Below are 57,671 nucleotides of genomic sequence, written 5' to 3'. Positions count from 1 at the left end.
TTGCCAGTCATAACTCCCGAAGAAGTTGAGACAATTGCAATACCAAGACCATTAAGCACACGAGGAAGATCGGCAGAGCCTGCATATTTACGTAAACCTGGTTTACTTATTCTTTGAATTTTTTTGATTACTGGTTCCTTAGAAACCTTATCGTATTTCAACGCAATTTTGATGATACCCTGTGGGGTACTTTCGTCATCAAATTTGTAGCTTAAAATAAAGCCTTGGTCGAAAAGGATTTTTGTAATCTCTTTCTTGAGGTTTGATGCTGGAATCTCTACAACGCGATGGCCAGCTTTAGCAGCATTTCTAACGCGAGTTAGATAATCTGAAATTGGATCTGTATTCATTTATTAATAATTGCGGAAGTGGTTTTCGTCCGACGTTCGGAACAAACCTTCAACCAGTTTATATTCTTCATTTTGTGGAGACGTTATGCTACCACTGTGGAGACGCAATGCTTCGCGTCTTTACCAAGATGCTTTTCTTACACCTGGTATAAGGCCTTGATTGGCCATTTCGCGGAAAGTTACACGGGAAATTCCAAAGGTTCTCATATATCCTCTCGGTCTTCCGGTAAGCTTGCAACGATTGTGTAGCCTTACTGGTGAAGCATTTTTAGGTAATTTTTGTAGACCTTCCCAATCGCCAGCTTCTTTTAAAGCTTTACGTTTAGCAGCATACTTAGCTACCATTTTTTGTCTCTTCACCTCACGGGCTTTCATTGATTCTTTAGCCATCTCTTAGTTCTTTTTAAAGGGTAATCCCAATTCTTGCAATAATGATTTTGCTTCTTTATCGGTTTGTGCAGAGGTAATAAAGGTGATGTTCATACCTTCAATTTTCTTCACTTTATCGATATCGATTTCTGGAAAGATAATTTGCTCAGTAATACCTAAAGAGTAATTACCTCTTCCGTCAAAACCAGTTGCTTTAATTCCGTTAAAGTCACGTACCCTTGGCAAAGCAGAAGTAATTAATCTATCTAAAAATTCGTACATACGGTCACCTCTCAACGTAACTTTCACACCAATTGGCATTCCTTTACGAAGTTTGAAGTTTGCAACGTCTTTTTTAGAGTTAGTTGGTACTGCTTTTTGCCCAGTTATCTTAGTAAACTCATCAACCGAATAGTCAATAAGTTTCTTATCAGCTACTGCCGCCCCCACGCCGCGGGAAACAACAATACTCTTCATTTTCGGTACTTGCATGACGTTTTTGTATCCAAATTCGTCAGTAAGTGCATTAATCACTCTGCTCTTGTACTCTTCTTTAAGTCTTGGTGAATATGCCATAACTATATTGCTTGATTCGATTGTTTTGAAAACCGTACTTTCTTACCATTTTCCATTTTATAACCTACACGAGTTGCTTTTCCAGATTTTGGATCAATCAACGAAAGGTTTGAAATATGGATTGGAGCTTCTTTTTTTGTAATTCCACCTTGTGGATTACTTGCACTTGGTTTCTCGTGTTTAGAAACCAAATTTACTCCCTCTACGATTGCTTTGTTTTTGTCAAGGAACACCTTCATTACCTTACCTTCTGATCCTTTGTGATCTCCGGCAGTAACTACTACTGTATCTCCTGATTTTATTTTAAGCTTTGTCATTTTAGTTTTCATATTAAAGCACCTCTGGTGCCAATGATACTATTTTCATAAATTGCTTGTCGCGAAGCTCTCTTGCTACTGGTCCGAAAACGCGAGTTCCTTTCATTTCCCCTTGAGGTCCTAAAAGCACACACGCATTGTCGTCAAAACGGATGTAAGAACCGTCTGGTCTTCTTACTTCCTTCTTGGTACGTACTACTACTGCAGTAGAAACGGCTCCTTTCTTTACATTTCCATTAGGTGTTGATTCTTTAACAGAAACTACAATCTTATCACCAATAGAAGCGTATCTTCTTTTTGTTCCGCCTAATACACGAATACAAAGCACTTCTTTTGCACCGGTATTATCTGCGACTTTGAGTCTTGATTCTTGTTGTAACATAATTACTTCGCTCTTTCAATTATTTCTACTAATCTCCAACTTTTGGTTTTACTTAAAGGACGAGTTTCCATAATCCTTACTTTATCACCTTCGTTGCAGTTGTTTGTCTCGTCGTGTGCCACATACTTTTTAGTTTTGGTCACGAACTTTCCGTACATAGGGTGTTTAATTTTTTTCACCTCTGCAACAACAATAGACTTATCCATTTTGTTACTGGTTACTACCCCTATACGTTCTTTTCTTAGATTTCTTTTAATTTCTTCCATCTTTCAGCTGTACAGTTATTGCACTTCTCTTTTAGTTAATTCGGTAGCTATTCGCGCTATCGCCCTTTTATGGGTTCTAAGTTGGATTGGATTTTCCAAAGGTGAAATGGTGTGAGCCATTTTAAGGTCTACGTAGGCCTTTCTGGAATCAACCAATGCTTCCTGAAGTTCAGCCGTCGATGCGTCTTTTATCTCTGATTGTTTCATGTGTCAATAATTATGCTTGGAAATCCCGAGACATTATAAATTTAGTTTTAACCGGAAGCTTTTGTGCTGCAAGGCGTAAAGCTTCTTTAGCTACTTCAACCGAAACACCACTAATTTCAAATAGCACTCTTCCTGGTTTCACAACAGCTGCATAATATTCAACAGCACCTTTACCTTTACCCATACGTACTTCAAGAGGTTTTTTGGTAATTGGTTTATCTGGGAATATCATAATCCAGATAGACCCTTCTCTTTTCATAAAACGAGTAGCAGCAATACGGGCAGCCTCAATTTGTCTTGCTGTAAGAAATTCTGATTCCAACGATTTAATACCGAAGGTTCCATACGCAAGTTGGTTGCCTCGTCCGGCATTACCCTTCATACGGCCCTTTTGATGTTTACGGTATTTTGTTCTTTTAGGTTGTAACATTTTTTTCTATTTAAAAAATTACTTTCTGCGACGTGCTTTATTGCCACCGCGTCCTTGAGCCCCTTTACCACCACTTTTCTTGCCAGTAGATAAACCAACTAGTGGGGAAAGCTCTCTCTTTCCATATACTTCGCCTTTCATAATCCATACTTTAACACCCAATCTACCATAAGTAGTGTGTGCCTCAACTAAAGCGTAGTCAATATCGGCTCTAAAAGTTGATAAAGGAATACGACCCTCTTTGTAAGATTCTGAACGTGCCATTTCAGCACCATTCAAACGGCCAGAGATTTGAACTTTAATACCCTCTGCATTCATTCGCATTGTTGCCGCGATTGCCATTTTAATTGCACGTCGGTATGAAATACGACTTTCAATTTGGCGTGCAATACTCGCAGCTACCAAAAAGGCATCAAGTTCAGGTCTTTTAATCTCATGGATGTTGATCTGTACTTCTTTATCTGTAATTTTTTTAAGCTCTTCTTTTAGCTTGTCTACTTCCTGACCTCCTTTACCGATAATGATACCGGGACGAGCTGTGGTTATAGTAACGGTTACAAGCTTAAGCGTACGCTCAATAATTACTCTACTCACACTAGCTTTACTTAAACGAGCGTGGATATACTTCCTGATCTTGTCGTCTTCGGCTAATTTATCGCCGTAGTCGTTGCCTCCGTACCAGTTGGATTCCCAACCTCTAATGATACCTAAGCGATTCCCGATTGGATTTGTCTTCTGTCCCATTTAATTATTTGCTTTGTGTGTTATCGTTAGCTGCCAATACCAGTGTTACGTGGTTGGAGCGTTTTCTAATTCTGTGTGCACGGCCTTGCGGTGCTGGACGAAGTCTTTTCAACATTGTACCACCATCCACTCGGATTTCCTTAACAAAAAGATCTGCATCTTCTATTGAAGCATCTTCGTTCTTTTGCTGCCAGTTGTTAATAGCTGACAAAAGTAACTTCTCTAATTTACGAGAAGATTCTTTTGAACTAAACTTCAATATATTAAGGGCTTTATCAATTTTCTCACCACGTACCAAGTCTGCCATTAAACGCATTTTTCTTGGTGAAGTGGGGCAATTATTCAATTTAGCCAAGTAAATATTTTTCTTAGCTTCCTTGATTTGCTCTGCTCTTTCTCTTTTTCGAACTCCCATGGCCTATTATTTTTTACCTTTGTTTTTAGCACCTGCGTGACCACGGAATGATCTTGTAGGTGAAAATTCTCCTAGTTTATGTCCAACCATGTTCTCTGTTACATACACAGGAACAAATTGACGCCCGTTGTGAACAGCGATGGTCTGACCAACAAAATCTGGAGTAATCATTGAAGCACGTGACCAAGTTTTGATAACGGTCTTCTTATTATCCTGAATATTTTGCTCAACTTTACGGTCTAATTTATAATGAACGTACGGTCCTTTTTTTAACGATCTTGCCATAACTTACTTCTTTCTACGTTCTAAGATATATTTATTACTTGATTTCGTTCTTGTACGAGTTCTATAGCCTTTAGCTGGAACTCCATTTCTAGAACGTGGGTGACCTCCAGATGCACGGCCTTCACCACCTCCCATTGGGTGATCCACAGGGTTCATTGCTACTGGTCTTGTTCTTGGTCTTCTACCTAACCATCTGCTACGTCCGGCTTTACCAGAAACCAACAATTGATGGTCATGATTTGAAACCGCTCCCACAGTAGCCAAACAGTTGGCCAAAACCAATCTAGTTTCTCCTGACGGCAACTTAACCGTTGCAAATTTTCCGTCTCGAGCCATTAATTGTGCAAAAGCACCAGCGCTACGAGCCATTACAGCTCCTTGCCCAGGACGAAGTTCTATACAGGAAATAATTGTACCTAAAGGGATTGCCGAAAGTGGCATTGCGTTTCCAATTTCTGGAGCAACTGAATCTCCAGAAACGATATTTTGCCCAACTTGTAGTCCGCTTTGCGCAATTACATATCGCTTTTCACCATCTTGATAGTTTAAAAGCGCGATAAACGCCGTACGGTTTGGATCGTATTCAATACTTGCGACAGTTGCAGGAACACCTGACTTGTCACGTTTAAAATCGATAATTCGATATCTTCTTTTATGACCTCCTCCGACATTTCGGATAGTCATTTTACCTTGACTGTTTCTACCACCAGATTTTTTCATCGGAGCAATCAGTGATTTCTCCGGCTTATCGGTTGTAATGGCGTCAAAACCATTTACAACCCTAAAACGCTGACCTGGGGTGACTGGCTTTAATTTTCTTACTGACATTCTTGTCTAATTAGCTCTAAGTTACCTTAGATGTTACTGTAAAAATCTATTGTATCACCTTCCGCCACCTGTACGATTGCTTTTTTCCAAGCATTCGTTTTACCAGTCTGGACACCTGTTTTTGTATAACGGGTTTTCCTATTAGGGCGGATATTTATTGTGCGAACTTTTTCAATAGAAACTCCGTAGGCAGCCTCGACCGCTTTCTTGATTTCTACCTTATTCGCCTTCGGGTGCACCTCGAAAGTGAAGACATTATCATCTTCGGCTATTTTGGTGGCTTTTTCCGTAATTATAGGTTTAATTAAGATGTTCATCTCGTTTCTATTTACTTAAGTTTGTTTCAATTCCTTCCAAAGAACCTTCAAACAGCACTACACTGTTTGCATTCATAATTTTACAAGTACTTAGATGTGAGTTTGTTACAACTTCAGTACCTTTCAAATTGCGAGAGGACAAATATACATTATTATTTAAGTCTCCCAACACAAATAAAGATTTTTTGCCATCAAGACCCAATCCTTTTAAAACTGCGGTGAAATTCTTTGTTTTTGGAGCATCGAAATTGATGTCTTCAACCACAACAATTGCATTTTCGTTAGCCTTCATCGAAAGTGCCGATTTACGTGCCAAACGCTTTAAGTTCTTGTTAAGTTTAAAAGAATAGTTTCTTGGGCGTGGTCCAAACATTCTACCACCACCTTTAAAAATACCTGATTTAATACTACCCGCTCGAGCAGTACCAGTTCCTTTTTGTTTCTTTATTTTTCTAGTAGACCCAGCTATTTCAGCGCGTTCTTTTGACTTATGCGTACCTTGTCTTTGATTGGCAAGATATTGCTTTACATCAAGATACACCGCATGGTTATTAGGCTCTATTCCGAACACATCAGCAGAAAGTTCAACTTTTCTACCTGTGTCTTTTCCGTTTATATCTAATACAGCTACCTTCATTATTTCTCGATCGTTACATAAGAGTTTTTATGGCCAGGAATAGCTCCTTTTACCACAAGTAGATTCTTTTCAGGAACTACTTTCAAAACTTTTAAATTATCAATTTTCACTCTTTCGTTCCCCATTTGGCCGGCCATTTTCATTCCTTTGAAAACTCTCGCAGGATATGATGCAGCTCCAATAGAACCTGGTGCGCGTAAACGGTTGTGCTGACCGTGTGTGGCTTGGCCTACACCGCCAAAACCGTGACGTTTAACAACTCCCTGAAAACCTTTACCTTTAGATGTACCCGCGATATCCACGAATTCACCTTCAATAAAATGCTCCACAGTGATTGTGTCACCTAATTTGTATTTCTCTTCAAAATTCTTGAATTCGGCGACTTTGCGTTTTGCAACGGTTCCTGCTTTTTTAGCATGCCCTTCAGCAGCTTTAGTAACAGTCTTCTTGTCATCGAAACCAAGTTGAAGAGCGTTGTACCCGTCAACCTCTTTGGTTCTGACTTGGGTGACAACACAGGGTCCTGCTTCAATAACGGTACAAGGAATATTCTTCCCGTTCTCGTCAAAGATGCTGGTCATCCCTATCTTTCTTCCAATTAACCCAGACATATTTAATTATTTATTGATTATTATTAATTTATTTTGAAATGCGATACATCGCGATTTTCCTTTTAAAAGAAACGGGATCAAAATAATTCCGATCCCGAATATTACTTTGTTTACCGTTTTTCCTTTGCTTACGAGCTTAGGACATTTTACACTCCTGCGAAGGCAGGACTCTCATGATTCGAATTTCAGAACATGAGATTCCCGCCTTCACGGGAATTATCACACTTTTATCTCTACCTCTACCCCACTTGGCAACTCTAACTTCATTAGAGCGTCAATTGTTTTTGAGGAAGAACTGTAGATATCCAATAGTCTCTTGTACGAACTTAATTGAAATTGTTCTCTACTCTTCTTGTTAACGTGCGGAGAACGCAATACAGTAAAGATTTTTTTATGTGTTGGCAAAGGGATTGGACCTGTAACAACGGCTCCAGTACTCTTTACAGTCTTAACGATTTTCTCAGCAGATTTGTCCACCAAATTGTGATCGTAAGATTTTAGTTTAATTCTTATTTTTTGACTCATTGCTGAAATTATTATACGTTAGCGGTTCCTTTTGCTGCTGCTATAACCTCTTCAGAAATATTTGAAGGAGTTTGAGCATAATGTGAAAATTCCATTGTTGAAGTAGCACGACCTGATGACAACGTTCTTAATGTAGTTACATATCCGAACATTTCAGAAAGTGGCACTTCGGCTTTAACAACTTTCGCACCGGCACGGTCACTCATACTAGAGATTGTTCCACGACGACGGTTAAGGTCACCTACTATATCACCCATATTCTCTTCAGGTGTAAGCACCTCAAGTTTCATTATAGGTTCAAGAATTACAGCTCCGGCTTTCTTAGCAACTTCTTTGAAACCAATTTTTGCAGCTAATTCAAAAGATAAAGCATCAGAATCCACAGGGTGGAACGAACCATCTTTTAAAGTAACTTTCATACTATCAACCTCAAAACCTGCGAGCGGTCCATTAACCATAGCAGCTTTGAATCCTTTTTCTACAGAAGGAATAAATTCTTTTGGTACGTTACCACCTTTAACCGCGTTTACGAATTCCAATCCTAATTTACCTTCTTCAGCCGGCTCAAGAGTAAAGACAATGTCAGCAAATTTACCACGACCACCAGATTGTTTTTTGTAAACTTCTCTGTGATCTGCAGCTTTTGTAACAGCTTCTTTGTACTCAACTTGTGGCTGACCTTGGCTAACTTCTACTTTAAACTCACGACGCAAACGGTCGATAAGAACATCTAAGTGAAGCTCGCCCATTCCAGATATAATAGTTTGTCCAGATGCTTCGTCTGTACGTACTTGGAATGTTGGATCTTCTTCGGCAAGCTTTGATAAAGCCATACCTAATTTATCGACATCAGCTTTAGTTTTTGGCTCGACCGCAACACCAATTACTGGGTCAGGGAAGTCCATGCTCTCTAAAATGATAGGATGTTTTTCAGCGGTAAGGGTATCACCAGTTTTAATATCTTTAAAACCTACAGCAGCACCAATATCTCCAGCTTCAATAAAGTCAATTGCATTTTGCTTGTTAGCGTGCATTTGGTATATACGTGATATACGTTCTTTATTCCCTGTACGGTTATTTAAAACATAAGAACCTGCATCCAAATGACCAGAGTATGTACGGAAGAAAGCCAAACGACCAACAAATGGATCGGTTGCAATCTTAAACGCAAGCGCGGCAAACGGTTCATCCACACTTGGCTTACGCAATTCTTCTTTTTCAGTATCAGGATTCACCCCTACGATTCCGTCTTTATCCATTGGAGAAGGAAGGTAACGACAAACACCATCAATTAAAAACTGAACTCCTTTGTTTTTAAAAGAAGACCCGCAAATCATTGGAATAATACTCATATCCATTACGGCAGCACGAAGCGCAGCGTGCACTTCTTCTTCAGTAATAGACTCTTCGTCTTCCATATATTTCTCAAGAAGTTCTTCGTCATAAGCAGCAACTTCTTCAATAAGCTTACCGCGATACAGACGCACTTCCTCTTTCATATCTTCAGGAATCGGCACTACGTCAAAAGTAGATCCAAACGAATCCTCGTGCCAAACAATAGCACGGTTTTTCACAAGATCAACAATACCTTTAAAGTCTGCTTCTTCACCTAAAGGCAAAACAATAGGCACCGCATTAGAACCTAACATTTCTTTAACTTGCTCGCAAACCGCAAGGAAGTTAGATCCGTTACGATCCATTTTGTTTACGAAACCAATACGAGGCACCTTGTAATTATCAGCTAACCTCCAGTTAGTTTCAGATTGTGGCTCAACACCATCAACCGCACTAAATAAAAACACCAATCCGTCAAGCACACGTAATGAACGATTCACCTCTACGGTAAAATCAACGTGACCCGGAGTGTCAATAATATTAAAGTGATATTCTTTTGTTTCTGGCAACGGCTCTCCGTTTTCCATTGGAAACTTCCACTTACAAGTAGTAGCAGCAGAGGTAATTGTAATACCACGCTCTTGCTCTTGCTCCATCCAGTCCATAGTTGCTGAACCTTCGTGAGTTTCCCCCATTTTATGGTTTACACCAGTATAAAATAGTATTCGTTCTGTAGTTGTAGTTTTACCGGCGTCAATATGCGCGGCAATTCCGATATTTCTTGTATAAGTTAAGTCTCTTCCCATTGTTTAGAATCTGAAATGTGAGAATGCTTTATTAGCTTCTGCCATTTTGTGTGTATCTAAGCGTTTCTTTACCGCAGCACCTTCTTCTTTAGAAGCAGCGAGAACTTCCGCCGCAAGTTTTGCAGCCATAGACTTCTCGTTTCTTTTTCTAGAATAAGTAATTAACCACTTCATTGCAGTTGCAATTTTGCGGTCTGGACGAATCTGCATAGGTATTTGAAATGTTGCTCCACCAACTCTACGGCTACGTACTTCTACGTGAGGCATAACGTTAGATAAAGCTTCTTTCCATAATTCCAATGCTGTTTTTTCGTCGTCTTGCTTTTTTTCTTCTACAATGTCCATTGCATCATAGAAAACTTTGAAAGCCACACTCTTTTTTCCGTCCCACATCATGTTGTTTACGAAACGCGTAACCAACTGGTCGTTAAACCTTGGATCTGGCAAAAGAGGTCTTTTTTTGGCCTGTTTTTTTCTCATTTGTTGTTTTGTTAATGGTAAACGCTAATTTTCTTTAAAGTATTTAACGCTTAACCCGTTTTCATTTTTCTTAAAACACAAGCTTTGCGTTTCTACTTTTTAGGGCGTTTTGCTCCGTACTTAGATCTACGTTGCGTGCGGCCTGCAACACCAGCGGTGTCTAATGCTCCACGAACAATGTGATACCTAACTCCTGGCAAATCTTTTACCCTTCCACCTCTAACCAATACTATCGAGTGCTCTTGGAGATTGTGACCTTCGCCCGGGATGTATGCGTTTACTTCTTTACCATTTGTAAGCCTCACCCTTGCAACTTTACGCATTGCAGAGTTAGGTTTTTTAGGCGTAGTAGTATATACACGCGTACAAACACCACGACGTTGTGGGCACGAATCCAAAGCAACCGATTTACTCTTCTTGGTTATTCTGGTCCTTCCTTTACGTACTAATTGTGAAATTGTTGGCATATAAAATATGTATTATTACTGTTTAAAATAAAACACCCCTATTTTTAGGGGTTGCAAATGTAGAGATATTTTTTTATTAATCAAACCATACTTCATTAATTTTCAACATACTTTAATTATTTTTTTATTTTGAATATGATTTAGAGTCTTGATACGTTAGATTTGAAGCAATCAAAGCTAAAATTAAAGACCACACCAAAATCAAGGCAATATTTATTAGTTCACACAGCTGCAGCAATCCAAAAATACTTATTAACATATACGCTACGATTTCAGAAAAACAATAAACGAAGAATTAAAGAACTCAAAAAACTAAATTGAAATACTCAAAACTTCTTTTTATACTCCTCACTATATACAGCAGTTATTTCAGTGAAATACAAGCTCAAGAATACACTCTTAAATTACAAGCCGAAAATGCAATTTCGCGCGGGCTTAAAGACTCTCTTAAAATCAAAAAAAGCTACGCTAATAAAGAGGCCGTACTAAATAAAATAGACACCATACACAAAACCCTACAACAAATAGGTTATATAGACACCGAGCTGAAACAAATTAATATTAAAAATGACACCGCCTATACAGCAAATTTCTATTTAGGGAAAAAATACAAATACCTACGAATATATTATTCTGAACAAGATTTTAGCCAGCGGGAATTAAAACAAGTGGCTACAGAAGTGGAAGGAAATTACTTTACAATCCCCATAACATCATTTCCAAGCGCAATGCGGAAATTAACAGCAATACGAAACCAACAAGGAAATGCTTTTGCGCGAATTAAGGCAACGAAATTTGAAAAGGATGAAAATAACGAATTAACTGCGACACTATATTTAAACAATGGCAACCAACGAACAATTGACTCGATTGCAATAAAAGGCTACGAAAGATTCCCTAGATCGTATTTAAAATATTACGCTGGAATTAAAAAAGGAAAAATCTTCAATAAAAAAAAACTAGTTGAACAAAGTGAAAACTTAAATAGTCTTGGTTTTGTCTCGGCGACCAAACCACCTGAAGCACTTTTCAGAAAGGACTCCACAATCGTATATTTTTACTTGGAAAAACAAAACAACAACCAATTTGATGGAATTTTAGGCTTTGCAACCGATGAAGAAACACAAAAATTAGAATTCAACGGATATTTAAACCTAGAACTCAACAACAACCTCCATTTCGGGGAACAATTTCTTTTAAATTACAGGGCTGACGGTAAAGAGCAAATACAGTTCAGAACAAAAGTCACCCTCCCCTACTTGTTCAGAACACCTTTTGGACTCAGCGGAGAATTAAAGATTTTTAAACGCGACTCAAGTTTTGTAACCACAGAACAACAATTGCGAACAACGTATCAAATAAATCCAGCTTCTCAGAGCTATGTAGGGTATAGAAGCTTCGATTCAAGCAATTTACTTGACCAGACGATGGCTGGAATCCCCATTGAAGATTTTAAGTCGTCATTTATAATTGGCGGAATTTCGTATCTCAAATATCAAAACCATTCAATGTTTCCGATAAAAACGAAATTATCTCTAGACATTGGAGCTGGGTCGAGAGTACGAAATGGCAATTCAGAAAGACAGCAACAAGCCGAAGTGAGCCTAAGCAACATCTTCAAACTAAATTTAAAAAATTCCATTTTCACACAAACAACCACCAACGCACTTTTCAGCGACACCTACTTAGTAAACGAACTTTTTCGTTTTGGAGGAATAAACAGCATTCGGGGTTTTGATGAAAACAGCATAGACGCATCACTATTTTCAGTTATCAATACTGAATATAGATATCAGTTTAACAAAACAATGTTTGCACACTCAATTATAGATATAGGATATTTTGAAAACGAAACCCTAGACCTCAAACAAAAGCTTTATAGCTTCGGACTCGGCTTAGGAATAACTACAAAAGCAGGATTATTTAGATTTATAGCAGCAACCGGCAGTACAGAAGAGCAAAATCTTAACGTATCAAACATAAAAATACACATAAGTCTTTCATCCCGGTTCTGATCAATAAACCACATCCAAGAAGAACCAACAAGGACTAAAAACTTCACTGAAACAATAGATTCAATTGATACTATACGGCACTATATTCCAACTAGTTAGTAGATACACCCGCAGATTATCGAAATAGACCATATAATCCTCTAGTTTATTAAAATGTTCAAAACCCGAGTCCTCTATGAGTTAAGTAAAGGTTTACGATGTTTTTACAAGTAGCTAATAATCAGCTTATTTTTAATTCTGACGCGAAAGAGAAAATTTGAACAGAAATACTTGTGTAATTAACTTTTTATTAGGATTTTTGCCGTTGGCTAATTCAAAAATATATAAAATGAAAACAAAGTTTAGTGGAATTATGACGCTGTTATTAGCGTTAGTTGTGCAACTTACCTTCGCACAGCAGAAAACTATCACAGGTACGGTGACGGACGACACAGGTCTGCCATTGCCTGGTGCAAACGTTATTATCAAAGGAACTAGTACTGGAACACAGTCGGATTTTGATGGAAATTATTCCATTACCGCCAACGTGGGACAGACACTTACCTTTAGTTATGTAGGGTTTGACACTCAGGAAGTAAAAGTAGGTGCCCAGAACAGCATTGACATTACCTTGAACCCAGGTTCAACGTTAGAGACTGTTGTTGTAACGGGATATTCCTCAAGAAACCAAACGGTACAAACTTCAGCAGTAGTTTCGATTTCTGCCGCAGAGTTGTCTCAAATGGCACCAACTACTAGCATTGACAATATGCTACAAGGTAAGGCTGCTGGTGTTCAGGTAACTGCCGCCAACGGTAAACCGGGTCAGGGTGCGTTTGTTAGAATTCGTGGAACAGGATCTTTAGTTGCTGGTGCTTCTTCCCCGTTATATATTGTTGATGGCGCGCCTATCCGCGAACAGGATTTGGCTAGCATCCCTAACGAGGATATCGAAAACATTACAATTTTAAAGGATGCTGCGATGACAGCTCGTTACGGTTCTAGAGGATCTAACGGAGTTGTTGTTATCACAACAAAAGGTGGTAACCGTAACAAAGATGCCGTAATTAGATACAGCTCAAGATATGGAGTTACTTCCAGAATCAAGCCTAACTTCTCAATGATGGATGCTACTCAGAAAATGCAATATGAAGCTGAAATGTACGCCTTAGGTGTTACTGCTGCTTCGTCACTTCCTGGAGTTACTACAGCACCAAATTCGCCAGAACGTCAGTTCTTATTAGATCACGAAGTTGACTGGCAAGATTTAATGTTAAAAGATGGTATCATCCAAAGCAACAGTGTTGCTATTTCTGGTGGTGCTGAAAAAATGGATTATTACTTCTCTGTTTCTAATGACAGAAACACTGGTATTATCGACCAAATTGACGGTTTCGAAAGATTAGGAACTAGATTAAACGTTAATGTTGATGCTAAAGAATGGTTAACATTAGGAGTAAACGTAGGTTACTCTCGTTCAACTAGTGATGAGCCAAGAGATAGAAATAACGCACAGAACCCATTCCGTGCAATGTTAGATTACAACGGTTACGAGCCTGAATTCAGACTTGACGAAAACGGTGACCGTTTATTAGATGAAAACGGTAATCCAATTTACAACCCAACTCACAGTGGTTTCCCAGTAAGAGGTGCTCTTTTATCTGAGCCTTCAAACATTGTAGACAATACAACCCTTGGTAGCGTTGACGCATTGGTTAAATTCAGCAAAAACTGGAGTTACAACTTCAACGTAGCTGTTAACTGGTCTGCTGCCAGAGAAGAAAGTTATATGAAACCAGGAGGAATCTTAGATGGTCTTATTGGAGATCCAGACAAACCAGGTAACAAAATGGATGTTCAAACACACCGTTTGGATTTAACGTTAAGTAATCGTATTAACTACAACTACCAAAACGACAAGCATAACGTAAACGTTCTTGGTCTATACGAATATAACATGAACGAATACAATGGTGCTCTTGTAAGAAGCATCGGATTCCCTTCGGCGTTATTAACAACTCAAGAAAATGCTGCTGAGGTAACAGACGGTTGGACTCGTAGAAACAGAATCACCCTTGTTTCCTACGGTGTTTTTGCAGACTACGATTTCCAAGAGCGTTACTTATTACAAGGTTCTGTACGTCGTGACGGTTCTTCTAATTTCGGTAAGGATGTTCAGTTTGGTACCTTCTATAGTGGTAGTATTGGATGGAACATCGCTAAAGAATCTTTCTTTAACGCAGATTTCGTTAATGACTTAAAGCTTAGAGCTTCTTACGGTTCTGTTGGTAACAGAAATGGATTGAGCCGTTATGCATCTCAAGGTACTGTAGGTTTCGGATCATACCCAGGCGGATCTAGTACTATTCCAACTCAGGTTGCTAACCCGGAATTAAGCTGGGAAACAACTACAACTACCAACATTGGTATGGAATTGAATATGTTTAACAAGAGAGTACGTATGGTTGGTGATTACTTCATCAGAAATACTACCGATTTATTGTTCAACATTCCTAAATCAGCTGAATCTGGAGTAGGTTCTATCGCTGGTAACCTTGGTGACATTGAAAACAAAGGACTTGAAATATCGTTACAAGGAGATGTACTAAGAGGAGAAGATTTATCTTGGACATTAGGTGGAAACATTATCTTCCTAGACCACAAAATTAAATCGTTACCAGAAGGCAATCCAATCGACGCACCAGATACATTTGGAATTCGTTGGGAAGAAGGTAAAAAGATTAACGAACACTTCTACATTCGTTACGCAGGTGTTGATCCAGCAACTGGTAGAGCTCAGTTCTATGGTGGCGACGGTAACATCTATTTCGCTGACCAAATGCCAGATATGGAAAACCGTGTTTTCCAAGGAAAATCTACAATAGCAGATATGGAAGGTGGATTCTTCTCTAACATTACTTACAAAGGTTTCGGACTACGTACAGATTTCGTATTCAAAGCAGGAAACTACATTAACAACTTCGTACGTTCACAGAGAGAATCTGATGGTATTAACATCGCAGACAACCAGTCGGTTGGAGCTTTCAACTATTGGAAACAACCAGGTGACACAGGAGTACTTCCTAGCCCTATCTACGCTACAGGAGATGATAGCGTAATGAGCAACTCAGACAGATTCCTAGAGAAAGGTGATTACATCAGAATGAGAAACATTACCCTTTCTTATTCATTCTCAAGCGAAACTTTAGAGAAAACTCCAATCAACTCACTTAGATTGTATGTACAAGGTCAAAACTTATTGACATTCACAAAATTCTGGGGGGATCCAGAGGTTGGTTTATCTTCAGGTGAGACTATCGCTTTCGGTGACTCAGTTGCACCAGGTGAGGCAACACTTTATAGCTACCCGAACACCAAGTCTATCCAGGTAGGATTGGATGTAAGTTTCTAATTAAAAAAATTGATACAAATGAAAAATATAATTTCTAAAATAACTGTTTTAGCTTTAATCGTTGGGATATTTGCTTCCTGCGACGATGAACTGAACCAAGTACCTTTCGATTCCTTTGGAACCGAAAACGCTTACGCAACCGCTCAGGATTTTGAAAATGCCATTAGAGGGGTTTATTCCGGACTAACTAGCGGTGCTTTTTACGGCGGTAGTGACACTGGAGGTATGTTAGACGCTCCAGATGTATTGTCTGACAACGTTGTCTTTGCTCAAAGAGGTAGAGGAACAAGAAGAACATTGCACAACTGGCAATATGGCGCAGCAGATGGGCCAATGTACGGTATGTATTTAGCAGCCTACAGAACCATTTACAGAGCGAACCTTTTATTAGGTAATGCAGGTGACTTTGAAGGTGAAAACAAAGCAAATGTAGTTGCCGAAGCGAAAGCTCTACGTGCACTAGCTCATTTTAATGTTGTTTCTTTCTTCGGAAAAATACCAACGCAATCTGGTGATGCTAATGGAAGTTTAGGTGCAGCATACGTAATGGAAGCTGACCCAACTATCCTTCCTGCTAGAGAAACTGTTGCTGAAACATACAATAAAATTGTAACCGACTTAACAGAAGCTGCAGCAGAAATTAATGATGCAAACCCAGCTGGTAGAATGAACAAAGACGCTGTAAACACACTTCTATCGAGAGTTTACTTGTATATGGGTGAGTGGCAGAAAGCTATTGATGCAGCAAACAAAGTAAGCGCATCTGTTGCTTCAAGAGATAATGTTGTTGGAGTTTGGGAAGACACTACTCAAGATGGTGTTTTATTTTACATCCCGAATGATGTTCCAGTTTTAGGAGTAAACATTGGTGTAACATGGAGTCAAGGTGGTTTATCAAACCTTATTCCTGAGTATGTAATCTCTAAGAGCTTCTACGATTCATTCTCTGATGACGATATCAGAAAAGAAGCTTACACTATGGAAGCAGCTAACAACCAAGATGGTTTACAGTTCAACGCCATCAAAAAACTATTTGGACGACCTGGTCAGACCAATGGTATGGTTGACATCAAAATATTCCGTGCAGCTGAATCTTATTTAAACAAAGCTGAAGCATACTATGCACTAGGAAATGAAACGGCTGCAAGAACTGCTCTTGATGTAGTTAGAACTAAAAGATATACAACTCCTCCAAGCGGTGAAACTGGAACTGCCCTAAGAGATGCTATTCGTCAAGAAAGAAGATTAGAGTTCGCATTTGAATACCAAAGATTCTTTGACCTAAAGCGTTGGGGAGTAGCTATACAGCGTGATGGACAAGGTGATTTAGCTGACGGATCAGGAACACCTTCAGACGTTCAAACACTTCCTGCTGGTAATTTCAAATTCCAGTTACCTATTGCACAAAGCGCAAGAGACGTGAACCCGAATTTAGATCAAAACCCAGGAGGTTATTAATAAATCTTAAAATCCATTAAAAATGAAAAAATTAAAATTTCTAACACTTATCCTGACAATTGCACTAGTTGCAGTTTCATGTGAAAGTTATGACGATTACGATACAGATCGTGATACTGTAGCTGGATTTACAAAGAAAACACAGAACATTAACAGTATACCACAAGACGGAGAGAAATCAACAACTGTGGACGTGTTTGCTTCAGATGTAAAATCATTCGAAAGAACTTTTTCAGTAGTTACTGTTCCTGTTACCAATCCGGAAGAGAACACTCCTACTGCAGAAAACAATTACCGATATGATGCTACCGTTACTATCCCTGCTAACGAGCGTTTGGGAACTTTAACTGTAACTGGAGTTGACAATTCATTAACTTCTGACAGAACTTTCTTTATGCTTTCTATTCAAGGAGGAGAAGATGTAGTTTCTGGAGGTACGATAATGATCGGACTGAAAAACTAAAAGTAAACCTCTTAGTTATAAACAATCAAGCACCTCTTGGTAATCAAGAGGTGCTTTTTTATTGAAATATATTTAACTTTAGCCCATAATAAAAGGGCAATACCCTCACAAATAATATGAGTTCAAAAGAAAACACCATTTTCGGAATCTATCCAATTCAGGAAGCATTAGCGTCAAACATCAACTTTGATAAAGTATATGTTCAAAAAGGAATAAGTAGCGATAAAATTGATGCTATTTTAGCTGAATTAGGCAAAAAGAATATCTCAGTAAGTTCAGTTCCTATGGAAAAAATGAATCGTTTAACGCGAGGAAATCATCAAGGCATTGTAGCACTAACTTCTCCGGTACCATTTCATTCTTTAGAATCAGTGGTTGAAAAATCTCTCGCTGGAACTAAAACGCCACTATTCTTAATACTGGACCAAATTACAGATGTCCGAAATTTTGGAGCAATCTTAAGAACCGCTGAATGTACAGGTGTTGATGCAGTAATTATTCAAAAATCTGGAGGAGCACCTATTTCAGGCGATACTGTAAAAACTTCGGCAGGGGCAATTTTCAAGATCCCAATCTGTAAGGTAGATCACATTAAAGATGCTATTTTCTATCTTCAAGGTTCAGGCATTACTACATTAGCCGCTACGGAAAAAACAAAGAATACTATTTACTCAACACAATTGGATAAACCGTTAGTTATCATAATGGGATCGGAAGGAAAAGGAATCTCCCACTCTGTCCTCAATTTGGTAGATGAAAAAGCATCGTTACCACTTTTGGGAGAAATAAATTCGCTTAATGTTTCTGTAGCTTGTGGTGCCTTTTTATATGAAGTAGTTAGACAACGAACAATTTAATCTTTAGACTCTGGCTTCTTTTTAATAGTATAAATAATTTCAATTTGAGGTAATTCAGGAGATTCAAGAACTTCTGGTTCCACTTCTTTAGACTGACCCACAAAATTTCCATTTTCATCAAACTGACTTATAAATGGGTCTTTATCGGGATCAAAATCTTCTTTTTCCCATTCATATTTTTTGTTCTCAAGTGGAATTCCTTTAAATAAGAAAGCAAAAAGAAGTCCTACAAAAAACCCTGAGAGGTGACCTTCCCAAGAAATTTTTGGATCGACCGGAAAAACATACCACAACAATCCGCCGTATAAAAACACAACGATAAGAGCCAAGGCAGTCAATTGAAATTGTTTAGAAAAAATTCCTTTAAAAAACAAAAAAGCGACAAGCATATACACTACTCCACTCGCTCCAATATGTAACGAAGGGCGACCAATTGTCCAAGTTGCGATTCCTGTTAATAACAATCCTAAGAACAATACTTTCCACCTAATATTCCTATAAAAATAAAACAAGGCAGTACTTAGCACAAAGAGCGGTACCGAATTATTGAAAATATGTTTTAAAGTTCCGTGAATAAAGGGACCAGAAACAACACCTATCAATCCTTTAAACGTACGCGGATAGATTCCAAGTGTATTGAAATTAACTCCAAACCGAGATTCTATCCAGAATACAATCCAAAGCAGCAATACAAAAAGCAAAGGATACCCAATTACCTCAGGACTAAAATACAATCGATTTCTATCAGTCATAACATTTTTAAAGCAAAAACAAACCCAAAATCAAATTTATGATAAATTGGCAGAGAATCAGTCTTAACTGTTAATATTGATAACTTCATATAAGTAGATAAAACCAATTTCTTAAACCAAGAGAAGCGTCAAACTTTTAAAGTTGTAATTTTGGCACTATGAATACACCACTCGCAGAACGAATCCGACCAAAGTCATTAGACGAATATTTAAGCCAACAACATTTAGTAGGCCCAAAAGGCTCTTTAACCGCTCAATTAAAAACAGGTATGCTGCCTTCAATGATTTTGTGGGGGCCTCCAGGAACAGGAAAAACAACTTTATCAAATATTATAGCAAACCAAAGTGGTAGGCCATTCTATTCATTAAGCGCAGTAGATAGCGGTGTGGCTGCTGTACGCGAAGTAATAGAAAAAGCTAAGAAAAGTGAAACTCTATTTTCAACCAAAAGTCCCATTTTATTTATAGACGAAATTCATAGATTTAGTAAATCCCAACAAGACTCACTGCTAGGAGCGGTAGAAAAAGGTTGGGTTACCCTTATAGGTGCTACGACTGAAAACCCAAGTTTCGAGGTAATTCCTGCACTTCTATCCCGTTGTCAGGTCTATGTGTTGGAATCATTTAGTCGTGAGGATATGGAAGCGCTATTAAAAAGAGCATTGCGAGAAGACACCATTTTATCAACTAAAAACGTAACCTTAAAAGAAACCGAAGCGCTTATACGACTGTCGGGAGGTGACGCTCGAAAATTACTGAATATTTTAGAACTCGTTATTCTTTCAGAATCATCTGATAGCTTTGATGGAAAAGATGAGCAGATAATTATTACAAACAATCTGGTTATGCAAAAAGCACAGAAAAATACTGTGCTATATGACAAGACCGGTGAGCAACATTATGATATTATTTCGGCTTTCATAAAATCAATTCGTGGCAGTGATCCGAATGCCGCTGTGTATTGGCTTGCCCGAATGATTGAAGGCGGTGAAGACATAAAGTTTATCGCACGCAGGTTGGTTATTTTAGCCTCAGAAGACATCGGGAACGCAAATCCAAATGCACTTCTCCTCGCCAATAGTACTTTTCAGGCGGTAAACACAATTGGATACCCAGAAGCTCGAATCAGTTTAAGTCAATGTGCAATATACTTAGCAACATCGCATAAAAGCAATGCATCCTATAAAGCAATAGGCGAAGCGCAACAGTTAGTTAGGCAAACTGGCGACCTCTCAGTTCCTTTATCTATAAGAAACGCTCCTACAAAGCTTATGAAGCAATTAGGCTACGGTAAGGAATATGAATATGCTCACAATTATGAACGCAATTTTGTTCCACACGAATTTTTACCAGAAGAAATAAAGGGAACTACCTTCTATAAACCAGGAAACAATCCAAAAGAAAACGCATTAAAAAATCACCTGAAACAACTTTGGAAAAACAAATACGACTTTTAATCAACGAAATCGTAAGTTATTGTTGACTCGCGAGTCTTAATGATAAGATTTCCAGATTGGTCAAAATCCGCGTCGGCAACATTGCCTGAAACATCTATATACTTCACTACTTTTTCCATAACAACTATCTTCCCTACTAATTTAAGTCCATCTTCTGAACTTGAATCTTCTTTATATAAAGAATAACCTTCAGCTGTCTTTCTAAGCAAATATGATTTTCCTTCATTTACATAGTTTGAAAACTTTGAAGATGGGAAAGGGACTCCATTGATTTCAGAAAGTTTAGATTCGGCAGGTAATGTATTGGTAGAATCGCTAGAATTAGCAGCATAAGTTTGAACCATTTCACTTTGCGAAACCCCAAGCTTTTCTACACTTTCAAAAGCCTTTCTAAGTGCGTCTTGATAGGTTTTTTCGAATTCTTTATATTTGCTTTTTCCTTCGTCACTTCTGTAAACTTCATTTCCATCACAATCAAGTAAAACCACTTGAAGCTTGGTTCCAAATAACGTTTTAAGTTCTTCAACATTCGCATAAAGCCCGTCACAACGATTGGCGTTAGGCGTGTCCTTAGCCAAAAAAGCATTAAACCCACTTTTCTTTAAATAGAATAACGACATAGAATTAAGCTGAAATTGATCGGGAGCGTTCAAAAACTCAAATTTATCGGGTACTATTACATAGCTATAGCTACTGAAATCGATATTCTGTGAAAGAGCAGAAAAGCCTATCAAAAAAGTGAAAATTATAATTCTAAATTGTTTCATATCTGAATAATCCTATTTATTATCAGTTGTAAAGATACTGTTTTTGAAACCACTTATTTTCGAAGATGTGGTCTTGATTTATTCCACTACAAACAATTTTTTATTTGCATCAACTCAGTAACCGTTAGGCTGGGTGTATTAATTTGTAAATTCTTATAATTAAAAAATAAAGTTTGCATCCCAGAATTTCTAGCGCCTTCTATATCTGCTTCCAAATTATCACCAATCATAATACTTCGGTTTGGACTAACGGACGCCTTCGTCATTGCAGCTTCAAAAATGATAGGGTTTGGCTTCTTTACCCCTACTTCTTCAGAAGTTGTAACAGTTTTAAAGTACTTGTTTATTCCACTATTTGCAAGTTTTAAATGTTGCACCTCATTAAACCCATTTGTAATTATATGTAGCTTGTATTTTGGATAGAGATAATCCAAAATTTCGATGGTTCCTGAAAACAATTCATTATTCACGGGAAGTTCTTCAATGTAGCTATTCGCCATAAAATCGATAGTAGCAAGAGGGAGTTCCATTTTAAAAATCTGAAAAGTATCCAGTAATCTCCCTCGTCGAAGTTCCTGCTTAGAAATTAATTCTTCTCTGTATTTTTTCCAGTAAACTTCATTAATCGGCTCGTATTCGCGAATGAAGTTGGACAATTCTAGTTGAATTTTATGTTTTCTAAAAACTCTTTCAAAAGCTAGTGCAGAATTTCTATCAAAATCCCAAAGGGTATGATCGAGATCAAAAAACACATCGGTAATAAGATTACTTGGCATAAAGTGGTAGTTTTTCTGAAAGAATACTGCGCCAGACTTTGTTTTCTTCTGTTGAGGAGAAATCGTTATTCGAAAAAATTAATGTGAAGGTTCCATTCACTTTATCAACTTCTGATAAAAACCCATTTACAGTTTTTTCAATATCGGCCGCATATCTCTTTTGAAATGCATCTGTTGTCATAGTGGCAGGATGTATAACTAATGGCGTCTTGATTTCATAATCTAAATCGTAAAATAAAAACGGAGTACAAGTACCCGCACGAAAACCAACCGTATCGCGAAAAACCATTGTAAAATCTCGTTTTACCTGAAGTTCTACCAAATTTCGATAAATGTCTGGTAGATTAACCAAGAATTCGGCATTAATTGAACTTTTCAGTGACCGATTGGTGATACTTTCCATTCGTCTTCTTTCGGCTTTCAGCTTTTCATATTGCGAAAGTACTTCGTATGAAAAAACAAGTCCAACCTCTTTATAATCCGAAACATATTTTAAAAGAAGCTTAAACTGTTGCCGATGTGTATTCATTCCTTTCTGAAATTGAGTAGCGTTTCCGAGTAGAAAAAATACAGTAAATTTAAAATTACTATGGCGTGCGTTATTAACTAACCATTTAAAAGTATCTGCCGGATCTCGTTTAAATCCAAAAATTACTTGAGTGCGTTCCATTAGCCTTCTAAATTGTCCTCTAAAAAGGTCGTCGGCATAACCCACAGCCGAGCGCAACAAGCCTTTGTACTTATAAACAAAAGGTTGGTTTGCCACAACCACTGGATGAACAGTCATTTTTTTATGAGGAAATATAAGGTCAGGAAATACTTCGATAAGTTTCAATTTAAACTTGTATGCCCAAATATCGACAACAGGTTGATGTAGAAATCCAGCTTGAAAGGCAAGACTTTCAGAAGCCATGAAACGTCCCTTTTCGTCTTTTACGTGAGGTAGGTATTCTTCATATCGGCTAATCATATAAAAGCTTGCGGCAAATATATCGAAAGGAAGTGCGCTTGCATTAGAGACCGAAAAAAAGCCATAAGTGTCCTCCCACTTTTTAACGCTTACATCAAAACTTTCGAAACCTTGTTGCTCTAAAAGACCATAACTTTGAAAAAAAAGCTCATTACCCATGGGCTTTTTACCGTACGAAATTTTAGGGCCAGTGTGCGAGATAAACTCTTCTAAGGCCGTTGTAAACGTAGTATTAATTCCTAAAATCCTAAGGCAGATGTGCTTAAAAATATAGGAAATTCGTGGGGTTATTTTGTCTATGTGTATTAGTAGCATAGTTGCTTACAACATGTTTTCATCGGCAAAGCTAAAGTACGCTTTTTCAGTAACTATAATATGATCCAGAACCTTTATATCTAAACCATCGCCGGCAATTTTCAATTTTTTAGTTAATTGAATATCTGCGTGACTAGGTTTGAGCGTACCAGATGGGTGATTGTGCGCTAGAATAATTCCAACAGCTCCAATTTGTAAGGCTTCTTTAAAAACCAACCGCACATCTACGAGCGTGCCAGTAATACCGCCCTTACTTAACTGTCCGCTTTTAATAACCTTGTTTGAGTTGTTAAGGTAAAGTATCCAAAACTCCTCATGCGGGAGTTCACCAATTAATGGCTGGAAATACTCAAAAACTGAATTGCTTGAAGTAATTTTCCTACGTTCAAGAGCTTCGCCTCCTCTACGGCGGCGACCTAGTTCCATTGCTGCTACAATTGTTATGGCTTTGGCTTCACCTATACCTTTAAATTGCATTAAATCGGCAATCGAACGCTTACCTAATTCGCTTAAATTATTGTTTGCAGAGGCAAGAATACGCTGACTTAAAGCAACAGCACTCTCATTGCGGCTACCCGAACCAATTAAAATAGCAATGAGCTCGGCATCGCTTAAGGCAATACGTCCTTTTTGCAACATCTTCTCGCGAGGACGGTCGTCTTCATTCCAGTTTTTTATGGAAAAGTGATTGTTTTCTTCCACGGCATTTTTCTAATTCCCTAAAGATAAGGATGAATGCGCTAATATTTGTAATATTTTGAAAACATTCTAAAAAAACAACATAACGATACAGTAACCAAACGACTATTATGGCGTTAAAACACAAAAGCCTGCAAAAAGCAGGCTTTTGATTAGTGACCGCGAAGGGATTCAAACCCCCAACCCTCAGAGCCGAAATCTGATGCGCTATTCAGTTGCGCCACGCGGCCAGTATTCAGTGTTCAAAAATAATTTTTATAAATTTGATTTCGAATAATTACTCACTAAACTTATAATCCTTTATACAATAATTACGAAAGCCTTGATTTTACTTTTGTCGAAATGGTTTTTCCATCAGCTCTTCCAGCAAGTTTTGCACTAGCCAGTCCCATTACTTTTCCCATATCTGCCATTGATGTAGCTCCTGTTTCAGCTATTATACCATCGACCACCTTGGTTATTTCTGCTTCACTGAGTTGCTGTGGTAAAAATTGCTCAATTACCTTAGCTTGTGCTAATTCCGGTTCCGCTAAATCTGGACGGCCTTGATCTAAATAAATGGAAGCACTATCTTTACGTTGTTTCACTTGCTTCTGGAGCAATTTTAACTCTTCAGCTTCGGCCAATTCTTGTTTTGACCCTGTTTCTGTCTGCGCTAAAAGTAATGCCGCTTTCACTGAACGTAAAGCCTCTAGAGACTGAGTGTCTTTCGTTTTCATCGCGACCTTAATCGCTTCCATAACCTTGTCTTGTAAGCTCATTCCTTCGTTTTAATAGAGTGCGAAGATACTCAATAAACGGTAAAACCGAAACAGTTATTTTAGAATATGTTTCTGAATAACACTAGAAAGTATATTTGTATAGTTTTTTGCTGAAGGAAATTTACCTTGTGAAATCTCGCCTTGAACCATTCGTCTTTCAGCAGGTTATAAAACTAGAAAAAATTCTTAAAAAAACCGCTTCAAATTTGACTCTGAAGCGGTTGGTGGTTTTAAGTTTAGCTAATTTGAGTTAGTCTACATTGTCGTGAAGAAAAGAATTATTTCTACGCAATTCAATTCCGTCGTCATCGGTATTTACCGAAGTTCGTGAGATATTCGATTCACTCTTGGTTTCATTTAAGTCAATCCCCATACGCTTGTAGGCTGGTTGTCTTTCAATTTCATCAATACGCGATGTACTGTTTTTAAACTTATAATTAAACTCTTTCAGTTTTCGTCTTCGTTCTTCTGTGCGGTCTCGAAGAAGTTGAGAAATTGGAGTATTCATTGGATCTTCTTCTTTTGAATCTACCTCTGGAGTTGGCTCTGAAACAGTTCTTCTCACAAATTTAACCTCCTCATCTTCTGGAACCGGCGGCTTACCTGAAGGCTTTGCAGCATTCATTTGGTCTTCGACCTCTTGGTAATCGTCTAAGCTGTATCTTTTAATGCCATCGTTTGAAACTTCTGTAACCGGAACGACCTCTACATGATTATGAACCTCAATTTCATCAAGGTCAAATCGTTTAAATTCTTCCTTTTTATCCGACTCAAAAGCTTTTTTAGTACTTTGATTAATTGGCATATCGAACATTAAAGTTTCATCTTCGGCTTCCTCTTCATAGGCAACTTCTTTTGAACTATTACTGTTTTGTTCTTGTTTTTTAGGCGCTTCTAGAATTACAAATTCGTTTACGTTTACCTTGTTTATTTCAACTTGGTTAAACTCTTCGATTTTTTTAGCTTCTATCTCTTCATAAGAAACATTTATATTTTTAAGTAATTCGGATGTTTCAATATATCCTTCAAAAGGTGGTGTTTGCTCTACTTCTTCAACGTCATCAAAAAGGGTGTGCTTAATAATTGGCGCTTGAGGTTTTGGTTGTGGCTCGACAGGTTTTACAGGAATACGAACTGTTCCGCCAGTTGCTTTTGGCTCAAGGTTTTGTTCAGCCCGTTGTTCATCTTCTAAGGTGTGGATGATTTTTTTTGATTCAGTATTTACAATTTCATTTTGTTGTTCAACATTAAAACCCGTTGCAATTACTGTTATTGAGATAGAGCCTTCTAAACTTTCCTCTTCCCCTACACCCATAATGATGTTCGCACTATTGCCGGCTTCATCTTGAATGTAATCGTTGATTTCACCAATTTCGTCGATTGTAATTTCGTCTGATCCCGAAACGATAAGCAACAATACGTTTTTGGCTCCCCTAATTTTATTGTCATTTAACAATGGAGAATCTAATGCTTTACTGATAGCCTCTTTCGCTCTATTTGCTCCTGAAGCTGTTGAGCTACCCATAATAGCTGTACCGCTATTAGAAAGTACAGTTTTAGCATCGCGAAGGTCAATGTTTTGAGTATAGTGATGCGTAATAACCTCAGCAATACCACGAGCAGCTGTGGCTAAAACCTCATCGGCTTTTGAAAATCCAGCTTTAAATCCTAGATTTCCATAAACATCTCTTAATTTATTGTTGTTGATAATCACCAACGAATCTACATTTTGTCGGAGTTTATCTACTCCAATCAATGCTTGTTCATTTCTGGTTTTACCTTCAAATTGGAACGGGATAGTAATAATTCCCACTGTGAGAATATCCATATCCTTTGCCATTTTTGCGATAATAGGTGCTGCACCCGTTCCCGTTCCACCACCCATTCCGGCGGTTATAAATATCATTTTGGTATTAGAAGTGAGCATATTTCGAATTTCTTCAAGGCTTTCCATTGCTGATTGCTCACCTACCTTAGGATTAGCTCCTGCTCCCATACCTTCTGTTAAGGAAACACCCAGTTGAATTTTAACTGGAACTGGACTGTTTTCCAGTGCCTGTGCATCGGTATTACAGATTACGAAATCAACTCCCTTTATGCCCTGTCTGAACATATGGTTAATGGCGTTACTACCACCGCCCCCAACACCAATCACCTTAATGACGTTTGATTGGTTTTTGGGCAGATCGAATGAAATGTTGTCAAATTCTGTTATGCTGCTCATATCTATTTATTTTATTCCTGTTATTTACTTATATTCTTATTGCTTGCTTCTAATTCTATTCGGCATCATCCAAGAACTCCTTGAATTTTTCGGCCCATTTATCAAAAAACCTTTTTCCCTTTTTTGGTTCATCACGTTTTTTCATTTCTTCTTGGGGTTGTTCAACTTCGTTTACATCTGGCGCTACTTCTTCCTTCTGTTCCTCTTTCGCTTTATCTGGCGACAGTTTTGTCATTAAGGAAGATTTACTTCTACTTTCCAAACTATTGAGCACCAATCCTACGGCGGTAGCATACATTGGACTAGTAGTTTCGGCGTCGCTATCGCCAGCCAAATGCTCGTTTGGATACCCTATTCGGGTGTCCATTCCTGTAATGTATTCAACCAATTGTTTTATATGTTGAAGTTGCGCTCCGCCTCCAGTAAGTACAATACCTGCAATTAATTTCTTCTTTTGCTCTTCGTGCCCGTAGTTTTTAATTTCCATATATGCCTGTTCGATAATTTCTATCACACGGGCATGGATGATTTTTGATAGGTTTTTTAAACTAATTTCTTTTGGTTCTCTTCCTCTTAATCCTGGAATTGAAACAATTTCGTTATCCTTATTTTCTCCAGGCCAAGCAGAACCGAATTTAATTTTTAATAATTCCGCTTGTTTTTCAATGATTGAGCATCCTTCTTTAATGTCTTCGGTAATTACGTTTCCACCGAAAGGAATAACCGCAGTATGTCTAATAATACCATCCTTGAAAATTGCCAAATCGGTTGTGCCGCCACCGATATCAATCAACGCTACGCCTGCTTCTTTTTCTTCTTGACTAAGCACCGCTCTAGCCGATGCTAAAGGTTCTAACGTAATTTCAGAAAGAGTTAAATCTGCACTTTTTATACATCTTCCTACATTTCTAATTGAGGCAACTTGACCAACAACAACGTGGAAATTGGCTTCTAATCGAGCGCCATACATTCCTATGGGTTCTTTTACTTCGCCCTGTCCATCTACCTTGAATTCTTGAGGTAACACGTGTAAAATTTCTTCACCAGGTAACATTACAAGTTTATGCACTTGGTTGCATAAATCGTCGATATCAGCTTCTCTAATAACTTCTTCTCCATCGGAACGGGTAATATAATCGCTGTGCTGAAGGCTTCGAATGTGTTGGCCGGCAATTCCAACCACCACATCTTTAATCTTCATTCCAGAAGCCGCTTCTGCATCTTGTACTGCTTGTTGAATGGACTGAATGGTTTGGGTTATGTTATTCACAACTCCTCGGTGAACACCAAGACTTTTAGCTTTCCCGATACCCAAAACTTCCATTTTGCCATATTCGTTCTTCCGCCCGATCATAGCCACAATTTTGGTTGTTCCTATGTCTAGCCCTACCGCAATATTATCATTTTCCATGGTCTTCCTTTTTTGTGGCTATTACCTGATTATTAAATTTCAGATTAACCTTTTCATACTCATAAAGAGTGCTATCTTGTTTTGTTTTTTTATAAAATGCTTTAAAATTTTGGAATTTTTTTTCAATAAACTGTGGTTTTCCAAACAACACATTAATATCGCTTTTTCTGAGTTCCAATTCAATCTCTCCGTTACTTCTTCGATTTATACCTACCACTAAGCGTTGCATAAAATCGTCTTCGCGTAGTTTTATAAGAAATGGTGTTATTTCATCGTAATTACTTTCAGCAACTCCAGTAATTAAAGGAACACGGGCCGAATAGACTTCTGATAGAGGCATCTTTTTTCCATCGGTATCTAAATAATAAGAAAGACCAGTGTTTGAACTAGCTACACGTCCAATAGGATCTCTTTGTTCAATCCTAGCGCCCAAGACACCATTTATGGATATAAACACCTCAGCGTCACGAACCATAGGGTTTTCGCGCAAACGGTTTTCCATTTCTTTCAAAACTAAAGTTTCTTTGCCTACCTCCTTTACGTCCAGTTTATTTTGTATCAACAATTTATTAACTGTATTGTGGGTTATAAATGGGGTTTTAGTATCCACAAATTCTACTTCTACTTTAGATAGTTTTCGTTTCTCATTTCGCTTATTACTAAAGCTAAAAAGAAATATTAATAACCCTAATAATACCACAAATTTTAGTATTTCAATACTACGTTTCATAGTCTAATATTTTGGTTATACGTTTCACTTCAGCCCCAATGTCGCCTGCACCAACAATCAATTTTATTCTGCACGTAGATTTCAGTAATATTTCTGGCAACGCTACTTTAAAAACCAATCGTTTTTTATCCGATTTAATTTGATCTAACAACCATTGCGACGTAACCCCTTCAATTGGCTCTTCTCTTGCTGGATAAATATCTAAAAGCACTACTTCGTCAAATTGAGATAGGCTCTCTGCAAATGCTTCTGCAAAATCCAATGTCCTACTAAAAAGATGTGGTTGAAATACAATTTGTTTTCTATCATCTGGATACATTTCATCTACTGCTTGAAAAAGTGCATCGAGTTCTGTAGGGTGATGTGCATAATCATCTATTAATACAAGGTTTTCCTTTCTAATTTTATATGAAAACCGTCGCTTAACACCTGTAAAACCAGCCAATGCTTTTGGTATACATTCTTTAGGAGCACCAGCCAACATTGCCATACCAATAGCCATAATAGCGTTTGATAGATTGTGACGTCCTGGAAGATAAAAAACCAAGTTTGTAAAAGTTGTTGTTGGAGTTTTTAAATCGAAGTGATATGCACCTTCTTCTACCCTCAGGTTTTGAGCTTGGTAATCGGCAAAACTCTCTACGCCAACGGTCATTCCAACCAAAGGCAGTCCCTTTTTTATAATTACGTTTTCTTCGTTGCCTACAAATCGGACAAATGTTCGAAACGCATTTTCCAGTTCTGCTTCATTTCCATAGATATCCAAATGGTCTGCATCCATAGTGGTAACACAAGCAATATCTGGTCTTAAATGTAAAAATGAGCGATCAAATTCGTCTGCTTCAACCACCGTTATTTCGCCACCCTTGAAAATAAAATTTGAATTATAATTCTCTGCAATTCCTCCTAAGAATGCAGTTATTGGCATATTGCACTCCACCAAAAGATGCGCTAATATTGCCGATGTAGTTGTTTTTCCGTGAGTACCTGCAACGGCAAGGCACAATGTGTTTTTTGAAATTTCTCCTAAAAGTTCAGCACGTTTTATTAACGTGAATCCTTCTAAATAGAAATAATTAAGAATTAAATTTTGTTTCGGTACCGCTGGGGTGTAAACTACCAAAGTGTTTTTATCTGCAATAATATTTGCCGGAATTTCAGAAACCGAATCAACAAAAATTACTGGAATTCCTTCTGAAATCAATTCATCTGTTAAATCTGAAGGAGCTCTATCGTAACCGTAAACAGTCTTGCCTTGCATTTTAAAATAGCGAGCAAGCGCACTCATTCCAATGCCGCCAATTCCGACGAAATAAAGTGTTTGTATGTTGTTAAGACTGTTCAATTTATTACTTGTTTAAATGTTCACTAACTCAGGGCTTCAAAAGGCACTAAAGTCATTAGTTTAAATTCATTAATTTTTCAATTTCTTCTACAATATCATTTGTGGCGTTGGGTTTAGCCATTTTCGTTATATTCTCCGAAAGCACTTTTTGATGTTCTTCGGAAGAAATTAATTCAGAAAATTTTGATTCGAAAGTAGCATCTAATTCATTTTCCCTTATCAAAATTGCGGCTTCTCTATCCGTAACAGCCAGCGCATTTTTTGTTTGATGATCTTCGGCAACATTTGGCGAAGGAATAAAAATTACTGGCTTCCCAACGATACAAAGTTCAGAGACTGATAATGCCCCTGCTCTCGAAATAATGAAATCTGCCGCAGCATATGCTAGATCCATTCGGTTTAGGAACGCTAGCACTTTTACATTTTCGTTACCTTTGTTCTTATACGCGTCTTCATAATACTTTCCGCATTGCCAAATTACCTGTAAATTATGTTGCTTAAATAACGTCAAGGATTTTTCAATTAACTCATTTATCTTTTTTGCGCCGAGGCTCCCTCCTAAAACAAGCAATATTTTTTTATTTTTATCTAAATTAAAAAACTTGATGGCTTCTTCTTTCTTAGACGAAATGTCCAACAGATCTTGACGCACTGGATTTCCGGTAAATCTAATTTTTTCGGAAGGAAAAAACTTATCCATGCCTTCATAGGCAACACAAATACTTTGCACTTTACCGCTTAACCATTTGTTGGTAATTCCTGCGTAACTATTCTGCTCTTGAATTAGACAAGGTATATTTTTAAGTGAAGCCATTCGCAACAGTGGCGCACTTGCATAGCCGCCCGTACCAATTGCAACATCTGGTTTAAACTTCTTTAATATAGTATTCGACTTACTCAAGCTTGATATTAGTTTTAATGGAAACGCTAGATTCTGCAAAGACAAACTACGCTGCAATCCAGAAATCCAAAGACCTTTAATTGGATAACCTGCTTGTGGTACTTTTTCCATCTCCATCCTATCCTCCGCCCCAACAAACAAAAATTCAGCATCAGGGAATTTGGCTTTCAGCTTATCTGCAATAGCAATGGCTGGGTAGATATGACCGCCCGTTCCGCCTCCTGATATGATAAATTTCGGTTTCAATTAATTAATTTTATTTTCCTGCGGACTTTCAACAATCCGATGTTATGGTTATTTAGATTTTGGCCGCACGCTGGTACGTCCTTGCCAAAATTTACATTGCTTCGCTTAAAATATCTAACGGGTTTTCCTCTGCTTCTTCTTTTGGTGCTATTTCTCGTTTGGCGCTTACACTCAATATCATTCCCAAAGCTAAACACGTCATCCAAATAGATGTCCCTCCACTACTTATGAGTGGCAGGTTTTGTCCCGTAACGGGAAAAAGTTCTACTGCCACGGCCATATTAATCATTGCTCGGAATATTATGGGAATACCTACACCTATAACCAATAGCTTACCAAAAATTGATGATGATTTATGAGCTACGACCAATATTCTGAAAAGCAGTAACAGGTAAACCAACATTAAAGACAAACCTCCTACAAGTCCAAATTCTTCAACAATTATGGCATAGATAAAATCGGAAGATGATTGTGGCAAGAAATTTTTCTGAACACTTTTTCCTGGCCCTAAGCCAGCAATTCCCCCTGTAGCTATTGCTATTTTTGCTTTTTCTATTTGATAATCTGCATCTGTATCCTTATTATCTGTAAAATTATCGATTCTACTTATCCACGTATCAACACGATTCGGGAACGTACCCGGAAATGCTTTGGCCGTTAAAATGAAGAGCGTTAGAAAAACAAGTCCTGCCCCTAATATAACGCCTAAATATTTTAGCGGGTAACCACCAATAAACATCAACATTACAACCATTGTAAAGAATATTGCAGCTGTTGAAAGATTTGCTGGTAGAATGAATGACAGAATAATAAAAACAGGTGCCCAAAGCGGTAAAATAGTTTCTTTAAAAGTTACGGTTTTATCTTTTATTTTTGACAGATAACGCGCCACATAAGTCATCAAAGCTACTCCTGCCAGTGTAGAAGTCTGAATGGTTATTCCTACAAAAGGCAAGCGAATCCAACGACTCGCATTGGCTCCACCGATTGTTGTACCTTCTGCCATTGTTATAATTAAGAGAATTCCTACAACTGGCAACGCAATAATAGACAGACCTCGAAAGTAGTTATACGGAATTTTATGAACTCCGTATAAAATTCCAAAACCTAAGACTAAGTGCGCAAAATGTTTCAATAAATAAGGCAAGGTACTCCCATCACCGTATAAATACGCCAAATTACTACTGGCACTATATACAGGGACAAATGAAATCAACGCCAAAAAAGTGACGAGCCCCCAGATTGTTCTATCTCCTTGTATGTATTGAAAAATGTTTTTCACGATTTCAGTTCGCTATTGCTTTATATATTTTTAGAGGTTTCTTACAGCATTTTTAAACTGTCTTCCTCGATCTTCGTAATTTTCAAATAAATCAAAACTAGCACAAGCAGGTGAGAGCAGTACAGTGTTATTTCGCTCCGCAAGTTTATACGCCGTACGAACCGCTACTTCCATAGAGGTAGTTTCCATAATGGTATCAACAATATTCCCAAATGCTTCGATAATTTTTTTATTATCGACACCTAAACATATTATAGCCTTTACTTTTTCATTTACAAGCGGCAAAAGTTCGCTGTAATTATTACCCTTATCAACACCACCTACAATCCAAATGGCAGGATTTTCCATACTGTCTAAAGCGTAAAACGTTGCATTTACATTTGTTGCTTTAGAATCATTAATATAAAGCACATTGTTGATTTTCAGCACTTTTTCCAACCTATGCTCTACCCCGGAAAATCCTTCAAGACTACGACGAATTGTTTCTTTTCTAATTTTCAACAGGGTAGCTACCGTTGTGGCTGCCATTGCGTTTTTCACATTATGTTCCCCCTGCATTGCTATTTCTGATATTGGCATATTAAATTTATTATTATCTATATTTATTACTATTTCATTATTTTTTTTGAAAGCTCCTTGACTCAATTCTTTTTTAATTGAGAAAGGAAGCAAGCGTGATTTTATGGTGTTTTTTGAAAGCCATTTGTCTATTTCAACATCATCTGCATCATAAATAAAGTAATCTTGAGATGTTTGATTCATTGCTATTCGGAACTTTGAAGCGATATAATTTTCATATTTATAATCGTATCTATCCAAATGATCTGGACTCAAATTTGTTAAAATCGCAATATGTGGTGCGAAACTTTCAATTCCGTCAAGTTGAAAACTGCTCAACTCTAACACGAAGTTTTCATATCGTAATTCTGACACTTGTTCAGCAAAACTCTTTCCTATATTTCCACCTAAAGCCACGTTTAACTCGCCGTTTTTAAGAATTTCATACACCAAACTCGCTGTAGTTGTTTTTCCATTGCTACCCGTAATGCCCACAATTGTCGCATCGGTATATTTTGCAGCAAATTCAATTTCGGAAATCACTTTTACACCTTTTTCGAGCAACTTTTGAACTATTGGCGCCTTATCTGGAATTCCTGGGCTTTTCATCACAACATCTGCTAGCAGTATGTTTTCTTCAGAATGACCTTCTTCTTCCCATTCAATCTCATTATTTATAAGAACTTGTTTGTACTTTTCTTTTATTTTCCCGAAGTCTGACACAAACACCTCAAACCCCGTTTGTTTCGCCAATATGGCTGTACCTACTCCACTTTCACCTCCACCGAGAATAACGATTTTCGATTGACGATTTACGATTGACGATTTGCGATTGGAACTCATTTTAAATTTATCCTTTTACGCACCGTATTTATAGAAGCAACAGTAATTGACAACAGTTCGTTGGCTTCTTTGTGCAATCTGTCAATTTCATTGTGATGTGAGTCAGTTATTTCTTTTAAAATTTCTAAGAAATACATACTTTCATCTGCTTCCTCTTCCACGATTTTTAATTTATTTATAAAATCTTTATCGGACTTTCCTCTACACGCTGCTCTGTAATTTGCACCTACTGAACTTGAACATCGTATTAGTTGGTAGCAATAGGCATTATATTCTCTTGATATGGGAAATCTCATACACAGCTTTCCTGTATCAACTGCAAATCGTAACATTCTTTTTTTAATCGCTTCCTTCATAATCTTAAATCCGAAATCGTATATCGTAAATCATTTGCTATCTGATTTTCAGTGTTACAATCGTAATAATTGCCAAGAAAATTCCTACAATCCAAAATCGGGTAACGATTTTACTTTCGTGAAAACCTTTAATTTGATAGTGATGATGTAGGGGCGACATCCTGAAAATCCGTCTTCCTTCTCCAAATTTCTTTCGTGTATATTTAAACCAACTCACTTGCAATACTACCGAGAGGTTTTCCATTAAAAAAATTCCGCATAGAATAGGAATTAATAATTCCTTTCTTACAGCAATTGCAATTACAGCAATGATCCCACCGATAGTTAAGCTACCTGTATCTCCCATAAACACTTGTGCTGGATAGGTATTATACCACAAAAATCCAATCAATGCACCAACGAAAGCAGTTATGAAAATGGTCATTTCGCCCGTATTTGGGATAAACATTATGTTTAAGTAGTCTGAGAAAATGAAGTTTCCTGAAACCCACGCAAACAGAGCGAGTGTAGCTGCGATAATTGCCGAAGTTCCAGCGGCCAACCCATCAATTCCATCAGTTAGGTTTGCTCCGTTTGAAACAGCTGTAATAATGAAAATTACAATTGGTATGAAAATAATCCACACGTAGCTTTTATAGTTTCCGCCCATCCAACTAAGGAGTTCGGAATAATCAAATTCATTTTCTTTCACAAAAGGGATGGTTGTTAACATCGCCTTATCCTTGACATAGAATGATGTTTCGGACTGTTGGGTTATAACCTCGGTCTGAGCATCTGGATTTTCAATAGTTCGCTGCACCACGATATCTGGATGGACATACATTGTAATGCCTACAAACAACCCAAGACCTATTTGACCAATTACTTTAAACTTTCCAGGAAGACCTTCCTTATCATTTTTAAACTTTTTGATGTAATCGTCTATAAAGCCAATTACTCCCATCCAAAGAGTGGTAACGATGAGCAGGATTACATAAATATTTTCCAGTTTAGCAAAAAGAAGCACTGGAACAAGTGTAGCAAGAATTATAATTATCCCACCCATTGTTGGCGTTCCCGCTTTTTCATTTTGACCTTCAAGCCCTAGATCGCGAACTGATTCGCCAATTTGTTTTTTACGTAGAAAATCAATGATTTTTTTACCATAAACTGTTGCAATAAACAAAGAAAGGATAACAGCCAACGAAGCACGGAACGTAATGAACTCAAACAGTCCTGTTCCTGGCAAGTCGTAGGTTTTATCCAAATAGTTGAATAGGTAGTACAGCATTTGCTATTTGTTTAGGAGGGTTAACAGTTCATTTACAATTTTAAAATCATCGAAATCAAATCGTTCTCCATTAATTTCTTGATATGTTTCGTGTCCTTTTCCAGCGATTAAAATAATATCGCCTTCTTGCGCCATTTGGCACGCAGCTTTAATCGCTTCTTTTCGATTGGTGATAGATATTGTTTTTTTATAATTCTCGGCTGGTACCCCTGCTTCCATTTCAGCTATAATTTTCTCAGGATCTTCTGTTCGAGGATTATCACTTGTAAAAACAGCTTTTGTGCTTAAAGCGGCAGCAACCTTAGCCATAATTGGTCTTTTCTGTGGATCGCGATCTCCGCCGCAGCCAACTACGGTAATCACTTCTTCATTTCCGGTTCGAATACTATTAATAGTTATTAATACGTTTTCTAAAGCATCAGGTGTGTGGGCATAATCAACAATTACAGTAATTTTGTTTTCTGAAACCAGATACTGAAATCTGCCATCAACACTTTCCAATACGCTCATTATTTGAAGAATTTCTAGGGTTTCTAATCCCAAAAGTTCTGCCGTTGCATAAATTGCCAATAGGTTATACGCATTGAAACCTCCTATCAATCTCACCCACAGCTCTTGATTGTTGATTTTTAACAACTGACCTGTAAATTGACTTTCTAACACCTTCGCTTTATAATCAGCGTAGGCTTTTAGCGCATACGTGTATTTTCTCGCCTTGGTATTTTGGAGCATCACGGCTCCGTTTTTATCATCGACATTTACTAATGCAAATGCTGTTTTTGGTAAATTGTCGAAAAACAACTTCTTTACATCGCGGTATTCTGCAAAATCCTTGTGATAATCTAAGTGATCGTGAGAGAGGTTAGTGAAAATTCCACCTTCAAAACTCAATGCTTCTGTCCGTTTTTGATGGATTCCGTGCGAACTCACTTCCATAAAGCAAAACTCCACTCCAGCATCAACCATCTCGCGCAGATATTTATTTATTGTAAGCGAATCAGGCGTAGTATGCATTGTTTTGTGCGCAACATCGCCCACCATTATTTTTACTGTTGAAATCAATCCAACTTCGGCGCCTGCCTTTTTGAAGAGCTGATACAGCAACGACGCAATTGTAGTTTTCCCGTTTGTACCGGTTACACCAACAAGTTTTAACTGTTGTGACGGATTTTCGTAATAATTCGCCGCAATTATAGCCAATGCTTTGTGCGAATCGGCCACCTGAATATATGTTATTCCGTTTATGAGCTTTTCCGGCAAGGTTTCGCACACTATTGCCAAAGCACCCTGATTTGTTGCTTTTTCAATAAATTGGTGCCCATCGGACACAGTTCCTTTTATAGCTACAAAAACATCGTTTAAAGAAACTTTTCGCGAATCAAATTCTATGTTATGTATAGCCACAGAAGTATTGCCCACGACCTTTTCGAGGGTTACCTTATACAATATGTCCTTTAATACAATCACGATAGTTTCAATGTTATTTGCTGACCCTTCTTTAAGTTTTCGCCAGATTTTATAGATTGATTTACAACTGTTCCATTTCCGACTATCTGAACTTTAAGACCCAGATTTTCGAGCAGTGAAATAGCGTCCATCCCAGCCATTCCAGTCACATTCGGGATTGTTTTGGCAGGCTTTTGTAATTTAGTATAGTACTTCTCAAAATCTTTTTCGATAATTGGATCTACCTTCTCTATCTCATCTACCGAATCCACATTTGGCGAATCAGTGAATATTTTTTGGGCAATTCGTTTAAAAACAGGGCCAGACACATCGGCACCATAATACCCCTTGCCCGTACTCGGTTTATGAATTATTACGATACAAGAAAATTTTGGATTTTCTACTGGAAAGAAGCCCGCAAAAGAAGAAACGTAGCGTTGATTACTATCCCAATCAGACATCCAGTATTCTGTTCTTGCCGTACCAGTTTTTCCTGCCATAGAGAAATCGGGAGAGTAGAGCGATTTTCCTGTACCACGTTTTACTGTATTTTCCAACACCGCTTTAATAGCGCCTAAAGTGGCATCTGAACAAATTTTAGGATTGATAATCTGTGTATCGTAAGTAGTAACTTTATCGTTCCAGACCCTAACTTCTTTAAGAAACCTTGGCTTCACCATAACACCATTGTTGGCAATGGCATTGTAAAAAGTTAAGGTTTGTAGTGGAGTGAGTTCTAAATTATAGCCATAAGCTATTGAAGGCAGGGCGTTTTTACTCCACTTACTATGTCCAGGTTCAGGAATCATCGGGGTTCCTTCCCCTACTATTGCAACTCCTGTTTTTTTATTGAGATTCCAGCTTTTTAAACGATTGATGAACTTATTTGGATTTTTAGCGTAATTATCATCAATAATAGAGGCCAAACCAATGTTTGATGAAACTTCCAAAGCGCGAGCGGCAGAAATTTTTCCATAACCACCTCGACGCGAATCACGGATGTTTCTTCCATAAAACCTTTTCACTCCGTTTTCAGTATCGATAACAGTGCTGGTATCAACAACCTTATCTTCCAAAGCAGCCATAAGCGCCATTACTTTAAAAGTGGATCCAGGTTCGTGAGATTCGCCTATTGCGTAGTTGAGTTTTTCGTAATAACCGCCCCCAGAAGTACGGCCTAAGTTTGAAATAGCTTTTATTTCGCCTGTTGCAACTTCCATTACGATAACAGAGCCGTGCTCAGCCTGGTAGTACTCTAATTGCTTTAAAAGCGCATGGTGTGCAATATCCTGAATATTAACATTGATTGTAGTAACGATATCATAGCCGTCCTGTGGTTCAATTTCGTTATCGTCATAAACGGGTTTCCATTGATTTTTAGCAATTTTCTGCTTTAACCTATGGCCTTCTTTTCCCGTCAACATATCATTAAAAGCTCCCTCTAAACCAACAGCGTAATGCCCTGGTTTAGTAGTGGATTCTCCTCCAACAGTTCGTTGCGCAATTGCACCTATAGGATGTTCACGTACTGTACGCTGCTCCACAATGATGCCACCTTTGTAAGGCCCTTTACGGAAAAGTGGCAGATTTTTTACTTTAATATAATCTGAGTAGCCTAAGTTTTTTGCAATAAACAAATAGCGGCTTTTATTTGCCCGTGCCTTTCTAAGCAAATTTTGATAGTATGAAACCGGCTTGCCAAACATTTGACTCAAGCCTTCACACAAGCCATTTAAATTCTCTTTAAAATCTTCTGAAGAAACCGTAACCGCATCAAAACGGATATCGTATTTGGGAACTGAAGTAGCCAAAAGACTTCCGTCATCGGCGTAAATATTTCCGCGGCTGGCTGGAATAACAAAGTTTTTTACCGTGCTTTTCTTTGCGAGTTCGCGATACTTCTCACCATCAACAACCTGAATATTCACTAACTTCACGCTAATGGCTAGAGCGAAGATGAACATACATCCAGCAATGATGTATAATCTGTTCATTATATTTTTATCTTCAATCGCCATTACTAATCAATTATCGGTTTGGGGGTTTTAATAATTTAATTCGCTGCTATTTGCGCTTCATTTTTATTTTTTGCTACTATTCTTATTCTCTTAGGTGGCGTTGTTGAAGGCTCTAAACCTCGACCTTCCATTGCTTTAATAATTCGGCTTTCCATTCTAGACTGCATCAAGCGCATACGAACATCTACATATTCGCTTTTTAGTTCTTTTACTTGCGCACTCAGTTTCGAGATTTGATGTACTTTCCTATCGGCAGTATGCGAGCTACCAATCATTGCTAAGGCCAAAAACGAAAGAAAAACAATAAACTGCCAATTCTTTAGTGAATCGTCGCTCACCAAGAATTTTCCCTTTATTATATTGTAAAAACCATCTTTCACCTTATCGCAGAATTACAAATCCTTATTTCCTTATTTATATTTTTTCGGCTATTCGAAGCTTTGCACTTCGGGCGCGATTATTCATTTTAATTTCTTCTTTTGAAGGCGCTATAAACTTTCCAACAGCCTTAAAAGGAACTTCAAATCTTCCAAAAACATCTTTTTCCGGCTCTCCTTCAAACAAACCGTTTCGAATGTAGCGCTTCACCAATCTATCTTCCAAAGAATGATAGCTTATCAAGCTTATTCTCCCACCAGACTCTAAAACCTCATCGGTTTGCAACAAAAACTCTTTTAAAGCCTCCAATTCTTGATTCACTTCAATCCGAATTGCCTGGTATATTTGAGCTAAAATTTTATTTTCTTTATGCCCTGGTAAAAACCGCTTGAGGACACTTTTTAACTGCTCACTGGTTTTTATTTTTCCGTCCTTTCTAGCTTCCACGATAACACGAGCCATTGCCGCAGCATTTCGCAATTCACCGTAATTTGACAACACATTTCGCAATTGCTCTTCTTCGTATTGATTGACCACTGTATATGCCGAAAAATTACTGCCTCGATTCATTCGCATATCCAAATCTGCTTCAAAACGAGTGGAAAAACCTCTTTCAGCAACATCAAATTGATGCGAAGACACTCCAAAATCACCAAGCACGCCATCAACAGTTTTATATCCATAAAAACGAAGAAAACGTTTCATCAATCTAAAATTCTGACTTATCAACAAAAACCGAGAATCGTCAATTGCATTTGCCACAGCATCTTCATCTTGATCAAAAGCGATTAGCTTTCCCTCAGGTCCTAATCTTTTTAAAATCTCGCGAGAATGCCCACCTCCGCCAAAAGTAACATCTACATAAACCCCGTCTGGCTTAATATTTAAACCATCTACGGTTTCTTTCAACAAAACTGGATTATGATACTCCATCGCCATCGCTATAACCTCCTCCCATTACTTCTTCGGCTAAATCGGCAAAGTCGTCTGCCGCATCATCAATAGCCTGTTCATATCTGTCTTTATCCCAAATTTCCACAATATTTATCGCTGAAGAAATCACCAATTCCTTGTTGATTCCAGCAAACGAAAGCAAATCTTTTGGTATCAACAATCGCCCGGAAGCGTCTAATTCAACCACCTTAACCCCTGCTGTAAACCTTCTAATAAAATCGTTGTTTTTTCTTTTAAAACGATTCAGCTCAGTCATTTTTAGCATTAGCGCCTCCCACTCTTTCATTGGGTACATTTCTAGGCAAGGCTGAAAAACGGCTCGTTTCACAACAAAGCCGTCGGCCATTACGGGAGCCAGCTGCTTTTTTAACGGTGCAGGAACCATAACGCGACCTTTTACGTCCGCTTTACATTCGTATGTGCCTATTAGATTGAGCATTGTGAAAATCTGCCTTTTGCATTTTATAACTTCAAATATATATAACTTTTCCCACTTTTTACCACATTCTACCACTTTGTTGATAAGTTTTACCACAACTCACCACCCTGAATTCTTGAGGGTAAAAACAAAGGCAAATTTTAAATAGACCATATGAAATAAATTTGTTTACTTTTGTTTTTCTTAATTGCACCAACCAAGAATGTCTGAGAACTTAAAGAAAGAAGGTAAATTTTCATATATAGAAATAGGCGAAGGCGCTCCCGTCATTGTCTTACACGGACTTATGGGCGGATTGAGCAATTTTGATGGAGTAGCAAATTTTTTTCCAGAAAAAGGCTACAAAATCCTCATCCCTGAGCTTCCCATCTACAAGATGTCCTTGTTAAAAACTAATGTGAAAAATTTCGCGAAATACGTTTCACAATTCATTGATCATTTGGGATACGACCAGGTAATTTTGCTTGGAAATTCATTAGGAGGACATATTGGGTTGCTTTGCACAAAGTTATATCCTGAAAAAATAAAAGCACTTGTAATTACAGGTAGTTCAGGTCTTTATGAAAGCGCTATGGGTGAAAGTTATCCGAAGCGTGGTGATTATGAATACATCAAAAAAAAGGCAGAAAATGTTTTCTACGATCCTGCAGTTGCCACCAAAGAAATTGTTGATGAAGTTTACGAGAGTGTAAACGACAGAAATAAACTTATTAGAACGCTTGCAATTGCAAAAAGTGCCATCAGGCATAATATGGCGAAAGATTTACCGAAAATGCACACTCCTACCTGCATTATTTGGGGAAAGAATGACAACGTTACACCACCCGAAGTTGCGGTAGAATTTCACGAACTTTTACCAGACTCAGAGCTTTTATGGATTGACAAATGTGGTCATGCGGCGATGATGGAACATCCAGACAAATTCAACGAGTTACTATACTATTGGCTAGAAAAAAGAGGTTTCTAGTTTCTACAAAACTCAATTTTTCTGAAAGCGAAACTCTTAATTCTAAACTCATAACTAGCAGTATGCAGATAAAGTCGGCAGAATTTTTAATGAGCAACAGCAAGGTCGAAAAATGCCCGAAAGACCGTTTGCCTGAATATGCTTTTATTGGCCGCAGCAACGTGGGAAAATCCTCACTTATCAATATGTTGATGGATCGTAAAAACCTTGCAAAAACTTCGGGACGCCCAGGGAAAACACAGCTTATAAATCACTTTCTTGTCAATAAAAACTGGTATTTAGTAGATTTACCAGGATATGGTTATGCGCGTGTTTCAAAAAGCATTAAAAGGACATTTCAAAAATTTATAACCGATTATTTTCGAGAGCGGGAACAAATGATTTTAGCTTTCGTATTAGTAGATTGCCGTCTTGAACCACAACCTATCGACTTAGAATTTATGCAATGGATGGGCGAAAACGGTATTCCGTTCAATATTATTTTCACCAAAGCCGATAAGTTAAAACCAATGGCATTAGAGCGAAATATAAAAGCTTATACCGCTAAAATGCTCGAAACTTGGGAAGAAATGCCACAACATTTTGTTACCTCAGCGAGCAATTACACAGGGCGGGATGAGGTTTTAAACTATATCGAATCCTTGAATTCAAATATGGTTGATTTTTAAAACCTCGCACCTCCCTTACTTTACTTTCCTTTTTTCAATTCCAATTTTTCCGCAAAATAATCGCAGAAATCGCGCATGGTATCGCTCATTTTATCATCATTTGTAGCGCGTTGAAAGGTATCTGCCATTGCAGTAAGAGTTTGATGAAAAAATACTTTCATCTCGTCCAGCGGCATATCTTTTGTCCAAAGATCTATTCGTAGTGATTCTTGATTTGCGTGATCCCAAACAGAAAGCATTACTGCTTTGGTTGCTTCATCAGTCACCCCTCCATCTTGAGCAGTCCAACGAATTGCATTTGGAATTCTATTTTCATCAAGTTCTACATTGAGTTTTATTTCGGAAGTATGTTTTGTTTCCATTACTTTTTAGGTTTGTATTTTGAATTTTTAAAAATTTCGTCTGCGTCAAGAACCATTAGTCTTTGAACTTCTACTGAATTATTTTCCATATAGGAGCGCACAATTTTCCACCCCAGATAACGCCCCAACATACCAGGCGATTCGTTGTCTATTTCGAGATAAAACTTTGAAAATGGCGCTGGGCTAATAAACCGGGCTCCGAGTTTAGGGTCGGTATTGTATAGCATTTCGCTTTCAACAAAATAGCGCCACATATAGAGTTCATTCTCTTCGGCCCAAGCATATTCGTCTTCGGTATAGCCTATTTTTTCAGCATCTGATATATTGGGCATCCACAAATCTTTTAGATACAGCTGTTTTCCAAAGTAAATTATTTGACTAATAAAATTTGCGTTTCGCGGAGGTTTCACATATTGAAAAGCATACGCTTCGGCTACATAAGGCCCAATTTGAGAGGGTTTCATTTCTTTAGCAACATACTTATCAATACCCAAGTAAAACGGATGTTCACTCCCTAAAAAAGTATCTAGTGCAATAACCAGCAAACTATCGGTAACAATCACTTTACTTCGATAATCCACATCGGAAGTGGTTGTTATCACTTTTGGCGTAGTAAACTTCGGGAAGTAATACTTAATATGCTGAAATAGCGGGATCAAAACATCTTCTAATTCTTCATTGTCTGGAAAGACTTTGAAAACTTCATTTTCCAATTCAATTTGAAGCGTGTCGGTTAACTTTTCTATCCAAATACTGTCCGAATATTGCGTTGGAAAAAAGAAAGGATATGCTGCTTTTAGCTTTGGAAGATCTGCAGGAGTGGCGGCGGCAAATTCTTTGTCAAAACGAATTATTTCAACATTCATAGGAATTTTCTCAATCTCTTTCTCGACTCTGTTTCGATCATTACACGAAAGAGCAAGCGCAACTAAAAACAAGAGTAAAGCGAAACGGATAGGTGCCAGCTCCTGTATTTTTCGAAGTAGAAAAGCGAAATTGAAAGTTTTCATTTTGTTCATAAATTTGTCGGCGACGTTATTTCAAAAAAATATCTCTTTGTTGGATTTTGCCTATCCTTAATTTTAAATTTATCTTTAACCACTATTGACGCGCAAAGGTACTTTTTACTTTTGATATCAAAAATGAGTTGAGCAGTTATTCAGTTAGTCAGTGAATCAGTATTCAGTATTCAGTAACTAACAAAATAATAACAAATAACCAAAAAATATGCAAGCAGAAAAAGTAATTGATTTAATAGTAAACTGGTTAAAATCGTATGCCGAAAACGCTAAAGTAAAGGGTTTTGTTGTGGGGATAAGTGGGGGAATTGATTCGGCCGTTGTTTCGGCGCTTTGTGCTAAAACAGGACTGCCAACGCTTTGTGTTGAAATGCCAATTCATCAAGCTGAAAGCCAAGTAACACGGGGGAGAGAACACATTTCGTTTTTAATGAACAATTATACGAATGTAAAGCAGACCGAATTTGACCTCAGCTCGGTATTTGATGAATTTAATACTCAAATTCCACAAACGGCCGAAGAAGGAATATTGAATCTATCCCTGGCAAATTCTCGTGCACGTTTACGAATGACAGCCTTGTATTTCCTTGCGGGTGTAAACCATTATTTGGTTGTAGGAACTGGCAATAAAGTAGAAGATTTTGGAGTCGGTTTTTTTACAAAGTACGGAGATGGCGGTGTAGACATCAGTCCAATTGCCGATTTAATGAAAAGTGAAGTGTACGTTATAGCAAGGGTTTTAGGCGTTCCGAAGTCTATTTTAGAAGCACAGCCCACAGACGGACTTTTTGGCGATAGTCGTACCGATGAAGATCAACTGGGAGCTAGTTACGACGAACTGGAATGGGCAATGAAAATGAAAGAGAGCGGACATAGCATTTTAGATTTTGAAGGACGAAGAAAAGTAGTTTTCGATATTTATACGCGACTTAACAATGCCAATCAGCATAAAATGAAACCGATTCCAATTTGTGAAATTCCTGATGATTTAAGAAAAGCCCCTAAAGGAAACTAAAGCAAGCGAATTAAAGAACGCGATTGAGTTTATCTGAAAGTAGTTTTTTAAGTCCGATGTAGGCTACAATTTCCTGCAAACCTGCTTCTTTATCAAAATCCTGATCGTTCTTCATTGTTTCAGAAAGTTCATCGATTTTTTTAGCCACTAAGAAGCGTCTAAGACTAAGAATAGTTTCACTCACTACTTGGGCAATTGTTTTTTCTTTTTCCTTTACAAAAATTTGCATACGCTCCCAATCATGTAAGACATATCGCTCTTCTTCCATTAAAATATTTGTAACGCCCGCTGCGATTTCTGGTGCCATTTGGTTTACAAAATTCTCAGATTTCGCTTCAGGGTTTTCCACATAACGATTAATGATTTCAGAATAAATATTCTTGAATTCAGGATTTGTAAACTCAATTTCATCGTCTTGAAGATCCAAATAAATTTTCTCGAAAACGCGCGACTCAAAAACTTCAGCCTTAAAGTCTAACTCTCCTTTTTCATTTTTATCGATGACCATTTCTTCAAACTCTTGCTCCATACTTCCGTAAAGCACCAGGAGTTCGATTAACTTTTGTTCCAATTCAAACTGAACATCAACTTTTTTGGGCTTATTCTTTTCTGAAGAAACTACTTCAAAAGGCTCTTGGGTTTTTTTCTCTTTTTTAGCCGCTTCTTTTTGGTCTTTCCGAAGCAATTGGGCTATGGAATTGAACAGCACTTGTTCCGAAATATCCATAATTCGCGAACATTCCCTTAAGTAAACTTCTCGCTTAATAACATCCGGAATTTTGGCTATGCTCGCAACCATATCGTGAATGGTTTGAGCTTTCTTTATAGGGTCATTTTTGGCGTCGGCAGCAAGTAGTGAGGCTTTAAATGTTATAAAATCTTTCGAGTTTTCTTCTAAATAAAGCGTGAGTTCTTCCAAGGAATTTTTTTTGGAAAAACTATCAGGATCTTCGCCTTCGGGAAATGTACAGATTTTTACGTTCATTCCCTGTTCGAGAATAAGGTCAATTCCGCGGAGAGAAGCTCTAAGTCCAGCAGCATCGCCATCAAAAAGAACAGTGATGTTTTTGGTGAGTCTATTGACAAGTCGAATCTGTTCTGGAGTCAAAGCGGTGCCTGAAGATGAAACCACATTGTGAATACCTGTTTGATGAAACTGAATTACATCGGTGTAACCTTCAACCAAATAGCAATTGTCTTCTTTGGCAATGCTTTGTTTCGCGTGAAAGATTCCGTAGAGGACTTTGCTTTTATGATAGATATCACTTTCAGGAGAGTTTAGATATTTTGCAGCCTTTTTATCGGACGTCAATATTCTTCCACCGAAACCAAGGGTACGGCCACTCATGCTCCGGATGGGGAACATCACTCTTCCTTTAAAGCGGTCGAACATTTTGGTTGCTGAGCCTGTCGAAGTATCGGTTTTTACAATCGACAAACCTGTTTTTTCAAGAAATTCCAACTTGTAGCCCTTCTTAATCGCGTGACTTGTAAAAGCATCCCACGAATCGGGAGAATAACCGAGTTCGAATTTTTTAATGGTTTCATCTGTAAACCCGCGTTCTTTAAAATATGAAAGCCCTATCGCCTTTCCTTCCTCAGTTTTTAATAAAGTATTGTGGAAATAATCTTTTGCAAAATCGGTTACCAAGTACATGCTTTCGCGTTCGTTGGCACTTTCTTTTTGTTCGCTGGTCTGTTCGGTTTCTTCGATCTCAATTCCGTACTTCTTTGCGAGATAGCGAATGGCCTCTGGATACGTAAAATGTTCGTGTTCCATTAAAAAGGAAACAACATTCCCGCCTTTTCCGCTACTAAAATCTTTCCAGATTTGTTTTACGGGCGAAACCATAAAACTCGGTGAACGTTCATCCGTAAAAGGACTGAGCCCCTTAAAATTGCTGCCAGACTTCTTAAGTTGCACAAAATCACCAATAACCTCCTCTACTCGGGCGGTTTCAAAAACGCTATCTATGGTGGCTCTGGAGATCATCCTTGCTTAAAAGTTGGTGGATTTCGGTTTCGGTTTCAAGTGGTAAAAATAGGTATATAAAAAAGAAACTTGCAAGAATTAGTTATGAGTTCAGGGTTATACGCGTGTGCTCTATTTGGCGACACCCTTTCCGTCAGCGGGAATAAAAATCTAGTGTTAAGTTAAAGTTGAAATTACGCAAAAGGCAATCGTGAATTTTGTGACAGCTTTAGGCAAAAAATCATTGCATAGCCTTAGCTACGGAATTATTTTTTAACGACAAGATGCCACAAAAGACGCCTTGGATTATGCGATATTTTTGACTTAACTTAGCACTAGCTTATAATTAAGTTGATTTCCCGCTGCCACCTTCCCCTAAATGACGCATTTCTCAATTTGTTTGAAAATGATATATAGGGAAAGGAGCCTTAGCCTGAAGCTATTATTAATGCGAAAACCTACAAGGTTTTTAGAAACCTTGCAGGTTGAAACATCGAATAATGAATCATTTTTGGCTAATCAAAATCGAGGCGAAGACCTACGGAAATGTTGCGTTGGTCCACTGGGTTATCAGTAAAAATTGTATTCAGGTCGTATTTGGCGTAGAGAGAGGTAATTCCCCATCCTACATAACCGCTTAGTCCGTATATAACATTGTTTGAATTGTAACCAGACTTCAATTTTTGTTTTATTTTATTTCCGTCTTCTTCATATTTCAACTTTTGGCGCACACCCAAATTAAGGCCCGCATAACCACCTAGGCCAACACGTATTTTGCTATGGGTTTTGTAGCGGAAATAATCTTCACGTTCTACTTTTTCTGAAGGGCCAAACTCAAAATGCAATGGGACTACTAAATTATCCATCCTGAATTTTGATTTATTCAGTTTTAATGGATGCGTTTGGAGTTCGGTTTGTTCTCCAGTATCTACAAAATAACGGTTGTCTGTAGGTTTAATGCCGTTAAACTGAAAAGACAAACCGTACTTAACCCGAAGCCAATTGCTGTTTTCAAAAACACGGGTTTTCCACGACCAGCCAATTTCAAAAAAGCGGCTTCCTCCTACTTCAAAATCAGATTTGTTAAATGACTCTCCTTTGGTTATTACATTGTTTAATCCAAAAGCTATGTTTGCTCCAGAAGTTGTGCGTCTGTCGTAAACAACTTTTTTCTTTTTACCTTTCATACTCACTCCAAAAACCCTTTCGTTATCGGCGTTTTCATTGCCAATGCTTATTGAAACGCTCGTTCCACTTTTGTCTTCTTCTCCATTTTCACCTTCCTGACCATTGCGTTCGTTTAGCGCAGTTTGATTGTCGATTATTGCCAATCGGTTTTCAATATTCAAAGCGTGTTTTTCTGCTGCTTTCTTTTTTAAAGCAGCTGCTTCTGCCCCAGAAATAGACTTGTTTTCCAAGCGGGCATTAATGCTTTCTATTTCCGCTTTTAACCCGTCTTTTTCTTCTTGAATTATAGTTTGTTTCAAAACCGAAGATTGTTCTACATTGGTTTGTTTTTCAGTTTCTTGGGCGTGCGCATAAAAACTGGTGAGTACGCACAATGTAAGCGCTGTAGTTATCGTAATTATTGATTTCATAAGTATCCTGTTTTTGACTATTTAATGATGAATATTGGGTATTTAAAAATCATCTCGACCGCGCGCCCGTCGAGATGTGGGGTTAATCGTTTCGTTGCGAAATAGCAGTTCGTATTTTCTGAAAACCTTCGCCTAAAGCATCGAATACCTTATCGCGGAAACTTTTTTCAAGCTCCCACTCAACTTCCTGTAATAAAGCGGTGGCATCTACTTTTGGATTGTTGAGGATTCGCTGCGTTTGTATGTCGCGACGAGCTTTGTTTAACAGTGCTTCCACTTCTTCTGCTGTAACTTCTTCGTTTTTATTCTGAAGTGATTGTACCGAAGCGACTACTTCCTCAACCTTTGTATTGAAAATTTCGTCATCTTTAAGAATTGGATTTATTTCTATAGGGGAATTTGCCAATGCTTCAGATCTTTTTAATTTCTTATCAATTGCCGATTCCTTTTTAGGTGGAATGGGCTTACTGTTTTTTGTAGTTTGTTTCGGTTGCTTTTCAGTCTTGGACCCTTCTGAAGGATTCTTCTCTTTTGAAGGATTTGAAAATTCTGAAACAACCTCAGTATTCATTTCGATTATCTCGCCGTTTTCTTTGCTCTTTCCTTGGACGTTTTCTTTTACAATTTTAGTATCCACTTCCACCGTGTTTTGGTTTAAGAAAACGGTTGATATTATTAGAATCCCAACTACACTTGCAGCCAAGTAATACCAACCACGAGATTTCTTTTTAGGCTGATTTTCATCTAACTGGGCTTGCAGTTTTTTCCACGCGTCTGGAGAAGGTTTTAGCTCCCTGTTCTCCATTTTCTCGCGAATATTTTTTTCCAGATTAAAGGGCGCCATAACTTATAGTATTTTGTTTGTTAAGTTTATTCTGAAGCATTTTTCGTGCTTTAAAAAGCTGTGATTTCGAGGTGCTTTCGCTTATTTGAAGCAATTCGGATATTTCACTGTGTTTGTAACCTTCGACCACATATAGCACGAAAACAGTTTTGTAACCATCGGGAAGGGAGTCTATCAGCTTTTGGATTTCGGCTGCTTCAAGCTCCGTTTCGATATGGGTGGAATATTCTGTGGTGTTTTCAATAACTGCATCCGAAACAAACTTCAAACTTTTATCCTTCCGAAGTTGGGAAATGCTTTCATTAACCATTATCCTTCGTATCCAGCCTTCGAAACTGCCTTCGTCTTTAAAATCTTTTAAATGAGTGAACATTTTCAAAAAACCTGAAAGCATGACTTCTTCAGCTAAATCATTGTTTTTTAAATATTGTCGGCAAACACCGAGCATTTTGGGAGAAAACATTTCAAACAACTGACGCTGTGCACGACGATCGCCTTTGGATGCCTTGTCTATTAATTTTGAATAGTTTTTATGTAAGCTGATAATTTTCAAAATACGCTTCGCTGTTTGGGTCTTTATTTAATAGACGCTTGGTTTTTGAAAAAGGTTGCCTGTCGGGGAAAAAAAGTGTTCAGTATTCAGTGGCAGTATTCAGTTTTCTCGGTATTCTGAAACAGACAACTGCTACTGAAAACTGCTACTTCTTCCTAGCAATAACGTAATTCACCATTAAAATAAGGGATTCTTTATATTCAGAATCGGGATAGGTTTCTAGTAGTTGAAGGGCTTGTTGTTGGTATTCCTTCATTTTTACAACTGCATAATCGAGACCACCGTTTTCTTTCACAAAGGCAATAACCTCTTTTACGCGTTGTTTGTCCTTATTGTGGTTCTTTACGGAGTTTATGAGCCATTTGCTTTCTTTGGGTGAAGCGTTGTTTAGGGCATATATTAAAGGAAGTGTCATTTTCTGTTCTTTAATATCAATTCCTGTAGGCTTACCGATGTGCTCGTTTCCATAATCGAAAAGATCATCTTTTATTTGAAAAGCGGTACCGATAAGCTCACCAAATTTTCGCATTTTCTCCACTTCTTCATCCGATGCCATGACAGAACGTGCGCCCATAGCGCAGCAAGCAGCAATAAGGGTGGCTGTTTTTTGGCGGATGATTTCAAAATAGACTTCTTCGGTAATATCTAACCTTCTGGCTTTTTCAATCTGAAGCAGTTCTCCTTCGCTCATTTCACGAACGGCTACCGAGATGATTCGCAAAAGGTCAAAATCGCCATTATCAATCGAAAGCAACAACCCTTTAGACAGTAAATAATCGCCCACCAGGACGGCAATTTTATTTTTCCAAAGTGCATTTAATGAGAAGAAGCCACGGCGGCGGTCGCTATCGTCTACCACATCATCGTGTACCAAAGTGGCGGTATGAATAAGTTCTATGACCGATGCCCCGCGATAGGTGCGTTCGTTTACTTGGCCATCGCCCGTCATTTTTGCAATAAGAAATACAAACATGGGACGCATCTGTTTCCCTTTTCGATTTACGACATAATGCGTAATTCTATTGAGAAGCGAAACCTTGGAAGACATGGACTCAGAGAATTTTTTCTCAAAAAGGTCCATCTCTTTTTCAATGGGAAGTTTGATGCGTGAGACTATCTTCATAAAAGGTCAAAGATATGGAAAAAACAAAAGAGGACTGAACATTTTAAAAGCTAGGTTTTTTATCTTCTCCCTACAATAAAAATAAGCCAAAACAATCTTTTTATACCTAAAACTGTCATAAACGCTATGTAGAAACCAATGAAATGTCGTATTTTTACCCAATAATAACTTTTCTAAAAACTTAAACTATGAAAAAAATTACTTTAGTAGCAGCAATGTTTGCTGCGTTTGCAATGAATGCACAAGTAGGCGTGTATTTTGAAGACTTTGAAGCTCAAGATCTTTCAGGATGGGAGCTTTATGATGAAGATGGGGATGGAAATAATTGGGGAGACCAGTTTACCGTTGATGATCAAGATGGAAACCCTGTAACTCCAGTTTCACTTATTTCTAGATCTTGGCTAGGTTCACCGTTATTTCCAGACAATTGGGCGGTGACTCCAGCAATTGATTTAACAGCTGCTTCTGGTACAATTGAACTTTCTTGGAAAGTTTTAGCTGCTGCTGCATCTTGGGATAACGAAAACTACAGTGTTTATGTTGCGGCAAGCGACGACATTACAGTTTTAGAGGCTTCTCCAGTTATGTTCACTGAAGTTTACGACGATCCAGATGATCTTGGAACACAGTACGATAGAACATTAGACATTTCTAGCTTAGCAGGTCAAACAGTTTACGTTGCATTCAGACATCACGATGTTTCTGATATGGATTTTCTATCTATCGACGACGTAATGGTTACTGCTGATGCATTATCAGTAGAATCAAATGAATTTGAAGGATTCTCATATTTTGTAAACAGCAATGTACTTAATCTATCATCTAAAACTCCAATCCAAAACATCAGTCTATTCAACATGTTAGGTCAAGAAGTTCTTTCACAGAAGTTAGACAGCAACACAGAAGCTATTAACCTTTCTGGTTTACAGTCTTCTGTTTATATTGCTACTGTAACTATTGATGGAGCTACAAAAAGCTTCAAAATTGTAAAGAACTAATTTACAATTTCTCTTATTTGAAAAGAGCGGCCAATGGTCGCTCTTTTTTTGTTATTGCTTATTCGCCAATTGCCCACAAGCAGCGTCAATATCTTTTCCGCGGCTGCGTCTTACAGTAACCGGGATTCTGTTGCGTTCTAGACTGTCTATATAGCTTTGTGTGGCTTCCGATGAGGCTTGTTGAAAGTTGCCATCGTCTATTGGGTTGTACTCGATTAAATTGACTTTGCAAGGAACGTATTTGCAAAAAGCTACAAGGGCATCAATATCTTCTCGTTTGTCGTTAATATCTTTCCAAACAATATATTCGTACGTAATTTTTCGATTTGTTTTGCTGTACCAATACTCTAAAGCTTCCCGTAAATCTGGCAAGGTAAAATTTTTGGCAAAAGGCATAATTTGCTCTCTTGTTTCTTGAATGGCGGAATGTAATGAAACAGCTAAATGAAACTTCACTTCGTCATCGGCCAATTTTTTTATCATTTTAGGAACGCCCGAAGTTGAAACTGTAATTCGTTTTGGCGACATACCCAATCCTTCATTCGAAGTTATTTTCTCGATAGATTCCAGTACATTTTTATAATTCATCAACGGTTCGCCCATGCCCATAAAAACGATATTGGAAAGCGGTTTGTCGTGATACAATCTACTTTCACGGTCTATAGCAACTACTTGGTCGTAGATTTCATCTGGATTCAGGTTTCGCATACGTTTCAATCTAGCCGTCGCACAAAACGCACAATCTAAACTACACCCTACTTGAGAAGAAACACAGGCGGTGGTTCTTTTCTTGGTAGGAATCAATACAGATTCCACCACTAAGTCATCGTGCAGCCGGACAGCGTTTTTAATAGTGCCGTCTGCGCTCTTTTGCAGCTGATCTACCTTGATGTGGTTAATAACAAAATTGTCGTTTAAATGCGCCCTAGTTTCCTTTGAAATATTTGTCATTTCATCGAAATCGTGAGCACCCTTATTCCAAAGCCACTCATACACTTGTGTTCCTCGAAAAGGTTTATCTCCAATACTTACAAAGAAGTCTTGGAGTTGTTGCTTTGAAAGCGCACGTATATCTTTTTTATCTGAAATCATGCTGCAAAATTACAGCATTTTATGTTAGGATGGTCAATTGGAGTTTTTAAGATAAGAAAAGTGCGGTGAATGCGCTATTGTCGCTTTACCACAATTTTTTTAGTTATGGAATCACTACTGTCATTATCTGTTAGTACAAGCAAATAAATTCCTTCGGCAAGATCTTCTACAGAAATTGTATTCATTGTATTAGACAAGGAACCAGCCTGTATTTGCTGTCCCATCATATTTGAAAATTGATATGAAAGATGCGGATAACGATCGTTCTGCACAGTAATTGATGTGCTTACCGGATTTGGATAAACTTTTAATTCACCTATAGTTTGAAAGTCAGGAACGTTCAAAATATTCTGAAGCGTTTCAATAGAAGTTTCTCCAGAATTGTCTGGGTCTAGCCAATCTTTTAACCGTGTTTCGGGTGAGTTCCCAGCGTTCCAAGAAACACCAAAGCGTCCGTAAATGTCGTAATTCTGATTATTTTCAAAACCAGTACACGCAGATTCACCTGCATATAATTGGCCGATAATTTTGCCATTTTCATTAAAAAGTGGCGAACCCGAAGAGCCACTTTCTGTTGTACCGATTTCCCAACCGTTTCCTGTTCCGTGCTGGCCACCGCCAATTAACCAAACTTCGGTGCCATTGGCATTTTCCTTAGTTGCTCCAGAATTATCTCTACAAATTTTCATAATATCACCGTTTGGGTGATGGATTCCCACTTCAAAAACCGGGTCGGTATCGGAGTTATCCCAGCCAGCAAAGGCAACATCCCAAGATTCGGGAATATCGTCGTATAATTTTACTAATGCAAAATCGCTTAGGCTATTACTTGCGATTAATTCGGCTCCACTCACGGTAAAGTTATTTTGTAAATCGCCACTTTCTTCATCAGTACCACAAACAGGATTTGGGCTTATCCAATTAAAACGAATAGACCAAAAAGAAGGATCGCTGTTTACTACACAATGATTTGCAGTAAGAAGATAAGGAGTTTTATCGGCTTTGGCGTTATTAATCAACACAGCAGAACAAAGATATCCATTACCTAAATTTACAAAAGCAACAGATTTTTTTAAAATGTTTTTCTGCGACTCGAAATCTGAACCTATCGGACAATTTACGTCGTAATTACAATTTCCAGAACCATTGATTCTATTGCCCTCTGGATTAGAAATATCTATTTCTCCTAATCTATATCCGTGAACCACACTTTTAATATCTAATCGTGGTGCTTCGGAAACATGCGGCGGTTGATAATACTCTATCCAAATAATATCGCCATTGACAAACCAAGTTCCTAGCTTCTTAGAATCTCGATTATGCGAACTATTTAAGGTTTGGGCTATTTCGGTTTGATCATCATTATAAATTTGAAGCCTAGCTCCTTCGGGCAGGTAAAAGTCGTTAAAGTTTAAGCTAAGGTTTATTGCGTTTTGCGACTGGACCACGGCTCGCCAAATCCTCCCTCCATCTGCTAAGTCATTCCAAAGGCCGCCACTATTGCTATTCAGGTTCAAATTACGCTCGATGCCATAGCGCCACGGAATACTTTTATCGAGGTCGTTGATACTGTCCTGCTTTCTAATTAAAGCTAAATTAATTGGGTTGAGCTGTTCTACCTTTGGGGAATTGGTAAGGTTTAATCCCCAACTTTTAGGCATAGGAATTTGACCTTCTTGTGAAAAGACGGCGCAAACTAAAAATAAAGAAAAGAAGAAAAGTATACGTTTTCTCATTATCTAAGCCTAAATGGGGACACTAAGATAATTTTTTATTTTGATATTTGACAATGAGATGCTTAAAAATAAAAAATCCCGACTCGCATCGGGATTTTAAAAACAATTAATAAGACACAACTATATAATTAGCATAGCATCTCCGTAGGAATAGAAATTGTATTTTTCTTTAATCGCTACTTCGTATGCTTCTTTGATGAATTCGTGACCAGCAAATGCCGATGTCATCATTAACAATGTAGATTTCGGTGTATGAAAGTTAGTTATCATTGCATTGGCAATACTAAAATCGTACGGAGGGAAAATAAACTTGTTTGTCCATCCTGAAAATGGATTAAGTCTGTGGTTTGAAGAAACCGAACTCTCTACCGCGCGCATTGCAGTTGTTCCAACAGCGCATACACGTCTTTTATTTTCAATTCCTTTGTTTATAATATCTGCAGCTACTTGGTCGATCATCATTTCTTCCGAATCCATTTTGTGCTTTGACAAGTCTTCTACTTCTACGCTGCTAAAAGTACCAAGTCCTACGTGAAGCGTAATTTCTGCAATATTTACACCTTTAATTTCCATTCGTTTCAAAAGGTGCTTCGAAAAGTGTAAACCAGCTGTAGGTGCTGCTACTGCCCCTTCATTTTTAGCGAAAATAGTTTGGTAGCGCTCTGCATCTTCTGGTTCTACATCGCGTTTAATGTATTTAGGTAATGGAGTTTCACCCAATTCGGTTAACTTATTACGGAATTCTTCATACGATCCGTCAAAAAGAAAACGCAATGTTCTTCCGCGTGAAGTTGTATTGTCGATAACCTCAGCGACCAAAGATTCGTCTTCGCCGAAATATAATTTATTTCCTATTCTAATTTTACGAGCAGGATCTACCAGAACGTCCCAAAGTCGAGTTTCCGAATTGAGTTCACGTAATAAGAAAACTTCAATACGCGCCCCTGTTTTTTCTTTATTACCAAACAAACGAGCTGGAAAAACCTTAGTGTTGTTTGTTATAAGCACATCGTCCTCTTCAAAGTAATCTATTAAATCTTTAAAAGTTTTGTGTTCAATGGTTTTATCTTTTCGATTTAAAACCATTAAGCGAGATTCGTCTCTGTTTGGAGCCGGATGTTCGGCCAATAATTCTGGTGGAAGATCAAAATTGAAATTAGAAAGTTTTCTACCCATAGTGTATCCTGTATATATGTTTAAAAGTCTGCAAAGATACAACTTGCAGATAGGCGTTGTCAAGTAAATGGCTGTTTATTATTATTGAACCCCCGCGAACCTTTACTGGGCATAGGATTAGGAAAGTTGCTTAAGGTGTTGTTTTTAACAATTCACAAGAAATCCCCGTCTTTTTAAGGTCTTTCCAAAAATTGGGATAGGATTTTGAAACAACGCCTGCATTGTTAATTCTAAGTGGTGTTTTAAGTGCTAAAGGAGCAAAAGCCATTGCCATTCGGTGATCTTGGTAGGTCTCGATAATAACATTTGGAACGAGTTGAGTTGATTTCCTTATTCTAATTGAAGCACAATCAATGTGAACAACGGCACCTAGTTTTGTCAATTCAATTTGTAAAGCCGAAAGCCTATCAGTTTCTTTAATTTTTAAGGTTTGAAGCCCCGTGAGTTCACAAGCTATTCCTAATCCGAAACAAGTTACAGCAACTGTTTGCGCCAAATCTGGTGTGTTTGTAAGATTTAATTTTAAAGAATCTGGCAGTTGCTTATTCTTTTTTGAAAGTGAAATAGAGTTATCGAAAGTGTTGAAAACCGTCTGAACACCCAATTTTTTATAAATAGATGAAAGCGCCGCATCGCCCTGCAAACTATCTTCTGAAAAACTAGTGAGCGTGATTTCTAAATCTTCGGAAAGTGCCACTAGGCTATAGAAATATGAAGCAGCACTCCAATCGGATTCGACAATTATTTCGATGGCTTCAATTTTGTCTAAAGATGAAATGGAAACTATATTGTTATGAAAGTTCGCCTGTACTCCTATTTGTTTCAATAGGGAAAGAGTCATTTCAATATACGGCTTCGAAATTGTTTTTCCCTTCAATGTAATTTCAAGACCATTAGGAAGCATTGGCGCAATTAGCATTAAAGCTGATATATACTGACTGCTAATGTCTGCCTGAACCGCAACATTTCTTTTTTGAAGTTTTTTGCCTTTAATTTTTAGCGGTGGATATCCTTCGTTTTGAAGATACTGAATATCGGCTCCCAAATTGTTTAACGCATCGACCAAAACACCAATGGGACGTTCTTGCATTCGGCTACTGCCTGTTAAAATTATCTCGG

General features: G+C 37.9%; 60 protein-coding genes and 1 tRNA gene (2 of these 61 cut by a window edge). 10 read left to right on the top strand and 51 right to left on the bottom strand.

Annotated features, from left to right (window positions below; genetic code table 11):
* The 19 genes from rpsH to rpsL all read right to left on the bottom strand — a co-directional run.
* A protein-coding gene (rpsH, locus tag BLW28_RS04215; protein ID WP_073215396.1) for a 30S ribosomal protein S8 crosses the window boundary here: on the bottom strand, positions 1–350 show its 5' portion. 52 nt of this gene lie to the left of the window's left edge; only the first 350 of its 402 coding nucleotides appear in the window; the start codon lies at positions 348–350; its stop codon lies beyond the left edge, outside the window.
* Between the two features lie 120 nt (positions 351–470).
* Positions 471–740, bottom strand: a complete 270-nt coding sequence (gene rpsN, locus BLW28_RS04210) for a 30S ribosomal protein S14 (protein ID WP_073215393.1) — start codon at positions 738–740, stop codon at positions 471–473.
* Between the two features lie 3 nt (positions 741–743).
* Positions 744–1,295: a 50S ribosomal protein L5 gene (rplE, locus tag BLW28_RS04205; RefSeq protein WP_073215390.1), complete on the bottom strand. Its 552-nt coding sequence runs from the start codon at positions 1,293–1,295 to the stop codon at positions 744–746.
* 2 nt (positions 1,296–1,297) lie between these two features.
* Positions 1,298–1,612 (bottom strand): 50S ribosomal protein L24, encoded by a 315-nt coding sequence (gene rplX, locus BLW28_RS04200; protein ID WP_073215579.1) that lies wholly within the window; start codon positions 1,610–1,612, stop codon positions 1,298–1,300.
* A 13-nt stretch (positions 1,613–1,625) separates the two neighbouring features.
* Complete coding sequence (gene rplN, locus BLW28_RS04195; protein ID WP_073215387.1) at positions 1,626–1,994, bottom strand: 50S ribosomal protein L14; 369 nt, start codon at positions 1,992–1,994, stop codon at positions 1,626–1,628.
* Positions 1,995–1,996: 2 nt separating this feature from the next.
* Positions 1,997–2,260 carry a 30S ribosomal protein S17 gene (gene rpsQ / locus BLW28_RS04190; protein ID WP_073215385.1) on the bottom strand — a complete coding sequence of 88 codons (264 nt, stop codon included), beginning with the start codon at positions 2,258–2,260 and terminating at the stop codon, positions 1,997–1,999.
* Between the two features lie 15 nt (positions 2,261–2,275).
* On the bottom strand, positions 2,276–2,467 hold the full coding sequence (gene rpmC / locus BLW28_RS04185) for a 50S ribosomal protein L29 (protein WP_073215381.1): 192 nt from the start codon (positions 2,465–2,467) through the stop codon (positions 2,276–2,278).
* A gap of 10 nt (positions 2,468–2,477) precedes the next feature.
* Complete coding sequence (gene rplP, locus BLW28_RS04180; protein ID WP_073215377.1) at positions 2,478–2,897, bottom strand: 50S ribosomal protein L16; 420 nt, start codon at positions 2,895–2,897, stop codon at positions 2,478–2,480.
* 18 nt (positions 2,898–2,915) lie between these two features.
* Positions 2,916–3,641 carry a 30S ribosomal protein S3 gene (gene rpsC / locus BLW28_RS04175; protein WP_073215374.1) on the bottom strand — a complete coding sequence of 242 codons (726 nt, stop codon included), beginning with the start codon at positions 3,639–3,641 and terminating at the stop codon, positions 2,916–2,918.
* Positions 3,642–3,645: 4 nt separating this feature from the next.
* Positions 3,646–4,056, bottom strand: coding sequence for a 50S ribosomal protein L22 (rplV, locus tag BLW28_RS04170; protein ID WP_073215370.1), 411 nt, complete (start codon positions 4,054–4,056; stop codon positions 3,646–3,648).
* A gap of 6 nt (positions 4,057–4,062) precedes the next feature.
* A complete protein-coding gene (rpsS, locus tag BLW28_RS04165; RefSeq protein ID WP_073215367.1) occupies positions 4,063–4,341 on the bottom strand; it encodes a 30S ribosomal protein S19 in 279 nt (92 codons plus the stop codon).
* 3 nt (positions 4,342–4,344) lie between these two features.
* Positions 4,345–5,169: a 50S ribosomal protein L2 gene (rplB, locus tag BLW28_RS04160; protein WP_073215364.1), complete on the bottom strand. Its 825-nt coding sequence runs from the start codon at positions 5,167–5,169 to the stop codon at positions 4,345–4,347.
* 26 nt (positions 5,170–5,195) lie between these two features.
* Positions 5,196–5,486 carry a 50S ribosomal protein L23 gene (gene rplW / locus BLW28_RS04155; RefSeq protein WP_073215359.1) on the bottom strand — a complete coding sequence of 97 codons (291 nt, stop codon included), beginning with the start codon at positions 5,484–5,486 and terminating at the stop codon, positions 5,196–5,198.
* A gap of 7 nt (positions 5,487–5,493) precedes the next feature.
* On the bottom strand, positions 5,494–6,123 hold the full coding sequence (rplD, locus tag BLW28_RS04150; protein ID WP_073215356.1) for a 50S ribosomal protein L4: 630 nt from the start codon (positions 6,121–6,123) through the stop codon (positions 5,494–5,496).
* On the bottom strand, positions 6,123–6,734 hold the full coding sequence (rplC, locus tag BLW28_RS04145; RefSeq protein WP_073215353.1) for a 50S ribosomal protein L3: 612 nt from the start codon (positions 6,732–6,734) through the stop codon (positions 6,123–6,125). The genes rplD and rplC overlap by 1 nt, the downstream gene beginning before the upstream one ends.
* Positions 6,735–6,953: 219 nt before the next feature.
* Positions 6,954–7,259 carry a 30S ribosomal protein S10 gene (rpsJ, locus tag BLW28_RS04140; RefSeq protein ID WP_010181931.1) on the bottom strand — a complete coding sequence of 102 codons (306 nt, stop codon included), beginning with the start codon at positions 7,257–7,259 and terminating at the stop codon, positions 6,954–6,956.
* Positions 7,260–7,270: 11 nt separating this feature from the next.
* The gene (fusA, locus tag BLW28_RS04135; protein ID WP_073215350.1) at positions 7,271–9,400 is read right to left on the bottom strand and encodes an elongation factor G; all 2,130 of its coding nucleotides are present in this window, start codon (positions 9,398–9,400) and stop codon (positions 7,271–7,273) included.
* A 3-nt stretch (positions 9,401–9,403) separates the two neighbouring features.
* Complete coding sequence (rpsG, locus tag BLW28_RS04130) at positions 9,404–9,880, bottom strand: 30S ribosomal protein S7 (protein WP_073215347.1); 477 nt, start codon at positions 9,878–9,880, stop codon at positions 9,404–9,406.
* A 92-nt stretch (positions 9,881–9,972) separates the two neighbouring features.
* A complete protein-coding gene (gene rpsL, locus BLW28_RS04125) occupies positions 9,973–10,347 on the bottom strand; it encodes a 30S ribosomal protein S12 (protein WP_073215344.1) in 375 nt (124 codons plus the stop codon).
* 317 nt (positions 10,348–10,664) lie between these two features.
* Between rpsL and BLW28_RS04120 the strand changes: the two genes are divergently transcribed.
* The 5 genes from BLW28_RS04120 to rlmB all read left to right on the top strand — a co-directional run bounded on the left by BLW28_RS04120 (position 10,665) and on the right by rlmB (position 18,531).
* Complete coding sequence (locus tag BLW28_RS04120) at positions 10,665–12,362, top strand: POTRA domain-containing protein (protein ID WP_083540665.1); 1,698 nt, start codon at positions 10,665–10,667, stop codon at positions 12,360–12,362.
* Positions 12,363–12,690: 328 nt separating this feature from the next.
* Positions 12,691–15,753, top strand: coding sequence for a SusC/RagA family TonB-linked outer membrane protein (locus tag BLW28_RS04115; RefSeq protein ID WP_073215572.1), 3,063 nt, complete (start codon positions 12,691–12,693; stop codon positions 15,751–15,753).
* 18 nt (positions 15,754–15,771) lie between these two features.
* The gene (locus BLW28_RS04110; RefSeq protein ID WP_073215339.1) at positions 15,772–17,211 is read left to right on the top strand and encodes a RagB/SusD family nutrient uptake outer membrane protein; all 1,440 of its coding nucleotides are present in this window, start codon (positions 15,772–15,774) and stop codon (positions 17,209–17,211) included.
* Positions 17,212–17,233: 22 nt separating this feature from the next.
* On the top strand, positions 17,234–17,674 hold the full coding sequence (locus tag BLW28_RS04105; RefSeq protein ID WP_073215336.1) for a hypothetical protein: 441 nt from the start codon (positions 17,234–17,236) through the stop codon (positions 17,672–17,674).
* 116 nt (positions 17,675–17,790) lie between these two features.
* A complete protein-coding gene (gene rlmB, locus BLW28_RS04100) occupies positions 17,791–18,531 on the top strand; it encodes a 23S rRNA (guanosine(2251)-2'-O)-methyltransferase RlmB (RefSeq protein WP_073215333.1) in 741 nt (246 codons plus the stop codon).
* Here the strand turns inward: rlmB and BLW28_RS04095 are convergent.
* Positions 18,528–19,283 (bottom strand): rhomboid family intramembrane serine protease, encoded by a 756-nt coding sequence (locus BLW28_RS04095; RefSeq protein WP_073215329.1) that lies wholly within the window; start codon positions 19,281–19,283, stop codon positions 18,528–18,530. The two genes, rlmB and BLW28_RS04095, sit on opposite strands and share 4 nt — an antisense overlap.
* A gap of 158 nt (positions 19,284–19,441) precedes the next feature.
* Between BLW28_RS04095 and BLW28_RS04090 the strand changes: the two genes are divergently transcribed.
* A complete protein-coding gene (locus tag BLW28_RS04090; protein ID WP_073215324.1) occupies positions 19,442–20,740 on the top strand; it encodes a replication-associated recombination protein A in 1,299 nt (432 codons plus the stop codon).
* Here BLW28_RS04090 and BLW28_RS04085 read toward each other — a convergent pair.
* The 20 genes from BLW28_RS04085 to mraZ form a co-directional block, all read right to left on the bottom strand.
* A complete protein-coding gene (locus tag BLW28_RS04085) occupies positions 20,737–21,507 on the bottom strand; it encodes a hypothetical protein (RefSeq protein ID WP_073215320.1) in 771 nt (256 codons plus the stop codon). The two genes, BLW28_RS04090 and BLW28_RS04085, sit on opposite strands and share 4 nt — an antisense overlap.
* An 86-nt stretch (positions 21,508–21,593) precedes the next feature.
* The gene (locus tag BLW28_RS04080) at positions 21,594–22,283 is read right to left on the bottom strand and encodes a YjjG family noncanonical pyrimidine nucleotidase (RefSeq protein ID WP_073215316.1); all 690 of its coding nucleotides are present in this window, start codon (positions 22,281–22,283) and stop codon (positions 21,594–21,596) included.
* The gene (locus BLW28_RS04075; RefSeq protein ID WP_073215312.1) at positions 22,273–23,568 is read right to left on the bottom strand and encodes a DUF7033 domain-containing protein; all 1,296 of its coding nucleotides are present in this window, start codon (positions 23,566–23,568) and stop codon (positions 22,273–22,275) included. Before BLW28_RS04075 ends, BLW28_RS04080 begins: the two co-directional genes overlap by 11 nt.
* A 6-nt stretch (positions 23,569–23,574) precedes the next feature.
* A complete protein-coding gene (radC, locus tag BLW28_RS04070) occupies positions 23,575–24,270 on the bottom strand; it encodes a RadC family protein (RefSeq protein ID WP_073215309.1) in 696 nt (231 codons plus the stop codon).
* A 153-nt stretch (positions 24,271–24,423) separates the two neighbouring features.
* Positions 24,424–24,497: transfer RNA gene (locus BLW28_RS04065), tRNA-Arg, on the bottom strand.
* Between the two features lie 81 nt (positions 24,498–24,578).
* Positions 24,579–25,028: a GatB/YqeY domain-containing protein gene (locus tag BLW28_RS04060; RefSeq protein WP_073215306.1), complete on the bottom strand. Its 450-nt coding sequence runs from the start codon at positions 25,026–25,028 to the stop codon at positions 24,579–24,581.
* A gap of 250 nt (positions 25,029–25,278) precedes the next feature.
* Positions 25,279–27,252, bottom strand: coding sequence for a cell division protein FtsZ (gene ftsZ / locus BLW28_RS04055; RefSeq protein WP_073215302.1), 1,974 nt, complete (start codon positions 27,250–27,252; stop codon positions 25,279–25,281).
* 55 nt (positions 27,253–27,307) lie between these two features.
* A complete protein-coding gene (ftsA, locus tag BLW28_RS04050; RefSeq protein WP_073215299.1) occupies positions 27,308–28,663 on the bottom strand; it encodes a cell division protein FtsA in 1,356 nt (451 codons plus the stop codon).
* Entirely contained in the window at positions 28,653–29,393 is a 741-nt protein-coding gene (locus BLW28_RS04045) for a cell division protein FtsQ/DivIB (protein ID WP_073215296.1), read from the bottom strand. The genes ftsA and BLW28_RS04045 overlap by 11 nt, the downstream gene beginning before the upstream one ends.
* Positions 29,383–30,738, bottom strand: a complete 1,356-nt coding sequence (gene murC / locus BLW28_RS04040) for a UDP-N-acetylmuramate--L-alanine ligase (protein WP_073215294.1) — start codon at positions 30,736–30,738, stop codon at positions 29,383–29,385. The genes BLW28_RS04045 and murC overlap by 11 nt, the downstream gene beginning before the upstream one ends.
* A gap of 55 nt (positions 30,739–30,793) precedes the next feature.
* Positions 30,794–31,885 (bottom strand): undecaprenyldiphospho-muramoylpentapeptide beta-N-acetylglucosaminyltransferase, encoded by a 1,092-nt coding sequence (murG, locus tag BLW28_RS04035; protein ID WP_073215292.1) that lies wholly within the window; start codon positions 31,883–31,885, stop codon positions 30,794–30,796.
* A 91-nt stretch (positions 31,886–31,976) separates the two neighbouring features.
* Entirely contained in the window at positions 31,977–33,167 is a 1,191-nt protein-coding gene (locus BLW28_RS04030; RefSeq protein WP_073215289.1) for an FtsW/RodA/SpoVE family cell cycle protein, read from the bottom strand.
* A gap of 30 nt (positions 33,168–33,197) precedes the next feature.
* Positions 33,198–34,568, bottom strand: coding sequence for a UDP-N-acetylmuramoyl-L-alanine--D-glutamate ligase (gene murD, locus BLW28_RS04025; RefSeq protein ID WP_073215285.1), 1,371 nt, complete (start codon positions 34,566–34,568; stop codon positions 33,198–33,200).
* Positions 34,565–34,924, bottom strand: a complete 360-nt coding sequence (locus BLW28_RS04020; protein ID WP_073215281.1) for a four helix bundle protein — start codon at positions 34,922–34,924, stop codon at positions 34,565–34,567. Before BLW28_RS04020 ends, murD begins: the two co-directional genes overlap by 4 nt.
* A gap of 37 nt (positions 34,925–34,961) precedes the next feature.
* Entirely contained in the window at positions 34,962–36,194 is a 1,233-nt protein-coding gene (mraY, locus tag BLW28_RS04015; protein ID WP_073215278.1) for a phospho-N-acetylmuramoyl-pentapeptide-transferase, read from the bottom strand.
* 3 nt (positions 36,195–36,197) lie between these two features.
* Positions 36,198–37,661 (bottom strand): UDP-N-acetylmuramoyl-L-alanyl-D-glutamate--2,6-diaminopimelate ligase, encoded by a 1,464-nt coding sequence (locus tag BLW28_RS04010; protein ID WP_073215275.1) that lies wholly within the window; start codon positions 37,659–37,661, stop codon positions 36,198–36,200.
* The gene (locus tag BLW28_RS04005; RefSeq protein WP_073215272.1) at positions 37,658–39,658 is read right to left on the bottom strand and encodes a penicillin-binding protein; all 2,001 of its coding nucleotides are present in this window, start codon (positions 39,656–39,658) and stop codon (positions 37,658–37,660) included. The genes BLW28_RS04010 and BLW28_RS04005 overlap by 4 nt, the downstream gene beginning before the upstream one ends.
* A 35-nt stretch (positions 39,659–39,693) precedes the next feature.
* Entirely contained in the window at positions 39,694–40,038 is a 345-nt protein-coding gene (locus BLW28_RS04000) for an FtsL-like putative cell division protein (RefSeq protein WP_073215270.1), read from the bottom strand.
* 34 nt (positions 40,039–40,072) lie between these two features.
* The gene (rsmH, locus tag BLW28_RS03995; RefSeq protein WP_073215566.1) at positions 40,073–40,969 is read right to left on the bottom strand and encodes a 16S rRNA (cytosine(1402)-N(4))-methyltransferase RsmH; all 897 of its coding nucleotides are present in this window, start codon (positions 40,967–40,969) and stop codon (positions 40,073–40,075) included.
* A complete protein-coding gene (mraZ, locus tag BLW28_RS03990; RefSeq protein ID WP_073215569.1) occupies positions 40,956–41,429 on the bottom strand; it encodes a division/cell wall cluster transcriptional repressor MraZ in 474 nt (157 codons plus the stop codon). Before mraZ ends, rsmH begins: the two co-directional genes overlap by 14 nt.
* 202 nt (positions 41,430–41,631) lie before the next feature.
* Between mraZ and BLW28_RS03985 the strand changes: the two genes are divergently transcribed.
* Both BLW28_RS03985 and yihA read left to right on the top strand, forming a co-directional pair.
* Entirely contained in the window at positions 41,632–42,396 is a 765-nt protein-coding gene (locus BLW28_RS03985; RefSeq protein WP_073215267.1) for an alpha/beta fold hydrolase, read from the top strand.
* A 62-nt stretch (positions 42,397–42,458) separates the two neighbouring features.
* Complete coding sequence (yihA, locus tag BLW28_RS03980) at positions 42,459–43,064, top strand: ribosome biogenesis GTP-binding protein YihA/YsxC (protein ID WP_073215264.1); 606 nt, start codon at positions 42,459–42,461, stop codon at positions 43,062–43,064.
* A 20-nt stretch (positions 43,065–43,084) separates the two neighbouring features.
* Here the strand turns inward: yihA and gldC are convergent, their stop codons facing one another.
* Positions 43,085–43,426, bottom strand: coding sequence for a gliding motility protein GldC (gene gldC, locus BLW28_RS03975; RefSeq protein ID WP_073215261.1), 342 nt, complete (start codon positions 43,424–43,426; stop codon positions 43,085–43,087).
* Entirely contained in the window at positions 43,426–44,382 is a 957-nt protein-coding gene (gene gldB / locus BLW28_RS03970) for a gliding motility lipoprotein GldB (protein ID WP_449369282.1), read from the bottom strand. Before gldB ends, gldC begins: the two co-directional genes overlap by 1 nt.
* 271 nt (positions 44,383–44,653) lie before the next feature.
* On the opposite strand from gldB, the gene nadE reads away from it, so the two are divergent.
* Entirely contained in the window at positions 44,654–45,460 is an 807-nt protein-coding gene (gene nadE / locus BLW28_RS03965; protein WP_073215258.1) for an NAD(+) synthase, read from the top strand.
* Positions 45,461–45,470: 10 nt separating this feature from the next.
* Here nadE and dnaG read toward each other — a convergent pair whose 3' ends face one another.
* The 5 genes from dnaG to BLW28_RS03940 all read right to left on the bottom strand — a co-directional run bounded on the left by dnaG (position 45,471) and on the right by BLW28_RS03940 (position 51,550).
* Complete coding sequence (gene dnaG, locus BLW28_RS03960) at positions 45,471–47,453, bottom strand: DNA primase (protein ID WP_073215255.1); 1,983 nt, start codon at positions 47,451–47,453, stop codon at positions 45,471–45,473.
* 494 nt (positions 47,454–47,947) lie between these two features.
* Entirely contained in the window at positions 47,948–49,030 is a 1,083-nt protein-coding gene (locus BLW28_RS03955; protein ID WP_073215251.1) for a hypothetical protein, read from the bottom strand.
* An 82-nt stretch (positions 49,031–49,112) separates the two neighbouring features.
* Positions 49,113–49,874, bottom strand: a complete 762-nt coding sequence (locus tag BLW28_RS03950) for a hypothetical protein (RefSeq protein WP_073215248.1) — start codon at positions 49,872–49,874, stop codon at positions 49,113–49,115.
* Positions 49,861–50,427, bottom strand: a complete 567-nt coding sequence (locus BLW28_RS03945) for an RNA polymerase sigma factor (RefSeq protein ID WP_073215244.1) — start codon at positions 50,425–50,427, stop codon at positions 49,861–49,863. Before BLW28_RS03945 ends, BLW28_RS03950 begins: the two co-directional genes overlap by 14 nt.
* A gap of 145 nt (positions 50,428–50,572) precedes the next feature.
* Positions 50,573–51,550: a polyprenyl synthetase family protein gene (locus BLW28_RS03940; RefSeq protein WP_073215241.1), complete on the bottom strand. Its 978-nt coding sequence runs from the start codon at positions 51,548–51,550 to the stop codon at positions 50,573–50,575.
* A gap of 188 nt (positions 51,551–51,738) precedes the next feature.
* On the opposite strand from BLW28_RS03940, the gene BLW28_RS03935 reads away from it, so the two are divergent.
* Positions 51,739–52,548: a T9SS-dependent choice-of-anchor J family protein gene (locus BLW28_RS03935; protein ID WP_073215238.1), complete on the top strand. Its 810-nt coding sequence runs from the start codon at positions 51,739–51,741 to the stop codon at positions 52,546–52,548.
* Positions 52,549–52,599: 51 nt separating this feature from the next.
* Here BLW28_RS03935 and rlmN read toward each other — a convergent pair whose 3' ends face one another.
* From rlmN to BLW28_RS03915, 4 genes are all read right to left on the bottom strand, one after another.
* Positions 52,600–53,640, bottom strand: coding sequence for a dual-specificity RNA methyltransferase RlmN (rlmN, locus tag BLW28_RS03930; protein ID WP_073215235.1), 1,041 nt, complete (start codon positions 53,638–53,640; stop codon positions 52,600–52,602).
* A 74-nt stretch (positions 53,641–53,714) separates the two neighbouring features.
* Entirely contained in the window at positions 53,715–55,376 is a 1,662-nt protein-coding gene (locus BLW28_RS03925) for a T9SS type A sorting domain-containing protein (RefSeq protein ID WP_073215230.1), read from the bottom strand.
* Positions 55,377–55,496: 120 nt separating this feature from the next.
* Positions 55,497–56,552: a tRNA preQ1(34) S-adenosylmethionine ribosyltransferase-isomerase QueA gene (gene queA, locus BLW28_RS03920; protein WP_073215226.1), complete on the bottom strand. Its 1,056-nt coding sequence runs from the start codon at positions 56,550–56,552 to the stop codon at positions 55,497–55,499.
* Positions 56,553–56,682: 130 nt separating this feature from the next.
* Positions 56,683–57,671, bottom strand: the 3' portion of a protein-coding gene (locus tag BLW28_RS03915) for a 3-phosphoshikimate 1-carboxyvinyltransferase (protein WP_073215224.1). Its footprint extends 253 nt past the window's final position; 989 of the gene's 1,242 nt are visible here — the last part of the coding sequence; its start codon lies off the right edge, out of view; its stop codon occupies positions 56,683–56,685.

The sequence above is a fragment of the Aequorivita viscosa genome (assembly GCF_900106795.1).
Taxonomy (GTDB): Bacteria; Bacteroidota; Bacteroidia; order Flavobacteriales; family Flavobacteriaceae; genus Aequorivita; species Aequorivita viscosa.
The sequence above is the reverse complement of the archived record's forward strand: the minus strand, read 5'-3'. Positions and strand labels throughout refer to the sequence as shown.

Bases quoted from the DNA above. Each gene is read 5' to 3' on its own strand.
- rpsN (WP_073215393.1), bottom strand. From the start codon at position 740: ATGGCTAAAGAATCAATGAAAGCCCGTGAGGTGAAGAGACAAAAAATG.
- rplE (WP_073215390.1), bottom strand. From the start codon at position 1,295: ATGGCATATTCACCAAGACTTAAAGAAGAGTACAAGAGCAGAGTGATT.
- rplX (WP_073215579.1), bottom strand. From the start codon at position 1,612: ATGACAAAGCTTAAAATAAAATCAGGAGATACAGTAGTAGTTACTGCC.
- rplN (WP_073215387.1), bottom strand. From the start codon at position 1,994: ATGTTACAACAAGAATCAAGACTCAAAGTCGCAGATAATACCGGTGCA.
- rpsQ (WP_073215385.1), bottom strand. From the start codon at position 2,260: ATGGAAGAAATTAAAAGAAATCTAAGAAAAGAACGTATAGGGGTAGTA.
- rpmC (WP_073215381.1), bottom strand. From the start codon at position 2,467: ATGAAACAATCAGAGATAAAAGACGCATCGACGGCTGAACTTCAGGAA.
- rplP (WP_073215377.1), bottom strand. From the start codon at position 2,897: ATGTTACAACCTAAAAGAACAAAATACCGTAAACATCAAAAGGGCCGT.
- rpsC (WP_073215374.1), bottom strand. From the start codon at position 3,641: ATGGGACAGAAGACAAATCCAATCGGGAATCGCTTAGGTATCATTAGA.
- rplV (WP_073215370.1), bottom strand. From the start codon at position 4,056: ATGGGAGTTCGAAAAAGAGAAAGAGCAGAGCAAATCAAGGAAGCTAAG.
- rpsS (WP_073215367.1), bottom strand. From the start codon at position 4,341: ATGGCAAGATCGTTAAAAAAAGGACCGTACGTTCATTATAAATTAGAC.
- rplB (WP_073215364.1), bottom strand. From the start codon at position 5,169: ATGTCAGTAAGAAAATTAAAGCCAGTCACCCCAGGTCAGCGTTTTAGG.
- rplW (WP_073215359.1), bottom strand. From the start codon at position 5,486: ATGAACATCTTAATTAAACCTATAATTACGGAAAAAGCCACCAAAATA.
- rplD (WP_073215356.1), bottom strand. From the start codon at position 6,123: ATGAAGGTAGCTGTATTAGATATAAACGGAAAAGACACAGGTAGAAAA.
- rplC (WP_073215353.1), bottom strand. From the start codon at position 6,734: ATGTCTGGGTTAATTGGAAGAAAGATAGGGATGACCAGCATCTTTGAC.
- rpsJ (WP_010181931.1), bottom strand. From the start codon at position 7,259: ATGAGTCAAAAAATAAGAATTAAACTAAAATCTTACGATCACAATTTG.
- fusA (WP_073215350.1), bottom strand. From the start codon at position 9,400: ATGGGAAGAGACTTAACTTATACAAGAAATATCGGAATTGCCGCGCAT.
- rpsG (WP_073215347.1), bottom strand. From the start codon at position 9,880: ATGAGAAAAAAACAGGCCAAAAAAAGACCTCTTTTGCCAGATCCAAGG.
- rpsL (WP_073215344.1), bottom strand. From the start codon at position 10,347: ATGCCAACAATTTCACAATTAGTACGTAAAGGAAGGACCAGAATAACC.
- BLW28_RS04115 (WP_073215572.1), top strand. From the start codon at position 12,691: ATGAAAACAAAGTTTAGTGGAATTATGACGCTGTTATTAGCGTTAGTT.
- BLW28_RS04110 (WP_073215339.1), top strand. From the start codon at position 15,772: ATGAAAAATATAATTTCTAAAATAACTGTTTTAGCTTTAATCGTTGGG.
- BLW28_RS04105 (WP_073215336.1), top strand. From the start codon at position 17,234: ATGAAAAAATTAAAATTTCTAACACTTATCCTGACAATTGCACTAGTT.
- rlmB (WP_073215333.1), top strand. From the start codon at position 17,791: ATGAGTTCAAAAGAAAACACCATTTTCGGAATCTATCCAATTCAGGAA.
- BLW28_RS04095 (WP_073215329.1), bottom strand. From the start codon at position 19,283: ATGACTGATAGAAATCGATTGTATTTTAGTCCTGAGGTAATTGGGTAT.
- BLW28_RS04090 (WP_073215324.1), top strand. From the start codon at position 19,442: ATGAATACACCACTCGCAGAACGAATCCGACCAAAGTCATTAGACGAA.
- BLW28_RS04085 (WP_073215320.1), bottom strand. From the start codon at position 21,507: ATGAAACAATTTAGAATTATAATTTTCACTTTTTTGATAGGCTTTTCT.
- BLW28_RS04080 (WP_073215316.1), bottom strand. From the start codon at position 22,283: ATGCCAAGTAATCTTATTACCGATGTGTTTTTTGATCTCGATCATACC.
- BLW28_RS04075 (WP_073215312.1), bottom strand. From the start codon at position 23,568: ATGCTACTAATACACATAGACAAAATAACCCCACGAATTTCCTATATT.
- BLW28_RS04060 (WP_073215306.1), bottom strand. From the start codon at position 25,028: ATGAGCTTACAAGACAAGGTTATGGAAGCGATTAAGGTCGCGATGAAA.
- ftsZ (WP_073215302.1), bottom strand. From the start codon at position 27,252: ATGAGCAGCATAACAGAATTTGACAACATTTCATTCGATCTGCCCAAA.
- ftsA (WP_073215299.1), bottom strand. From the start codon at position 28,663: ATGGAAAATGATAATATTGCGGTAGGGCTAGACATAGGAACAACCAAA.
- BLW28_RS04045 (WP_073215296.1), bottom strand. From the start codon at position 29,393: ATGAAACGTAGTATTGAAATACTAAAATTTGTGGTATTATTAGGGTTA.
- murD (WP_073215285.1), bottom strand. From the start codon at position 34,568: ATGAGTTCCAATCGCAAATCGTCAATCGTAAATCGTCAATCGAAAATC.
- BLW28_RS04020 (WP_073215281.1), bottom strand. From the start codon at position 34,924: ATGAAGGAAGCGATTAAAAAAAGAATGTTACGATTTGCAGTTGATACA.
- mraY (WP_073215278.1), bottom strand. From the start codon at position 36,194: ATGCTGTACTACCTATTCAACTATTTGGATAAAACCTACGACTTGCCA.
- BLW28_RS04005 (WP_073215272.1), bottom strand. From the start codon at position 39,658: ATGGCGATTGAAGATAAAAATATAATGAACAGATTATACATCATTGCT.
- rsmH (WP_073215566.1), bottom strand. From the start codon at position 40,969: ATGGAGTATCATAATCCAGTTTTGTTGAAAGAAACCGTAGATGGTTTA.
- mraZ (WP_073215569.1), bottom strand. From the start codon at position 41,429: ATGCTCAATCTAATAGGCACATACGAATGTAAAGCGGACGTAAAAGGT.
- BLW28_RS03985 (WP_073215267.1), top strand. From the start codon at position 41,632: ATGTCTGAGAACTTAAAGAAAGAAGGTAAATTTTCATATATAGAAATA.
- yihA (WP_073215264.1), top strand. From the start codon at position 42,459: ATGCAGATAAAGTCGGCAGAATTTTTAATGAGCAACAGCAAGGTCGAA.
- gldC (WP_073215261.1), bottom strand. From the start codon at position 43,426: ATGGAAACAAAACATACTTCCGAAATAAAACTCAATGTAGAACTTGAT.
- nadE (WP_073215258.1), top strand. From the start codon at position 44,654: ATGCAAGCAGAAAAAGTAATTGATTTAATAGTAAACTGGTTAAAATCG.
- dnaG (WP_073215255.1), bottom strand. From the start codon at position 47,453: ATGATCTCCAGAGCCACCATAGATAGCGTTTTTGAAACCGCCCGAGTA.
- BLW28_RS03955 (WP_073215251.1), bottom strand. From the start codon at position 49,030: ATGAAATCAATAATTACGATAACTACAGCGCTTACATTGTGCGTACTC.
- BLW28_RS03950 (WP_073215248.1), bottom strand. From the start codon at position 49,874: ATGGCGCCCTTTAATCTGGAAAAAAATATTCGCGAGAAAATGGAGAAC.
- BLW28_RS03940 (WP_073215241.1), bottom strand. From the start codon at position 51,550: ATGAAGATAGTCTCACGCATCAAACTTCCCATTGAAAAAGAGATGGAC.
- BLW28_RS03935 (WP_073215238.1), top strand. From the start codon at position 51,739: ATGAAAAAAATTACTTTAGTAGCAGCAATGTTTGCTGCGTTTGCAATG.
- rlmN (WP_073215235.1), bottom strand. From the start codon at position 53,640: ATGATTTCAGATAAAAAAGATATACGTGCGCTTTCAAAGCAACAACTC.
- BLW28_RS03925 (WP_073215230.1), bottom strand. From the start codon at position 55,376: ATGAGAAAACGTATACTTTTCTTCTTTTCTTTATTTTTAGTTTGCGCC.
- queA (WP_073215226.1), bottom strand. From the start codon at position 56,552: ATGGGTAGAAAACTTTCTAATTTCAATTTTGATCTTCCACCAGAATTA.